The organism is Massilia sp. BSC265 (assembly GCF_000740675.1).
GTDB lineage: Bacteria > Pseudomonadota > Gammaproteobacteria > Burkholderiales > Burkholderiaceae_D > Telluria.
The window spans coordinates 512,736-570,044 of sequence record NZ_JPXI01000033.1 but is presented as its reverse complement, the minus strand read 5'-3'; the positions used below and the strand labels follow the sequence as shown (position 1 = coordinate 570,044).

49 protein-coding genes (1 of these 49 cut by a window edge) are annotated in these 57,309 nt (G+C 66.6%); 24 read left to right on the top strand and 25 right to left on the bottom strand.

The window, feature by feature from the left end; genetic code table 11:
• Window positions 1-170 carry the 3' portion of a response regulator gene (locus MA09_RS14725; RefSeq protein ID WP_229440722.1) on the top strand. 283 nt of this gene lie to the left of the window's left edge, so only the last 170 of its 453 coding nucleotides appear in the window; its start codon lies beyond the left edge, outside the window; the stop codon is at window positions 168-170.
• A 6-nt stretch (window positions 171-176) separates the two neighbouring features.
• On the opposite strand, the gene MA09_RS14720 is transcribed toward MA09_RS14725, so the two are convergent.
• Entirely contained in the window at window positions 177-905 is a 729-nt protein-coding gene (locus MA09_RS14720) for a GNAT family N-acetyltransferase (protein WP_051933457.1), read from the bottom strand.
• Between the two features lie 101 nt (window positions 906-1,006).
• Here MA09_RS14720 and MA09_RS14715 point away from each other — a divergent pair, with 101 nt between their 5' ends.
• Window positions 1,007-1,228, top strand: a complete 222-nt coding sequence (locus tag MA09_RS14715) for a hypothetical protein (protein WP_152594664.1) — start codon at window positions 1,007-1,009, stop codon at window positions 1,226-1,228.
• A 3-nt stretch (window positions 1,229-1,231) separates the two neighbouring features.
• Here the strand turns inward: MA09_RS14715 and arfB are convergent, their stop codons facing one another.
• On the bottom strand, window positions 1,232-1,627 hold the full coding sequence (gene arfB, locus MA09_RS14710) for an alternative ribosome rescue aminoacyl-tRNA hydrolase ArfB (protein WP_036249718.1): 396 nt from the start codon (window positions 1,625-1,627) through the stop codon (window positions 1,232-1,234).
• A 186-nt stretch (window positions 1,628-1,813) separates the two neighbouring features.
• Between arfB and MA09_RS14705 the strand changes: the two genes are divergently transcribed.
• Together MA09_RS14705 and MA09_RS14700 are read left to right on the top strand one after the other, a co-directional pair.
• Window positions 1,814-4,198 (top strand): bifunctional diguanylate cyclase/phosphodiesterase, encoded by a 2,385-nt coding sequence (locus MA09_RS14705; RefSeq protein ID WP_051933456.1) that lies wholly within the window; start codon window positions 1,814-1,816, stop codon window positions 4,196-4,198.
• Between the two features lie 102 nt (window positions 4,199-4,300).
• Window positions 4,301-6,583 (top strand): hypothetical protein, encoded by a 2,283-nt coding sequence (locus tag MA09_RS14700; RefSeq protein WP_229440720.1) that lies wholly within the window; start codon window positions 4,301-4,303, stop codon window positions 6,581-6,583.
• On the opposite strand, the gene MA09_RS14695 is transcribed toward MA09_RS14700, so the two are convergent.
• Window positions 6,561-7,676, bottom strand: coding sequence for a metallophosphoesterase (locus MA09_RS14695; protein ID WP_036249715.1), 1,116 nt, complete (start codon window positions 7,674-7,676; stop codon window positions 6,561-6,563). The two genes, MA09_RS14700 and MA09_RS14695, sit on opposite strands and share 23 nt — an antisense overlap.
• Before the next feature lie 28 nt (window positions 7,677-7,704).
• Window positions 7,705-8,397, bottom strand: a complete 693-nt coding sequence (locus tag MA09_RS14690) for an aspartate/glutamate racemase family protein (protein ID WP_036249711.1) — start codon at window positions 8,395-8,397, stop codon at window positions 7,705-7,707.
• A 210-nt stretch (window positions 8,398-8,607) separates the two neighbouring features.
• Between MA09_RS14690 and MA09_RS14685 the strand changes: the two genes are divergently transcribed.
• From MA09_RS14685 to MA09_RS14670, 4 genes are all read left to right on the top strand, one after another.
• On the top strand, window positions 8,608-9,066 hold the full coding sequence (locus MA09_RS14685) for an Hsp20 family protein (RefSeq protein WP_036249709.1): 459 nt from the start codon (window positions 8,608-8,610) through the stop codon (window positions 9,064-9,066).
• A gap of 207 nt (window positions 9,067-9,273) precedes the next feature.
• Window positions 9,274-10,797: a Do family serine endopeptidase gene (locus tag MA09_RS14680; RefSeq protein ID WP_036249708.1), complete on the top strand. Its 1,524-nt coding sequence runs from the start codon at window positions 9,274-9,276 to the stop codon at window positions 10,795-10,797.
• A gap of 46 nt (window positions 10,798-10,843) precedes the next feature.
• Window positions 10,844-11,506, top strand: coding sequence for a response regulator transcription factor (locus MA09_RS14675; RefSeq protein WP_036249707.1), 663 nt, complete (start codon window positions 10,844-10,846; stop codon window positions 11,504-11,506).
• Window positions 11,503-12,888, top strand: coding sequence for an ATP-binding protein (locus MA09_RS14670; RefSeq protein WP_036249704.1), 1,386 nt, complete (start codon window positions 11,503-11,505; stop codon window positions 12,886-12,888). The genes MA09_RS14675 and MA09_RS14670 overlap by 4 nt, the downstream gene beginning before the upstream one ends.
• A gap of 15 nt (window positions 12,889-12,903) precedes the next feature.
• Here MA09_RS14670 and MA09_RS14665 read toward each other — a convergent pair whose 3' ends face one another.
• Window positions 12,904-13,671 (bottom strand): LytTR family DNA-binding domain-containing protein, encoded by a 768-nt coding sequence (locus tag MA09_RS14665; protein ID WP_036249701.1) that lies wholly within the window; start codon window positions 13,669-13,671, stop codon window positions 12,904-12,906.
• A gap of 4 nt (window positions 13,672-13,675) precedes the next feature.
• Window positions 13,676-14,776, bottom strand: a complete 1,101-nt coding sequence (locus MA09_RS14660; RefSeq protein WP_229440718.1) for a sensor histidine kinase — start codon at window positions 14,774-14,776, stop codon at window positions 13,676-13,678.
• A 144-nt stretch (window positions 14,777-14,920) separates the two neighbouring features.
• On the opposite strand from MA09_RS14660, the gene dacB reads away from it, so the two are divergent.
• From dacB to MA09_RS14640, 4 genes are all read left to right on the top strand, one after another.
• A complete protein-coding gene (gene dacB, locus MA09_RS14655; protein ID WP_051933455.1) occupies window positions 14,921-16,408 on the top strand; it encodes a D-alanyl-D-alanine carboxypeptidase/D-alanyl-D-alanine-endopeptidase in 1,488 nt (495 codons plus the stop codon).
• Window positions 16,409-16,416: 8 nt separating this feature from the next.
• Window positions 16,417-18,582, top strand: coding sequence for a TonB-dependent siderophore receptor (locus MA09_RS14650; protein ID WP_051933454.1), 2,166 nt, complete (start codon window positions 16,417-16,419; stop codon window positions 18,580-18,582).
• Between the two features lie 216 nt (window positions 18,583-18,798).
• Complete coding sequence (locus MA09_RS14645; RefSeq protein WP_036249699.1) at window positions 18,799-19,926, top strand: branched-chain amino acid ABC transporter substrate-binding protein; 1,128 nt, start codon at window positions 18,799-18,801, stop codon at window positions 19,924-19,926.
• A gap of 11 nt (window positions 19,927-19,937) precedes the next feature.
• Entirely contained in the window at window positions 19,938-20,189 is a 252-nt protein-coding gene (locus MA09_RS14640) for an antitoxin Xre/MbcA/ParS toxin-binding domain-containing protein (protein WP_036250154.1), read from the top strand.
• 105 nt (window positions 20,190-20,294) lie between these two features.
• On the opposite strand, the gene MA09_RS14635 is transcribed toward MA09_RS14640, so the two are convergent.
• The 6 genes from MA09_RS14635 to MA09_RS14610 all read right to left on the bottom strand — a co-directional run bounded on the left by MA09_RS14635 (window position 20,295) and on the right by MA09_RS14610 (window position 27,941).
• On the bottom strand, window positions 20,295-20,540 hold the full coding sequence (locus MA09_RS14635; RefSeq protein WP_152594663.1) for a hypothetical protein: 246 nt from the start codon (window positions 20,538-20,540) through the stop codon (window positions 20,295-20,297).
• Between the two features lie 104 nt (window positions 20,541-20,644).
• Complete coding sequence (locus MA09_RS14630) at window positions 20,645-22,378, bottom strand: response regulator (RefSeq protein ID WP_036249694.1); 1,734 nt, start codon at window positions 22,376-22,378, stop codon at window positions 20,645-20,647.
• Complete coding sequence (locus tag MA09_RS14625; RefSeq protein ID WP_036249692.1) at window positions 22,365-23,855, bottom strand: ATPase domain-containing protein; 1,491 nt, start codon at window positions 23,853-23,855, stop codon at window positions 22,365-22,367. The genes MA09_RS14630 and MA09_RS14625 overlap by 14 nt, the downstream gene beginning before the upstream one ends.
• A gap of 209 nt (window positions 23,856-24,064) precedes the next feature.
• Window positions 24,065-26,515, bottom strand: a complete 2,451-nt coding sequence (locus MA09_RS14620) for a TonB-dependent siderophore receptor (protein ID WP_036249688.1) — start codon at window positions 26,513-26,515, stop codon at window positions 24,065-24,067.
• Between the two features lie 139 nt (window positions 26,516-26,654).
• Window positions 26,655-27,194 carry a PH domain-containing protein gene (locus tag MA09_RS23750; RefSeq protein ID WP_051933453.1) on the bottom strand — a complete coding sequence of 180 codons (540 nt, stop codon included), beginning with the start codon at window positions 27,192-27,194 and terminating at the stop codon, window positions 26,655-26,657.
• A gap of 42 nt (window positions 27,195-27,236) precedes the next feature.
• Window positions 27,237-27,941 carry a sigma-70 family RNA polymerase sigma factor gene (locus MA09_RS14610; RefSeq protein WP_051933452.1) on the bottom strand — a complete coding sequence of 235 codons (705 nt, stop codon included), beginning with the start codon at window positions 27,939-27,941 and terminating at the stop codon, window positions 27,237-27,239.
• Window positions 27,942-28,100: 159 nt separating this feature from the next.
• Here MA09_RS14610 and clpP point away from each other — a divergent pair, with 159 nt between their 5' ends.
• Window positions 28,101-28,718, top strand: coding sequence for an ATP-dependent Clp endopeptidase proteolytic subunit ClpP (gene clpP / locus MA09_RS14605; RefSeq protein ID WP_036249686.1), 618 nt, complete (start codon window positions 28,101-28,103; stop codon window positions 28,716-28,718).
• A 70-nt stretch (window positions 28,719-28,788) separates the two neighbouring features.
• Here clpP and MA09_RS14600 read toward each other — a convergent pair whose 3' ends face one another.
• On the bottom strand, window positions 28,789-30,609 hold the full coding sequence (locus MA09_RS14600) for a M61 family metallopeptidase (RefSeq protein WP_036249685.1): 1,821 nt from the start codon (window positions 30,607-30,609) through the stop codon (window positions 28,789-28,791).
• Window positions 30,610-30,713: 104 nt separating this feature from the next.
• A complete protein-coding gene (locus tag MA09_RS14595; RefSeq protein WP_051933451.1) occupies window positions 30,714-31,532 on the bottom strand; it encodes a PhzF family phenazine biosynthesis protein in 819 nt (272 codons plus the stop codon).
• A gap of 110 nt (window positions 31,533-31,642) precedes the next feature.
• On the opposite strand from MA09_RS14595, the gene MA09_RS14590 reads away from it, so the two are divergent.
• The 3 genes from MA09_RS14590 (at window position 31,643) to MA09_RS14580 (ending at window position 36,003) form a co-directional block, all read left to right on the top strand.
• Entirely contained in the window at window positions 31,643-34,825 is a 3,183-nt protein-coding gene (locus tag MA09_RS14590; protein WP_036249683.1) for an error-prone DNA polymerase, read from the top strand.
• 85 nt (window positions 34,826-34,910) lie between these two features.
• Complete coding sequence (locus tag MA09_RS23745; protein WP_200883069.1) at window positions 34,911-35,432, top strand: DUF6624 domain-containing protein; 522 nt, start codon at window positions 34,911-34,913, stop codon at window positions 35,430-35,432.
• Window positions 35,433-35,472: 40 nt separating this feature from the next.
• Window positions 35,473-36,003: a gluconokinase gene (locus MA09_RS14580; protein ID WP_036249680.1), complete on the top strand. Its 531-nt coding sequence runs from the start codon at window positions 35,473-35,475 to the stop codon at window positions 36,001-36,003.
• Window positions 36,004-36,009: 6 nt separating this feature from the next.
• Here the strand turns inward: MA09_RS14580 and MA09_RS14575 are convergent, their stop codons facing one another.
• Window positions 36,010-36,372 carry a PilZ domain-containing protein gene (locus tag MA09_RS14575; protein WP_081897603.1) on the bottom strand — a complete coding sequence of 121 codons (363 nt, stop codon included), beginning with the start codon at window positions 36,370-36,372 and terminating at the stop codon, window positions 36,010-36,012.
• A 147-nt stretch (window positions 36,373-36,519) separates the two neighbouring features.
• On the opposite strand from MA09_RS14575, the gene MA09_RS14570 reads away from it, so the two are divergent.
• On the top strand, window positions 36,520-38,667 hold the full coding sequence (locus tag MA09_RS14570) for an ATP-binding protein (protein WP_267872581.1): 2,148 nt from the start codon (window positions 36,520-36,522) through the stop codon (window positions 38,665-38,667).
• Between the two features lie 27 nt (window positions 38,668-38,694).
• Here the strand turns inward: MA09_RS14570 and MA09_RS14565 are convergent, their stop codons facing one another.
• The 3 genes from MA09_RS14565 to MA09_RS14555 form a co-directional block, all read right to left on the bottom strand.
• A complete protein-coding gene (locus MA09_RS14565) occupies window positions 38,695-39,225 on the bottom strand; it encodes a GAF domain-containing protein (protein WP_051933448.1) in 531 nt (176 codons plus the stop codon).
• Window positions 39,226-39,236: 11 nt separating this feature from the next.
• The gene (locus MA09_RS14560; RefSeq protein WP_152594662.1) at window positions 39,237-39,515 is read right to left on the bottom strand and encodes a hypothetical protein; all 279 of its coding nucleotides are present in this window, start codon (window positions 39,513-39,515) and stop codon (window positions 39,237-39,239) included.
• Between the two features lie 212 nt (window positions 39,516-39,727).
• Window positions 39,728-40,606: an AraC family transcriptional regulator gene (locus MA09_RS14555; protein ID WP_081897601.1), complete on the bottom strand. Its 879-nt coding sequence runs from the start codon at window positions 40,604-40,606 to the stop codon at window positions 39,728-39,730.
• A gap of 79 nt (window positions 40,607-40,685) precedes the next feature.
• On the opposite strand from MA09_RS14555, the gene MA09_RS25535 reads away from it, so the two are divergent.
• From MA09_RS25535 to MA09_RS14540, 3 genes are all read left to right on the top strand, one after another.
• Window positions 40,686-42,338, top strand: a complete 1,653-nt coding sequence (locus MA09_RS25535) for a methyl-accepting chemotaxis protein (protein ID WP_036249670.1) — start codon at window positions 40,686-40,688, stop codon at window positions 42,336-42,338.
• Between the two features lie 88 nt (window positions 42,339-42,426).
• Window positions 42,427-44,028: a mucoidy inhibitor MuiA family protein gene (locus MA09_RS14545; protein ID WP_036249667.1), complete on the top strand. Its 1,602-nt coding sequence runs from the start codon at window positions 42,427-42,429 to the stop codon at window positions 44,026-44,028.
• A gap of 138 nt (window positions 44,029-44,166) precedes the next feature.
• Window positions 44,167-44,688, top strand: a complete 522-nt coding sequence (locus tag MA09_RS14540) for a cytochrome c (RefSeq protein ID WP_036249665.1) — start codon at window positions 44,167-44,169, stop codon at window positions 44,686-44,688.
• Window positions 44,689-44,747: 59 nt separating this feature from the next.
• Here the strand turns inward: MA09_RS14540 and MA09_RS14535 are convergent, their stop codons facing one another.
• From MA09_RS14535 to MA09_RS14510, 6 genes are all read right to left on the bottom strand, one after another.
• Complete coding sequence (locus MA09_RS14535; protein WP_051933447.1) at window positions 44,748-47,030, bottom strand: penicillin-binding protein 1A; 2,283 nt, start codon at window positions 47,028-47,030, stop codon at window positions 44,748-44,750.
• 102 nt (window positions 47,031-47,132) lie between these two features.
• The gene (locus MA09_RS14530) at window positions 47,133-47,723 is read right to left on the bottom strand and encodes a TetR/AcrR family transcriptional regulator (RefSeq protein ID WP_036249664.1); all 591 of its coding nucleotides are present in this window, start codon (window positions 47,721-47,723) and stop codon (window positions 47,133-47,135) included.
• Complete coding sequence (locus MA09_RS14525; protein WP_036249662.1) at window positions 47,720-48,256, bottom strand: dihydrofolate reductase family protein; 537 nt, start codon at window positions 48,254-48,256, stop codon at window positions 47,720-47,722. The genes MA09_RS14530 and MA09_RS14525 overlap by 4 nt, the downstream gene beginning before the upstream one ends.
• A 78-nt stretch (window positions 48,257-48,334) precedes the next feature.
• A complete protein-coding gene (locus MA09_RS14520; RefSeq protein WP_036249660.1) occupies window positions 48,335-49,498 on the bottom strand; it encodes a YaiO family outer membrane beta-barrel protein in 1,164 nt (387 codons plus the stop codon).
• A 331-nt stretch (window positions 49,499-49,829) separates the two neighbouring features.
• On the bottom strand, window positions 49,830-50,894 hold the full coding sequence (locus MA09_RS14515) for a M48 family metallopeptidase (protein ID WP_051933446.1): 1,065 nt from the start codon (window positions 50,892-50,894) through the stop codon (window positions 49,830-49,832).
• Between the two features lie 28 nt (window positions 50,895-50,922).
• Complete coding sequence (locus MA09_RS14510; protein WP_036249655.1) at window positions 50,923-52,074, bottom strand: YjgN family protein; 1,152 nt, start codon at window positions 52,072-52,074, stop codon at window positions 50,923-50,925.
• 240 nt (window positions 52,075-52,314) lie between these two features.
• On the opposite strand from MA09_RS14510, the gene MA09_RS14505 reads away from it, so the two are divergent.
• From MA09_RS14505 to ftsB, 4 genes are all read left to right on the top strand, one after another.
• Window positions 52,315-54,015, top strand: coding sequence for a CTP synthase (locus MA09_RS14505; RefSeq protein WP_036249652.1), 1,701 nt, complete (start codon window positions 52,315-52,317; stop codon window positions 54,013-54,015).
• Window positions 54,012-54,866: a 3-deoxy-8-phosphooctulonate synthase gene (gene kdsA / locus MA09_RS14500; RefSeq protein ID WP_036249649.1), complete on the top strand. Its 855-nt coding sequence runs from the start codon at window positions 54,012-54,014 to the stop codon at window positions 54,864-54,866. The genes MA09_RS14505 and kdsA overlap by 4 nt, the downstream gene beginning before the upstream one ends.
• 140 nt (window positions 54,867-55,006) lie before the next feature.
• Window positions 55,007-56,293 carry a phosphopyruvate hydratase gene (gene eno, locus MA09_RS14495; protein WP_036249647.1) on the top strand — a complete coding sequence of 429 codons (1,287 nt, stop codon included), beginning with the start codon at window positions 55,007-55,009 and terminating at the stop codon, window positions 56,291-56,293.
• A 78-nt stretch (window positions 56,294-56,371) separates the two neighbouring features.
• Window positions 56,372-56,713 (top strand): cell division protein FtsB, encoded by a 342-nt coding sequence (gene ftsB / locus MA09_RS14490; RefSeq protein ID WP_036249645.1) that lies wholly within the window; start codon window positions 56,372-56,374, stop codon window positions 56,711-56,713.
• A gap of 40 nt (window positions 56,714-56,753) precedes the next feature.
• On the opposite strand, the gene MA09_RS24180 is transcribed toward ftsB, so the two are convergent.
• Window positions 56,754-57,176, bottom strand: a complete 423-nt coding sequence (locus MA09_RS24180; protein ID WP_152594661.1) for a PAAR domain-containing protein — start codon at window positions 57,174-57,176, stop codon at window positions 56,754-56,756.
• Window positions 57,177-57,309: the final 133 nt, after the last annotated feature.

Here is a 57,309-nt window from a genome sequence, read left to right as displayed (position 1 = left end):
TGAATGGACTCGAACTGGCCGAGCGGATCACCAGCAGCTACCCGGCGGTCAAGATCATCCTGGCGTCCGGCTACATGGCGCCGTCCATGTTCAATGGGCAGCCGCTCAAGCAGCTCTTCATTGCCAAACCCTACCGGATCGACCAGCTCCTCCGGCTGTTGCGTACCTGACACGCGTCAGGCCAGCATGACACGTGTCAGGTGCAGCTGGCGGCGCACCACATAACCCAGCGATTCGTAGAGGGCGATGGCTCCCGTGTTGCTGGGATAGACATGCAGGAAGGGCTGGTGACCCTGCGCCAGGATGCGGCGCGTGCGCTCGGCCAGCAAGTGGCGGGCATACGCCTTGCCGCGGTGCTCGGGATGGACGCACACCGCGCTCACCTCGACCGCGCCATGCGGGCGCATCCGTTCCCCCGTCATCGCCGCCAGCCGGCCGCCTTCGCGGATGCCGAGGAATTCGCCCAGCTCGTGGGTGCGCTGCGCGAACGGCCCCGGATTGGTCAGCCCGGCCAGCGCACGCATGGCGCCGGCATCCGCCTCGCCCAGCACCGCGAACGGCAGCGTGCCAGGTGCCGGTGCGCGCGTGGCCACCATCTGCAGGACCGGGTCGAGCGGCGTCAGCGTCAGTCCGGACAGCTGCGCAGGCGACTGGGGGGGCGCATCAAGCGTGACCAGCATGGCCGCCTCGCCGGGCAGCAGCAGCGCCGCCAGCGCCTTCCAGGCTGCGCAACGGTCGCCGCCGAGTGTGTCGCCGGCGACTGCCGCGAAGGGACCGATCTCGCGCGGATAGCGCTTCGCCAGCGGCCCGCCGACGGCCAGGTGACGGTGACCACCTTCGAGGGCCGACCAGACCGGCCGGTCGAGGCTGGCATGCAGGGCAGGGGACAGGGACATGGTGTTCATCCTCTCGTTGTCGACAGCGAATGATAGCGCCGTCCGCTAGTGCCGGCAGCGGCATGGTATTGTCGCGGGCCGAGAACCTTCAGCAACCGGACGAGGAAACGATGGACACGAAAGAGATGGATTACAGCGAACTGCTGTTTGCCTACCATGTGCGCGAACTGGCGATGAAGCGCCTGGTGCACGAGACGCCCGAAGGCTTGACGGCCGAGGCTGCGACCCAGTACATGTTCGAACGCTTCGAACCCACCGTCCTCGGCGTGGTGCGCGAGCTGCAGAACGTGGCCACAATGATCCGCAACGCGGGGCCCGGCACAGCCGCCTAGGACCTATTCGCTGACCTTGCCGCGCAAGGCCTTGACCCGCCCGCTGCGCGCCTTGGCGTCGAGCCGCCGCAGCTGCGATCCGCGCGTCGGCCGGGTAGGGCGGCGTATCTCGGGGACGGTGGAGGCCTGGTCGACCAGCGCCTGCAGGCGCTGCAGCGCATCCAGCTTGTTCTGCTCGAGGCTGCGCGAAGCCTGCGCCTTGAGGACGATCACGCCGTCCTGCGTGATGCGGGCGTCGCGCAGCGCCAGCAGGCGCTCCTTGACCGCCGGCGGCAGTGACGAGGCGGCCACGTCGAAGCGCGCGTGCACCGCACACGAGACCTTGTTCACGTTCTGTCCGCCCGGGCCCTGGGCCCGGATCGCGCTGAATTCGACTTCCGCCGGATCGATGACTGCCATTGTTTTCCTTTGCCGCGGCCGCCGGCCACATCGTGCATTGTAAGGGAAGGGCAGGGACTGCCGGATCAGACTTGCCGCACGACATAGCGCTGGCGTGCGGCCCTCCGGCTGATTGCTGCGCTATCATGTATTTACGTCTGTTCACTGCATGCCGCGTGCACGAAGCGCGGCCATCCAGGAGGAGCTTTGAACCTGTCGCCCCTGCCCCTTGCCGTGTTCGTCGTCGATGCGGCAGGCACCGTCACGAGCTGGAACAAGGCCTGCGAAAAACTGGCCGGCTATGGCGCCGGCGAGATCCAGGGCCTGACCCTCGAGCGCATCGTCGAGTTCGATGACCCGCCGGGCGCGAAGCCCCGCATGGCGGCACGCGCCGACGCCGAGAACGAAGGGGTGCTCAAGACCGCCGACGGCCGGCGCCTGCCGGTGCGCATCACGGTGGCGCCGCAGTCCTTCGACACCGAGGCGGCCGGCACCTTCAGCGTCATCCTGATTCCGCGCAGCGGCCAGTTCCCGGCGCGCTACGCCCTGATCCAGGACCTGCCGGTGGCCGACATCCTCGAGGCGCTGCCCACCGTGTTCTACGTGATCGACCGGAGCGGCCACCTGCTGCTGTGGAACCGCCTGCTGGAAGACGCGCTCGAGATGGATGCCGAGGAGCTGCCCACCTCCAACGTCAAGTACTTCTTCGACGAAAAGGAACGGCCCTTCATCGTCGACAAGATCCTCAATGCCTTCGAAGGCGGCGGCTCCACGCACGAGGCGGAACTGGTCGGCAAGCACGGCAAGCGCAAGCCCTACCTGTTCCGCTGCTCGCTCGCCCACCTGGGCAATGTACCGGTCGTGTTCGGCACCGGCATGGACATCACGGCCCGCAAGCAGGCCGAACTCGGCCTGCGGGTACGCGAGCGCGCCATCTACTCGAGCCTGAACGCCATCGTCATCACCCATTGCGAGGAGGGCGAGCACCGCATCGAATACGTCAACCCGGCCTTCGAATGCATCACCGGCTACACGCTGGCCGAGATCAAAGGCCTCGATCCGCGCTTCATGGCCATCCCGGGTTGCGACGAAGACGAGCGCAGCCGGGTCCGCGACGCGCTCAAGCGCAAGGAAAGCGTGCGCGCGGTCCTGCGCAACACGCGCAAGAACGGCGAGGTGTTCTGGAACGACCTGCGCATCGACCCGGTGTCCAACGGCGACGGCGAGATCACGCATTTCGTCGGGGTCATCAACGATATCACCGAGGCCCGCCACTACGAGCGCCGCCTGCACCACCTGGCCCACCACGACCCGCTCACCGGCCTGGCCAACCGCACCCTGCTGCAGGACCGCCTGCGCCAGGCCATCGACTGGGCGCAGCGCGACGGCTTCATGGTCGCGCTGGCCTTCCTCGACCTCGACAACTTCAAGCACATCAACGACAACTTCGGCCATGACGCCGGCGATACGGTGCTGCGCGAAGTCGCCTTGCGCCTGCGCGAGAGCATGCGCGAAGACGACACCATCGCGCGCATGGGCGGTGACGAATTCGTCCTCGTCATCTGCAATCCGGCCAGCCACGAGCAGGTCGCGGAACTGATCGAGCGCATCCGCCGCAGCGTGATGGCGCCGGTCCGCGTGAAGGACCAGGACATCCTGCCGGGCGCCAGCATCGGCGTCAGCCTGTTCCCCGAGGACGGCGACAGTCCCGAGAAGATGATGCGCGCGGCCGACGCCGCCATGTACCACGCCAAGACCCTCGGCAAGAACAACTTCCAGTTCTATTCCACCGAGCTGAACCAGGTCGTGCACGAGCACCTGATGCTGGAGGCGAACCTGAGCCGCGCGATCCGCGAGCACGAAATGGTCCTCGACTACCAGCCGAAGGTCGACCTGCGCAGCGGCAAGGTGGTGGGGGCCGAGGCCCTGGTGCGCTGGCGCCATCCGGTCGACGGGATGATTCCGCCCGACCGCTTCATCCCGGTGGCCGAGGAAACCGGCCTGATCGTGCCGCTGGGAGAATGGGTCATCGACGAGGCCTGCAGCGCGCTCAAGGCAATGGCAGCACTCGGCTTGACGGACTTCGTCATCGCGGTCAACCTGTCGGCGCGCCAGCTGCGCCAGCGCCAGTTCGCCGACCGCCTCGGCGCAACCCTGCGTCGCCACGGCATCGATCCGGCCAAGCTCGAGCTCGAGGTCACCGAAAGCCAGCTGATGGACCGTCCGGAAGAAGCACTGGAGGCGCTGGCCCAGCTCAAGGCGATCGGCGTGCGCCTGTCGATCGACGATTTCGGCACCGGCTACTCGAGCCTGAGCCACCTGCAGAAATTCCCCGTCGATTACATCAAGATCGACCGCTCCTTCCTGGGCGACGTCGGCCACGACGGCCACCTCGTGATCACGCGCGCCATCATCGCGCTCGGCCACAACCTCAAGCTCAAGGTGATCGCCGAAGGCGTCGAGACGCGCGAGCAGATCGCCTTCCTGCGCGAGCACGACTGCGACCAGATGCAGGGGTATTACTTCAGTCCGGCGTTGCCGCGCGTGACGCTGCAGGAGATGGTGGCCAAGGATACACGCCTGCCGGATTGAGGCCGGAAGAAAACTCTCCCGAATGGCAGGCCCGGGTGGCGTTCACGTTGTCAGAATGGAATGCTACACTCGCGCGTTTTCCATTCGCGTTCTTCTCCAATCGTGCCTGTCCTGTCGTATCGCCTGTCCGCCTTGCTCCTGGCCGCCTCGCTCGCCTTCGAGGCCGGGGCCGCCGATGAGGCTGGTCGCCTGCGCGCGGCGCGTCATGGCGATGGACATGCCGCCGTCATCGACGGCCGGCTCGATGAACCAGCCTGGCAGCGGGCGCCGGCCTATGACGGCTTCCACAAGCATGCGCCGCGCGATGGCAAGGCGGCGCCGGCAGGCTTGCGCACCACGGTGCAGCTGCTGGTCGACGAACAGGCCCTGGTGTTCGGCATCCGCGCCTGGGACGACGCGCCGCAGAAGATGCGCGTGGCGCTGGCCCGGCGCGACAAGGTCGACCTCGACCAGGACTTCATCGGCATCTGGATCGATCCGGTCGGCCATGGACGCGCCGCCCAGTTCGTCCGGGTGAACCTGGCCGGGGTGGTCAGCGACGGCCTGCACAGGGCAAGCGACGACGAATCCGATCTCGGTCCCGATTTCCCGGTCGAAGCCGCCGTCACCCGCCTGCCCGATGGCTACAGCATGGAAGTGCGCTGGCCGCTGTCGAACCTGCGCTTCCCCTACCGAGGCGGGAAGGACTGGCGTTTGCTGGTTGAGCGCAGCGTTCCGCATGCCGACGGCACACTGCTGGTGAGTGCGCCGCTGCGCACCGATGCCCTCAGCCACCTGTCCTTCCTGCGTGAAGTCGAGGGCATGGGCGAGACCGTGGCCGCCGTGCGCGACCGCCGCTTCATCGAGCTGCGGCCGGAGCTGACGCTGCGCGCCGACCGCGGCATCGCCGACGGCGTGCGCGGGCGCGGACGGCAGGCGGATCTCGGCCTGGAAATCAATGCCCGGCCGCGCGCCGATTGGGTGTTCAATGCCACCATCAACCCGGACTACTCGCAGGTCGAGGTGGACCAGCCGGTCTCCCAGGGCGCCGGCAACATCGCCCTGAGCCTGCCGGAAAAGCGCGGCTTCTTTCTCGAGAGCGCCGACGTGCTCGGCTTGCCGCTGCCGGCCTTTTACTCGCGCACCGTGAGCAATCCGGCCTGGGGCCTGCGCGCGACCTGGCGCGCGGCCGATGCCGACGCCACCGCGATGAGCCTGCGCGACCAGGAAGGCGGTCTGGTGCTGCGCGGACGGCCCTACGAGACCATCGAGTACGTGCAGCCCCGTCCCACGCGCGCCAGCCTGTGGCGCACGCGCTGGCACGGCGATGGCCTGCTGCTCGGAGCTTTCGCCTCGCAGCGCGCCTATGAGGGCTTGGGGAGCAACGACGTGATCGGCCTAGATGCCCAGTGGCGCAGCGCCGGCGGCGATGCCCAGCGCCAGGCCACCGTCACCGGCATGCATTCGCGCACGACCTCCGGCTTCGACATGGCTGGGCAGCCGGTGCGCAGTCGGCGCGCGTCGGGCGCTTACCTGCACGCGAAATACATCCACAGCAGCGACGCGTGGTGGAACGAATTCGCGCTGGAGGCGATCGGTCCCGGCTTCGTCAATGACAATGGCTTCGTGCCGCAGGCCGGGATCGTCAAGGGCACGACCGAACTGGCCCGGAAACTCGGCGGGCAGTCCGTGACGGGAATCGAACTGTACGAGTTCGAAGTCCTGCTGCAGGCCGCCGAAGTGCGCACGCTGCTCGACGGCGCCGGCGGCCAGCCCGGCGGCGAGGTGGTCTCGCGCGAGCTGCGTCCGGGCATCTGGTTCATGGCGCCGCGCCAGACCGAGTTCTGGACCCTGCTCGGCTTCGATCGCCAGCGCGCGCGCACGGGCGGCAAGCTGCATGACACCCGCGCCATCCACCTGGGTTTTTCGGGCACGCCGGCACCATGGGTATCGAAGATCGGCGTCGAGCTGGCGCTCGGGCGCCAGCTCGACGCCGACGCCGACCGCGTCGGCCCCGGCGGCAATGTGACGATCGACGTCGGCCTGCGCTTCCCCTTGCGGCGCGGCTGGTCGCTGGAACTCGACCACCACTGGAACCGGGCCTGGGTCCAGGGCACGCTCGGCCATCCGGCCTTTGCCGACAATGCCTGGCGCTGGCTCGCCAACCTGCATTTCAGCGCGCGCGATTCGCTGCGCCTGCTGGCGCAGAATACCTGGGGCGCGCGCCGCGACGACGGCGTGACGCAGCTGGAAGCGTGGAACGAGCGCCAGGTGCACCGCTCGCTGCTGTACCGCTACCAGTGGCGCCATGGCCGTATCGCCTCGGCCGGTTATGTGATCGAAAAGATGCCGCTGGTCGGCACGCGCAGCAAGTCGCTGACGCTCAAGCTGCAGTGGGAGATCTGAGCGTCAGCCTGATGATCTCGCCCGGCTTCCACAGGCGCATGCGCGGGCCCCAGCTGCCGGCGCCGCGCGTCACGTACAGCATCATGCCGTTGACGTCGTACGCGCCGGCGTACTTCGCGAAACGCTTCTGCACCGCATAGCTGAAGGGCCAGATCTGGCCGCCGTGCGTGTGCCCGGACAGCATCAGGTCGACGCCGCGCGCGCCGGCTTCCTCGATGATCCGGGCTGCCGGGATGTGCGACATCAGGATGGTGGCGGTATCGGTCGGCGCCGGAATGGTGCGCGCCAGCCCGCCGACGATGTCGCGCTCATTGCGCATGGCCCGGCCGATGTCCTCGATCCCGGCCAGCACCAGTCCCGGCGCCAGCTCCACCTGGCGGTCGCGCAGCCAGCGCACGCCGCCTTCTTCGAATTCGCGCACGGTGGTCTCGGCGTCGCCGTAGAACTCGTGGTTGCCCGTCACCGCCCACACGCCGAGAGGAGCCCGCAGACGGCGCAGGGTGGGGGCGAGCTGCGGCTCGCCGATCGGGTTGTCCTCGACCTGGTCGCCCAGCATCAGGACCGCGGCCGGCTTCAAGGCGTTGATCTGCTCGACGCGCGCCGCCAGCCATTCGGAGCGGCGCTGGGCGCCGAGGTGGATGTCGCTGACGGCAACGATGACGGTGCCGTCCAGCGCCTGCGGGAGGTCTTTCATCACCACTTCCTGGTCGACGATGACGGGCGCGCGCATGCCCTGGAAGATGGCAAAGCTTGCAAGCAGCACGCCGGCGAGGGCGCCGATGGTGCGCAGCTTCTGCGTATGCGCGCGCCACCACAGGCCGAAGCCGCCCAGGATATCCGTGACCAGCAGGCAGAGCGACATCACGAAGGTGATGCCCAGCCAGGTCAGCGCAAACTGGCCCGGCCACCAGCGCCAGTCGAGGGCCTCGTCGCCGATGCGCACGCCGGCGAAGTAGAGCAGCCAGACGAGGAGGGCGCCGACCCACCACACGGGCCGCGGGATGCGGCTGCGCACCGCATCGATCGAATACAGGCGGGCGGCGACGTAAAGATGGAACAGGGTACCGACGATGTTGAGGACGATCGAAAACATGGAGGCGGATGTGCGTGTCTGGGGGCGCTCACCTTAGCGCAAATTCGGCGGCCTTGCGCGCATGCAGTGCGGTGGTGTCGAAGACGGGCACCGGGCTGTCCGCAGGGCCGACCAGCAGGGCGATCTCGGTGCAGCCCAGGATCACGCTGTCCGCGCCGGCCGCCACCAGTTCGCGGATCACGGCACGGTAGGCCTCGCGCGAGGCATCCAGCACCCGGCCCTGGCAAAGCTCGTCGTAGATCACGCGATGCACCAGGGCACGGCCGGCTTCATCGGGCACCACGACCTCCAGGCCGTGCCGGGTCTCGAGCCGTGCGCGGTAGAAATCCTGCTCCATGGTGAAGCGGGTGCCCAGCAGGCCCACCTTGCGCAGGCCGGCTGCGCGGATCGCTTCGGCCGTGGGGTCGGCGATGTGGAAGAGGGGGATCCTGGTGGCCGCCTCGATCGCCGGGGCGACCTTGTGCATGGTGTTCGTGCACAGCACGACGAAGTCGGCGCCGGCCCGTTCCAGCCTGCGCGCGCAGTCGGCCAGCAGAAGGCCGGCGCTGTCCCAGTCCCCGGCGCGCTGCAGGCGCTCGACCTCGTCGAAGTCGACGCTGACCAGCACCAGCCTTGCCGAGTGCAGGCCGCCGCACAATTCGCGCACGGTTTCGTTGATGGTGCGGTAGTAGGGAATGGTCGATTCCCAGCTCATGCCGCCGATGAGTCCGATGGTCTTCATGCCTTGTTCCAATGAGCCAAAACACCTCACTCTAGCATGTTAGACAATGTTTCATCGCAAAAATGAATGCAAATAATATTTGCAAAATGAGATAAAAATCCATATTTCGTATGCCTTGAAACTGCCTTGGCATGGCACTAGATTGGAGTCACCGGATGCTCGTGATGAGGTCCGGCAACATATATCGCTTAACTTACGAGGATATTTATCATGCGTACTTTCGATCTGACTCCCCTGTACCGTTCCGCCATCGGTTTCGATCGCCTGGCCAGCCTGCTCGAGCAGCGCGCCGAGCCGAGCTACCCGCCGTACAACATCGAACTGGTGAGCGAAGACAACTACCGCATCGTGATGGCCCTGGCCGGCTTCACCCGCGACGAAGTGGAAATCGTGACCGAGCGTGACACCCTGCACGTCACCGGCCGCAAGCAGAAGGACGACACCCAGCGCACCTTCCTGCACCGTGGCATCGCCGCCCGCGATTTCGAGCAGCGCTTCCAGCTGGCGAACCACGTGAAGGTCACCGGCGCTTCGTTCGACAACGGCATGCTCACCATCGACCTGGTGCGCGAAGTGCCCGAAGCGTTCAAGCCGCGCAAGATTGCCATTGGCGATGCGAACGGCGCTACCTCCAACGTGCAACAGCTGGAACAGCGCAACGCCGCCTAAGGTGTCGGACGCCTGAGTACAAGGTAGTAGTTTGAAAGAAGGGCGTCCCATGGGGCGCCCTTTTTGACGATGGGGCCCGGGTCTGGGTTAAGACAGGTCTAAGGCCGGAAGTTGCCAGCTTAAGCATGTTCTAAGCCAGCTTTGGGAAACTATACCTCATCGATAAGCCACCATCATCGGTCAACATTTTCCATCAGGAGCACATACATGCGTAACGAAGGTGCCGTCACTGCCATCACTGCCAAACGCCTCACGCTGGCCTTGTGTGCCGCGGGCGTCATCGGCGGAGCGGTCGGTGCGCTTGCCGTCAACCATAACAATGTCGCAGCCGAAGCTGCAGCAGCAGCGCCGGCGCCTGCAGTCGTGGCTGCCCCTGCGCCTGTCGCCGCCCCAGCTCCGGCTGCGGCCGGCACGGTGACTCTCCCCGACTTCACCCGCATCGCCGCCCAGAACGGCAAGGCGGTGGTCAACATCCAGGTCGTGGGAAGCACCAAGACGGCCAGCCGCGGCAACGTGCCCCAGCTCGACCCGCGTCACCCGTTCTACGAATTCTTCCGACAGTTCCAGGACCCGCGCGGCGGCGGTCGTGGAGCGCCCGTTTTCGGCGCCGGATCGGGCTTCATCGTCAGCCCGGACGGCGTCATCCTGACCAACGCCCACGTCGTGCAGGGCGCCGACGAAGTGACCGTCAAGCTGCACGACCGCCGCGAATTCCGCGCCAAGGTCGTCGGCGCCGACGCGCGCACCGACGTGGCCGTACTGAAGATCGACGCCAAGAATTTGCCGGTGGCGCCGCTCGGCAAGTCGCGCAGCCTGGCCCCGGGCGAGTGGGTGCTGGCCATCGGTTCGCCGTATGGCCTCGAAAGCACCGTGACCGCCGGCGTGGTGAGCGCCACCGGCCGCAACCTGCCGGACGGCCAGGTGCCCTTCATCCAGACCGACGTGGCGGTCAACCCGGGCAACTCGGGCGGTCCGCTGTTCAACACCCGCGGCGAAGTGGTGGGCATCAACTCGCAGATCTACAGCCAGACCGGCGGCTACCAGGGCCTGTCCTTCTCGATCCCGATCGACATCGCGGTCAAGATCAAGGACCAGATCATGGCCACCGGCAAGGTGCAGCATGCCAAGCTGGGCGTGAACGTGCAGCCGATCGGCCAGGAATTCGCCGACTCGTTCGGCCTGGATGCGCCGGAAGGCGTCCTGATCGCCAACGTCGAGCGCGGCGGCCCGGCCGAGCGCGCCGGCCTGCGCTCGGGTGACATCATCCGTCGCCTGAACGGCCAGACCATCGTGTCGCCGGGCGACCTGTCGAGCAACGTCTCGCTGTCCAAGCCGGGCGAGCGCGTCGCGCTCGACGTCTGGCGCGACGGCAAGCTGGTGCGCATCGAGGCCGTCCTCGGCGACGCCACCGAGAAAGGCAAGCGCAGCGTGCCGGAGGAGCTGGCCGCGAGCGGCGATAACCATGGCGCCAAGCTGGGCCTGGTCCTGCGTCCGCTCGAGCCGATCGAGCGCCGCCAGAGCGGCATCGCATCGGGGCTGGTGATCGAGGACGCGCGCGGCGCGGCGGCGGGCAAAGGTATCGAGCCGGGCGACGTGCTCGTGGCGGTCAATGGCCGCACGGTCAACTCGCTCGACCAGGTCCGCGAGGTGGTGTCGAAGGCCGGCAAGTCGGTGGCCTTGCTGATCCAGCGCGGAAATGAAAGAATCTTCATTCCAGTGCGGATTGGCTAAGGAAGCGTAGCGTCCTCGACCGGCTGGTATCAACGACAGGGAATTCATGCGCTTACTGCTGGTAGAAGACGATACGATGATCGGCGAAGTGGTGCTCGACCTCTTGCGGGCCGAGCACTACGCCGTCGATTGGGTCAAGGACGGCGAAATGGCCGACACGGCCCTGATGCAGAACCAGAACTACGACCTGGTCCTGCTCGACCTTGGCCTGCCGCGCAAGGACGGCCTCGACGTGCTGCGCTCGATGCGCAGCCGCAAGGACCGCACTCCCGTGCTGGTCGCCACCGCGCGCGATTCGGTGGCCCAGCGCATCGCCGGGCTGGACGCCGGCGCCGACGACTACGTCCTCAAACCCTACGACCTCGACGAACTGCTGGCGCGCATCCGTGCGTTGCTGCGCCGCGCCGCCGGGCGCGCCGAGCCCGTCTTCGAATACAAGAACATCTCGATCAATCCCGCCACCCGCGAAGTGCTGGTCGACGGCAGCCAGGTCGCGCTCTCCGCGCGCGAATGGGCCGTGCTGGAAGCCCTGGTGGCGCGGCCCGGCGCCGTGCTGTCGCGCGCCCAGCTGGAGGAAAAGCTGTACAGCTGGCGCGACGAAGTCTCCAGCAACGCGGTGGAAGTCTACATCCACGGCCTGCGCAAGAAGCTGGGCAGTGACCTGATCCAGAACGTCCGCGGCGTCGGCTACATGGTACCCAAGGCATGAAATTCAGGGCCAAGCTCAGGTCCAACGTGACGCACTCCCTGCGCGGGCGCCTCTTGTGGTACCTGCTGGCGGCGATCACCATCGCCGCCCTGGCGCAAGCCTCGATCGCCTACCGCACGGCTCTGCACGACGCCGACCAGATCTTCGACTACCACATGCAGCAGATGGCGCTGTCGCTGCGCTCGAGCACGCCGCTGTCGAACATCGAGGCGCAGCAGCGGCTCCAGGCCAAGAACGAGGCCAATGCCGGCAGCGGCAACGACGACATGGTGGTGCAGATGTGGTCGCCCGACGGGGTGCAGGTCTTCCACAGCGTCTCGCGCGCCCGGCTGCCGCAGCGCGCGGTGCTGGGCTTCTCCAACGTCAAGGCCAACGGCACCGTCTACCGCGTGTTCTCGATCCAGAGCGAGAACCAGACCGTGCAGGTGGCCCAGGACCTGGCCGTACGCCGCAACATGGCCGGCAACCTGGCACTGCGCACGCTCGGCCCGATCGCCGTCATGATGCCGATCCTGATGCTGGTCGTGTGGTGGGTGGTGAGCGGCTCGCTCGACCCGGTGGCGCGGGTGCGTTCGCAAGTCGCTTCGCGCCAGGCCGACGACCTGTCGCCGGTGTCGGAAGCCGGCCTGCCGGACGAGGTGCGGCCGCTGGTGCAGGAACTGAACCTGCTGTTCGGGCGCGTGCAGACCGCTTTTGACGCCCAGCAGACTTTCGTGGCCGACGCCGCGCACGAGCTGCGCACACCGCTGGCGGCGCTGCGGCTGCAGGCCCAGAGCCTGGACCGCGCCGACACGCCGGAAGCGCGCAAGCTCGCCGTGTCGCGCCTGACTGCGGGCATCGACCGCGCCACCCGCCTGGTCGAGCAACTGCTGGTGCTGGCGCGCCAGGAAGCCACCGCCGCCGCCGGCACCGTCTCCCGTCCGGTCGACCTGGCCGACCTGGCGCGCCGCACCGTGGCCGACCTGGCCGGCGTGGCCGCCGCCAAGGGCGTCGACGTCGGCATCCACCACGCCGACCCTGCCACGGTGGAAGGGCATCCGGATGCACTGCACATCCTGCTGCGCAACCTGGTGGACAATGCGATCAAATACACCCCGGCGGGCGGCACCGCCGACATCTCGGTGCGCACCGACAGCGGTAAAGAAGGCTGCACCGTCACCGTCACGGTCGAGGACAGCGGCCCCGGCATTCCGCCCGAAGAACGCGAGCGCGTGTTCGACCGTTTCTACCGCGTGGCGGGCAGCGAAGCGGCAGGCAGCGGGCTGGGGCTGGCAATCATCAAGGCGATCGCCGAACGCCACGGCGCCACCCTGGCGCTCGGCCAGTCGGAACGGCTCGGCGGCCTGTCGGCCACCGTCTGCTTCAGGCAGCAGGATGCTTGAGGACTGAGGATCCGATCAGGCGTCCCTGCGCATCAGGATGGCCTTCAGCGCGCCCGCATAGCGCTCGCTGACGGCCACCGTTTCACCATTGCGCAGGCTCAGCCAGTAGCTGCCGTCGCCACGGTTCTCCATGCCGGCGATCTGGCTGCGCCGCACGATCGTCCCCCGGTGCACGCGCACGAATTCTCCCGGCCCCAGCAGGCTCTCCAGGCGGCTGAGCGTCATCCGGTGCAGGACGGTGCGCCCGGCCAGGCGCAGCTCGACGTAGTTGCCCGCCGATTCGATCCGCAGGATCTCGCTCACCTTCACCTGTTCGATGCGGCCGACCGAGCGCACGCTGATCGTTTCCAGCTGCTGTGCGCCATCGGCATCCACATAGCTGCGCAGCGCGGCGCCATAGGCTTCGCGCTGGCGCTGGCGCAGCATGCTCCCTGCGCGCGCGACGGCTTGCGCCAGCCGCGCATCGTCGAGCGGCTTGAGCAGGTAGTCGAGGGCATGCACCTCGAAGGCGTCGATCGCATGCTCGCTGTAGGCGGTGACGAAAACGACCAGCGGCGGCTCGGGCAGGCGGCTGAGCTCACGGGCCAGCGCCAGGCCGGACTGTCCCGGCATCTGGATGTCGAGGAACACCAGGTCGACGTCCATGCTCGCCAGGGCGGCGCGCGCCGACGCGGCCCCGCCGCATTCGCCGGCCAGCTGCCAGTCGGGATGGGCGGCCATGGCCAGGCGCAGATTGGTCCGGCCCGGCATTTCATCGTCGACGATCAGGTAGCGGATGGGCATGGGTTCAGTCCACCGGCACCAATGGCAGGCGGACTTCGGCGACGAAGCGTTCGCCCTGCCGCCCGGCGTGCAGCGAAGCCTCGGGATGCATCAGCCGCAGCCGGTCGCGGGTATTCGCGAGTCCCAGGCCGGCGCCGGGATTGGCCGGGGCATCGCAGCGCGCCGGATTCGCCACCCGCACCAGCAGCGCGTCGTCTTCCCGGATAAAGGAGAGGTGGATGTCGCTCGGCCCCTCGCTGCAGTCGAGGTCGTGCCGCAGCGCGTTCTCGACCAGCGGCTGCAGCAGCAGCGGCGGGCATTCGATGTTTTCCAGGCCGTCGCCGGCGCCGTCGATGTGCATGTGCAGGCGCTCGCCGTAGCGCAGGCGCTGCAGGGCCAGGTAGTCCTGCACGAAGCGCAGCTCGGCGGCGACGGTGGTCGCGTTTCCGCTACTCGCGGACAGCACATAGCGCAGCAGCTCGCTCAGGAGCCCGATGCCCTGCAGGGCGAGAAGCTTGTCGTCGCTGCGCACCAGGGCGCTGATCGCGTTCAGGGCGTTGAACAGGAAATGCGGTTCGAGCTGGGCACGCAGGGCCAGCATGCGCTGTTCCTCGAGCGCCAGGCGCAGGTTGAGCATGTCGGTCTGCGAGCGTTGCCATGCCAGCTCGCGCTCCTTGGCCTGGCGCCAGTAGAAGAAGGCCAGGATCGCGGCGAAGGTGCCGGTGGTCGAGAACCAGCCCACCAGCAGCATCTTCATCAAGAGCTGCCAGGCGTCCTCGACACTGGCGATCTGCAGCAGCCCGCGCTGCCAGGCCATGTAGGTCCACTGGGCGGGCTGGAACAGCAGGGCCAGGCCCGCGAACATCGCCACCACGTTGCGCGGGCGCGCGAGCAGCGCCGGCCAGCGCGTGAGCGCGATGCACAGGATGCAGCTCAGGACGATCAAGGGCACGGCGTACTCGATGAACCAGGTGGCCAGCAAAGCCGGATAGTGGCTGGAGACGCCGGCGCGCAGGTTGTCGCTGTAGGTCTGGAGTGCGCCGAGCACGCTGATGGCCGTCCACAGGCAGACCATGGACACCACGATCCTGGCGAAGGGTTGGATGCGATAGAGGAAAGACGTCATCGGAAAAGTATAGCAGCGCCGTCTTGACGCCAGACCCGGCGCCGGAGGAGGCCATCACATGGAACCGGGAGTTCGTCACATTTGTGATGGCGGCCGGCGGGACGGTGCGCAAAATGGGCAGGTTCGACACGATAAGCGAAGCCCATGCCCATCTTCCTCCACCGGATCATCCGAACCGCAAGCGCCGTCTGCGCAGTCATCGTCCTGGCGGCGCACGCCGGCGCTACCCCGCCCGCCGCGGTCCTGCAGGAATTGGCGCGCCAGGGCCTTCCCGTCGATGCGCTGAGCTACCAGATCGCTCCCCTGGCCGGCGTGCCGGCGCCGCATGCGCTGGACGCGCACCGCGTCACCAATCCTGCCTCGGCCATGAAGCTGGTGACGACCCTGGCCGCCCTCGATACCTTGGGCCCGGCGCACCGCTGGACCACGGCCATGCTCTCGGATGCGAGGCTGGAGAACGGTGAGCTGAAAGGCGACCTGTACCTGCTGGGCGGCGGCGATCCGAACCTGAGCTGGGAGCGGGTGGGCAGCATGCTGCGCAGCCTGCGCAACAGCGGCATCGTCTCCATCGCGGGAGACCTGGTGCTGGACCGGACGCTGTTCCAGCCGACCCGGCTCGACATCGGGAGGCCTCCTTTCGACGACACGCCGGACGCGTCCTATAACGTCATTCCCGACGCGCTGGCGGTGTCGGACAACCTGGTCGCCTACACGCTGTCCTCGGATGGGGCGAAGGTGGCCGTGCAGGTCACGCCGCCGCTGTCCGGGGTGTCCGTGCTGAACCGGATGACGCTCAACGAGCTTCCCTGCCGTGACTGGCAAGAGACGTGGCAGCGGCCGAAGGTCGAAGAGGACGAGGGCGGCGCCGTGCGCATCGTCCTGGGCGGGAGCTTCCCGCGCGACTGCAGCAAGACCGTGGAACTGAACACCATCGATCGCGACCTGTACCTCGAACGCCTGGTCCGTGCGCTGTGGGAAGAGATGGGCGGACAGTGGCGTGGCCGGGCCCGCGAGGGCAAGGTCCCGGCCCGCGCCACCGTGCTCGCCGAGCGCCAGTCCGAGACCCTGGCCGAGACGATCCGCGACATCAACAAGGATTCGCACGCGGTCAAGGCGCGCATGCTGTACCTGACCATGGGCGCCATGGCAGGCGAGGGCGCCCGGCAGCCGACGCTCGAACGCGCGCGCCGGCGTGTCATCGACTGGGTCGCTGCGCAGGGTGTCGATCCCGCCGGCATGGTCATCGAGAACGGCTCCGGACTGTCCCGCATCGAGCGGCTCAGTGCGGCACAGCTGGCGGCCTTGCTGAAGTCGGCGGCGGCGAGCCGCTGGTATCCGGAATTCGCCGCCAGCCTGCCCATCGTGGCGCTGGACGGGACGATGAGGAACCGCTTGAAGCTCAGCCCTGCGGCGGGCAATGCGCGCATGAAGACCGGCACCCTGCGCGACGTGGCGGCGCTGGCCGGCTACGTGCGCGACCGGCGCGGGCAGGACTGGATCGTGACTGCCTTCGTCAACGACCCGCAGGCCGACGAAGGCAGGGGCAGGGCGGTGCTGGACCAGCTGATTCTTTGGGTCGCGGAGGGAAAGGTCACCGCACCCGAAACCCCGACCATTCACCCTACTTACTGAGCCATACCATGCAATTCATTCGAACCGGCAGCGCGGGCGCGCTGCTGCTGGCAGCGCACACCTGTGCATCTGCCCAAACCGCGGACCCGCAGCTTGTCCAGCAGAGCATCCAGCAGGTGCTGGTCAGCGCCGGCGCGGCGGACAGCCGCGCGCAATCGACCACCACCGCCATCATCGTCGGGCGCGACGAGATCCTGCGCCATGGCGACGCCAGCCTGGTCGACGTGCTGAAACGCCAGCCCGGCATCACGCTCGACGCCGGCCCCGGCAAGGAAGCCGCCATCCGCATGCGCGGCATGGGCAGCGGCTATGTGGCGATCCTGCTCAACGGCCTGCCTGCTCCCGGCGGCTTCTCGCTCGAATCGATCAGTCCGGAGCTCATCGAGCGCATCGAGATCGGGCGCGCCGCCACCGCCGAGACCAGCAGCCAGGCCGTGGCCGGGGCGATCAATGTGATCATGCGGCGCGCCGGCCCGGCAAAGAGCGAGGGCGCCAACGAGTTCAAGGCAGGCAGCGCCTTCCTCGGGGGGCAGGCGGCGCCGCAGCTGCTGGCCCAGCACAGCGGCCGCACGGGAACGCTCGCCTACACCGTGGCCGCGACGGTGAAGCGCAACCTGAATCCGATCGCGGCCCTGAGCACCGAAACAGGATCGGATCCCCTGCTGCTGCGCCGCACGGCCTGGACCGACCGCCAGGTCGAGGACATCCTCGAGCTGGCGCCGCGCATGACCTGGCAGCCCTCCACGCGCGACAGCATCAGTGCCCAGGGCTACCTGCGCAGGCGCCACATCGACAACGTCAAGCGCGAAGACGAAAGCACCGAGATCGGCCGGCCGACGGCCTTCCCCCATGCGGTCCAGCGCTTCGGGACCCGTCCGCTGCACGCCTACGCCGACCTGGCCTGGACGCGCAGGCTGGACGGCGGCGCCCGCCTTGCCGCCAAGCTGTCCGGCTTTCACATGAGGCGCGAGGCCGACTTCGTCTACCGCAGCATGGATGTGCAGGACCGGCTGCTCGAATCCCACCTGGTGGCTTCCGGCCCCCGTGAACGCGAATGGACCTTCAGCGGCAGCTGGCGCCGCCCCTTGTGGGGCAGCCATTCCCTGGCGGCCGGCTGGGAGTTCGGCCGCAAGGGCCGCAGCGAGTACCGGCGCGAACGGCATGTCGACCCTGGCGGCGGCCTGCTGTTGTCCAGCGACGAGGACTACCGCGCCAGCGTGGAACGCAGTGCCTTCTTCATCCAGGATGAGTGGGACCTCGGCCCTGGCTGGTCCGCCTATGCCGGCCTGCGCCGCGAAGACCTGCATACGACGGGCGAAGGCAATGCCGATACGCCGGTCGATGTCGATGCGGGCGCCTGGAGTCCGGTGTTCCAGATGCTGTACAAGCCGCAGCGACCCGAGGACCAGGTGGGGCCGAGCGGGCCGCGCGACGCAGTCCGCCTGGCTGTGAGCCGCACCTACAAGGCCCCGAACATCGTCCAGCTGATGCCGCGCCGCTACACGGTCGACAACAACAACAACGCCACCAACCCGGACCAGCAGGGCAACCCCAGGCTGCGGCCGGAGCTTGCCCTGGCAGTCGACCTGGCCTGGGAGCGCTACTTCGGCGCGGCAGACATGGTGAGCGTCAGCGTGTTCCACAAGCGCATCCGCGACATCACGCTGGCGCGCATCGTCGAAAACCGGGGCGTATGGACCGCCATGCCCGACAACGCGGGCAGCGCGACGGTGCGCGGCGTCGAGTTCGAAGGCAAGCTGACGCGCGGCGCGCTGGCGGGGCGCCTCAACCTGGCGCGCAACTGGTCGCGGCTGGACAGCGTGCCGGGGCCGGACAACCGCATCGAAGGCCAGCCGGCCTACAGCGGCAATCTCGGGCTGGACTACGCCGCGGCGGCCAGCCGGGTCGACCTGGGCGCTACCTACAGCTACCGTGGACGCGTCGCCAGCCGCGCGAGCGCGCTGATTTTCAGCGACGACGGCAGCCGGCGCCAGCTCGACCTGTATGCGGTATGGAAGCACGGCGCCAAATCGCGGCTGCGCCTGTCCGTGGCCGGCCTGTCGCAGCGGGACTACCTGGAACGACTGGCGTACGAGGGAAGCAGGCCGCTCGAACGCGCGACCGTCTTCCGGATGCGCCCGACGTGGCGCCTGGTGTGGGAGCAGTCCTTGTAAGAGGCCGTGGTCCCGGGCCTCAGGTCCGGGCGGCGGCGCGGCAGCCCGGCTTGCGGTAGCGTTTGCGCAGGCTGAGCAGGTCCAGCTGCACCGACTCCATCAATTCAATTGTCACACTTGCCGTGCCGCCGGCCGACGGACCTGTCACGGTAACGGTAAAATGGTCCCTTTGCTCATGAGGGCCGCGGGCCCTGACCGGATATTGACGAGGAATCGATGAACAAGCAAGCAGTCCTGTTGGCCACCCTGGCGGCATCCAGCCTGGCCTCGGCCCAGGAAGTAGTGAAGATCGGCCATGCGGCCGCCGTGACCGGTCCCGTGGCTTACTTCGGCAAGGACACCGAGAACGGCGCGCGCATGGCGATCGAGGCGCTCAATGCGAAGGGTGTCAGCATCGGCGGCAAGAAGGTCCGCTTCGAACTGGCGGCCGAGGACGACGCGGGCGAGCCGAAGCAGGCCACCGCCGTGGCGCAGAAGCTGGTGGACGCGAAGATCAACGGCATGGTCGGCCACGAGACCTCGGGCACCACGATCCCGGCCTCGAAGATCTACCATGCGGCCGGCATTCCGCAGATCTCGCCCTCGTCGACGTCTCCGATGTATACCCGGCAGGGCTTCAACACCGCCTTCCGCGTGGTGGCCAACGACGTGCAGCTGGGCCAGGCGCTGGGCCGCTATGCGATCGGCAGTATGAAGGCCAAGCGGGTGGCCGTGGTCGACGACCGCACCGCCTATGGCCAGGGGCTGGTTACCGAATTCGCGCGCAGCCTGCAAAGCCAAGGCGGCACGGTCGTCGCCAAGGAATTCACCAACGACAAGGCGACCGATTTCAGCGCCATCATTACGCGCATCCGCGCCACCAAGCCCGACCTGGTCTTCTTCGGCGGCATGAGCGCGACCGCCGGACCGATGCTGCGCCAGATGAAGCAGCTCGGCATGAACGTGCGCATGATGGGCGGGGACGGCCTGTGCTCCGACGAGATCCACAAGCTCTCGGGCGGCACCATGCTTGATGGCCAGGTGGTGTGCGCGGAAGCGGGCGGCGTGCAGGGCGAAGCCCGCGCCGCCATGGACAAGTTCCGCGCCGATTACAAGAAGCGCTTCGGCATCGACGTCCAGATCAATGCCCCCTATGCCTACGACGCGGTGATGACCATGGCCGAGGCGATGGTGCAGGCCGGCTCGAGCCAGCCGGCGACATACCTGCCGGTGCTGGCCAAGATCCAGTACAAGGGCGTGACCGGGCCGATCGCGTTCGACGAGCGCGGCGACATCCGCGACGGTACCATCACGCTGTACTCGTTCAAGGGCGGCAAGCGTTCGCTCTTGAGCGTCACCAAATAAGGAGCATGACCATGGCCGGAGACGATCCCATCACCCCCGATGCGTTTGCGGCGCTGCAGGCCCGCGCCAAGCAGCAGTCGCGCAAGGCCCAGGCCTATTACACCGTGATGCACGAAGTGCGCGGCATCCTCGGCAGCGACGATGCCGCCAACGTGTGGATGAACGAGGCGCAACCGGCGCTCGGCGGCAGGACTGCCGCCGAGGCGGTGGGCGAGGGACGCGAAGACGAAGTCCTGGCTTACGTGCGCACGCTGAAGAAGTAGGCCTGCTTCAGAAAACGCCGAAGAGCAGCAGGACGATCAAGGTCAGCACGATCGAGATCGCGATGGAGCCGAGGCAACCAAGTTTGTTCGAGAAGAATAAAAACATCAGTCACCCGGCCCTTCGCCCGGCATCGTGTCGGCCATCAGCCTCAACTCTTCCGGTGTCAGTTCTTCGGGCTTCTTGTTGGCGAGGCCGTCAACGTCCTGCCCCGCCTGTTGCTGGTTTTGCTGTCGCCCCTCCTGCTGGCTCAGTTGCTCGCTCAGTTGCTGGCTCAGTTGCTGGTGCTTCTCCGCCTGGCCGGCACCGGCTTCCTGTCCCTGCTGTTCCTGCGACTTTTGTTCGTTGCTCATGATGTGCTCCCCTGGTGGCATGGCCTGTTAGGTGATGAACAAAGTGTGGCACAGAGTCGTTTTCGGCAGCGCCTCCGTGCGCAGGGACGCTCGCGCCGCAGCGTTCAGTGCCGCAGCACAGGTGGCACCAGCGGCCCGCCGCGGCCCAGCGCCCGGTCGACGCTGACGGCAAGTTCGGCCAGCTGGAAGGGCTTGCGCAGCAGGATGTCGCTGCCCAGCACCTGCTCGATCGCTTTCATGTCCGCATAGCCGGTAGCGATGATCATCGGGATGCCGGGAAATACCTGACGCGCGCGCAGCATGAGCTCGGCCCCGGTGATGCCGGGCATCAGGTAGTCGGTGATGATCAGGTCGGGCCGCGCGCGCTGCAGCTCGCCCAAGGCGGCGTCGCCGTCGGCGGCCTGGGTCACGGTGTGGCCGAAGGCTTCGAGCAGGGATACCATCGATTCGCGCACGAAGTTGTCGTCCTCGACCACCAGGATCCGTGCCCCGGGCCGGGCCTGCGTGGCGGCCGTGGGCGGGTCCGCCGGTTCGGCGGCATCCAGCCCGTCCCAGGCGCGCAGCCAGATCTCGACCGTGGTCCCCAGTCCCGGCTGGCTCAGGATGCGGGCCGCGCCGCCCGACTGCCGGGCCATGCCGTACACCTGGCTCAGTCCCAGACCGGTGCCCTTGCCGACGGCCTTGGTGGTGAAGAAGGGCTCGAACACCTTGGCGATGAGTTCGGGCGTCATGCCGGGGCCAGTGTCCGAGACCGCGATGCGCACATAGTCGCCGGCCGGCAGCAGCCCGTCGGGCGGTCGGGCATTCGCTGCATGGAAACTGATTTCACCATTGCCGTCCATGGCGTCGCGTGCATTGATGGCCAGGTTCAGCAGGGCCATCTCCATCTGGTTGGCATCCGCGGCCACGCTGGCGCAGGGCTCTTCCACCTCGAAGCGCAACTTGACGCGCGAGCCGACCGAGGCGGCCACCAGTTCGCGCACGCCGTCGAACAGCGCGCCCACGCCGGCCTGGCGCAGGTCGAGGTTCTGGTTGCGCGCAAAGGCGAGCAGCTGGCCGGTGAGCTTGGCGCCGCGCTGGCAGGCGCGGCGCGCGATCTCGGCGCGCTGCTTCGCCACCTCGTCTTTCGAGAGCAGCAGGATCAGGTCCATGCTGCCTTGGACCACGTTGAGCAGGTTGTTGAAGTCGTGCGCGATGCCGCCGGTGAGACGGCCGACCGCTTCCATCTTCTGGAACTGCACCATGGCCTGCTGCACCCGTTCGCGCTCGATGACTTCGTTCATCAGGCGGTCGTTGGCCTGGGCCAGCGCGCGCGTGCGTTCCTCGATGCGCGACTCGAGCGTCTCGTTTAGCGAAAGCAGGTCCTCCCGGCTCTGCTTCAGGCTGGCGGCATCGCGTTCGCGGTCGGCCAGCAGGTCGCGCGCCTGGTACTGGCGGCGGCGTGCGCGCAGGGCCGAGGTGGCGGCGCTGCGCAGGGTCTGGGCGTTGAGCGGGCGCTCGAGCAGGATGATGTTGCCCAGCTCCTCCAGCCGGGCACGGGCGCCGTCGGGCGGCATGCCGATTGTCTTGGCCAGCAGGATCACGAAGGGGAAGTCGGACCAGGGTTCCTGGCGCGCCAGCCAGGCGTGCAGCGGGCCCAGGTCGACCTCGTGCAGGGCTTCCTCGGCGACGATGGCCATGCCGGCGCCGCCCTGGACCGCGTCGGCCAGGGAGGAAAAATCGTGGACGATGTCGCAGGAAGCGCTGCCGCGCGCCAGCACCGAGCACATGACTTCGGCGTCGCGTCCCCGCGGCGCGAGGATCAGGATGCGCTCGTCGTGCGGGCTAGCTGTTTTCATTCGGCAGGACCGCCATCATCGGCGTCGAGCCGCGGTAGCTCGGCAGGCCGGTAAGCACGCCTTCGAAGCCTTCCAGCGCCGCGCCGACCCGGATGCCCTCGCGGTTGAGCTGCAGCTCGTGGATGCTGAGCGCATGCTCCGCCGCGCGGCTCTTGACGACGGTGATGGCGCGGCGCAGTCGGCCGTTCGATTCGAAGAAGCGCATCATCACGGTGCCGTCGCTCAGGTAGCTCATGTCGACGTCCGAGCGCACCTCGCCGACCATGCCGTGCTGGCCCAGCACCATCACCGTGGTCACGCCCTGCTGGTTCAGGTAGGACAGCAGTTCGTGCATCTGCAGCAGGAGGAACTGCTCGCCCGGCATGGCCTGCAAGTAGGCGTTCAGGCTGTCGATGACGACGAAGTCCACGCGGTCCTTCTCCACGGCATCGCGCAGCATCTGCGCGAACTGGCCCGGCGCCAGCTCGGCCGGGTCGATGTGGTGGATACGCAGCTGGCCGTTGTCGGTGTAGGGGCGCAGTTCCAGCCCGAGCGCCGTGCTGCGCGCGAAGAAGGTGCCGAGCCCTTCGTCGAACAGGTAGAAGGCGGCCTTTTCGCCGCGCTCGAGCGCGGACAGCAGGCAGCGCGTGGCCAGCGTGGTCTTGCCGATTCCGGATGGGCCGACGAACAGGGTGTTGGTACCGCGCACCAGGCCGCCGCCGAGCAGGGCATCGAAACCCTCGGAACCGGTGGAGCGCACCATGGGCGTGAAATCGCGGTTGTGCTCGGCCGCAACCATGCGCGGGTACATCGTGATGCCGCCGGTGTCGAGGGTGTAGTCGTGGTAGCCGCCGCGGAAGCGGATGCCACGCATCTTGATGATGTTGACGCGCCGGCGTTCGGTGCCGAATTCCTTCGCGATCTGCTCCAGGCTGATGACGCCGTGGGCGATGCTGTGCAGGTGCTGGTCGGACTGGCTGGTCTTGTCGTCGAGCAGCAGGACGGTACAGGCGCGCGCCGAAAAGAACTGCTTGAGCGCCAGGATCTGGCGGCGGTAGCGCAGCGGGTTCTGCGCCAGCAGGCGCATCTCCGACAGGCTGTCGAATACCACGCGCACCGGCTTGACCGCGTCGACGTGGTCCATGACATTACGAGTAGTCTCGCCCAGCTCGACTTCCGAAGGGTGGAAGATCGATTGCTCGGAGTCGGGATCGAGTTCGGTGTCGCCGGCCAGTTCGAAGATCGACAGTGCGTCGATGTTCCAGCCATGGCTGGCCGCGACTGCCTTCAGCTCGTCGGTTGTCTCGGACAGGGTGATGTACAGGCCGGCTTCGCCCCTGGCCACGCCGTCGAGCAGGAACTGCAGGCCCAGCGTGGTCTTGCCGGCACCCGGCGAACCTTCCACCAGGTAGACGCGTTGCGGGGTCAGGCCGCCGCCGAGGATGTCGTCGAGGCCGGCGATGCCGGTGGAGATGCGGGCGTGTGCAGCGGTATTCATTCGTACGGCCTATGCTGGTCACCTTGGGTAAGCGCGACGATATGGAGGAAGACGTTGCTTACCGCCAACGCGCATTGATCAGGGCATTATACGCATTCGTTAACGCAAGCTCGGTCCATTTATAACAATTGCGTATGCCCGGGGACAATCAGGATGCGTAAAAAAAGGGTTCCCAAGCGGGAACCCTTTGCTGGAGGGGCTGAGCTGGTTCAGAACCGGTGGGACAGGCGCGCGAACCAGGCCGCCCCGTTCAGGCCGAACTGCACGCTCTCGTACTTGAAGCCGTTGTCGGTCTCGTTCGGATCCTGCTCGCTCGGCTTGACGTCGAAGATATTGGTGCCGCCGACGGTAAACTTGGTCTTGTCGGTGAACGACCAGGTGAAGGACAGGTCGGCCGACGTCTTCGGCTTGTAGTACTGGTTCGGCACCGGCGGACCCGAGAAGGTGCCCAGGGTCTGCGGGCCGAAGTGCACGATGCGCAGCGCGGTTTCCAGCTTGCCGCGGGTATGGTCGAAGCCCAGCGTGGCCTTGCGGCGCGGTGCGCCTTCCTCGATGAACAGGCGCTCGCGCTCGGACAGCAGCACGTCCTCGAAGCCGCGCAGCGCGCTCGGCGCATGCACGCCCGTCACTTCGGTCTTGCTGAAGTTCAGCGCCAGGAAGGTGTTCAGCTTGCCGCCAGCCACATCATCGAAGCGGTGCGACAGCGTCACGTCCAGGCCCTGGGTCCTGGTGTCCACCGAGTTGACGAAGAACTGGGCCTGGCCCACGCCCAGCCCCTGCAGGGTGGCGCCCAGGGCAGGGTAGTTGTCGGCATCGAAGCGGCCCGACAGCACGATGCGGTCGTCGATGCCGATGCGGTACAGGTCGGCCGTCAGCGAGGTGGCCTGGCTCGGGGACCAGGTCAGGCCCAGCGTGTAGCTCTTCGATTCCTCTTCCTTGAGCTGCGGGATGCCGGCGGCATTGGCCACGCGGCCGCCGTTCGGCGCCAGCACCACGTCGAGCGGCTGGCCGCTGACGAAGTCGGTGAAGGTCGACGAGAAGTAAACCTGCTGCAGCGACGGCGCACGGAAGCCGGTGCTCGCCGAACCGCGCAGCAGCACCGCCGGGTTGATCCGATATGCGGCGGCCAGCTTGCCGGTGGTGGTGGCGCCGAAGTCGGAATAGCGCTCGTGGCGCAGCGCGGCCTGCAGCTTGAAGCCCTCGGCGAGGTCGGTCTCGAGGTCGAGGTAGGCCGCGTTCGAGTGGCGGTCGCTGTCGGTCACATCAATCGGCTGGAAGCCCGGGAAGCCCTGGCTGCCGGCATTGCCGCCTACGCCCACGCCGTCGGCGTCGATGTAGGAACCCGGCTCGCCCGCGTTGATCTTGTAGTTCTCACGGCGGTGCTCGAAGCCGAAGGCCACGTTCATGCCATTGCCGATGCCCTCGAAAAAGCGCGAGAAGTCCAGGTTGGTGGTGGCCTGGCGGAACGAGAAGCCGCCGGCGTCGAACATGCTGGCACTCCTGCCCGGCCCGCCGCGCTGCAGGTCGAGGTTCGCGATCGACGCGTTGAGCGTGTTCGCGATGGTGTAGCGCATGCGGTTCTGGCCGAAGGTCTGCGACAGGTCGGTGTTCCACTCACCCAGGCGGAAGCGGTAGCCGAGGGTGCCGTAGTGGTCGTTGATGTCGCCGTTGATGAAGGGGACGAAACCGTTCGGGTACATCGCGGCCGAGTTGCGCGAGGGGATGTCCTCGGAGCCCAGGCCTTCGCGCGCCCAGGCGGCCGAGGAGGCGTCGCGGTTCTGGGCGCCGGCGGTGACGTAGAGCTTGCCGTCGCCCGCCGGGAATTCGCCGTTCAGGTAGACGGTGCTGTTCTGCGACTTGGTGTCGCCGATGATGCGCGGGTTGCCTTCCTCGGCGCGGTTGGAGCGGCCGCGGTCGTAGTATTCGCCGGTGATGCCCAGCACGCCGCCGCCCACGGCTACGCCGCAGTAGGCCGAGGCCAGGTAGTTGTCGCCGTCGCCCTCGGTGTACTGGCCGAAGCCCGCCACCATCTCGCAGCCGAGGTTCTTCTTCAGTTCGATGTTGAGCACGCCGGCGATCGCGTCCGAGCCGTACTGGGCGGCGGCGCCGTCGCGCAGCACCTGCACGTTACGGATGGCCATCAAGGGGATCGCGTTCATGTCGGTGCCCGTGTTGCCGCGGTTGCGCGCGCCGAACAGGTTCACCAGCGCGGTGGTGTGGCGGCGCTTGCCGTTGACCAGCACCAGGGTCTGGTCCGAACCCAGGCCGCGCAGGGCGGCGGAGTCGACCAGGTCGGCGCCGTCGGCACCGGTCTGGCGGGTCGAGTTGAACGAGGGCGAGACGTTGTTCAGGACCTGTGCCAGGTCGAACTGGCCGCCCTGTTCGGTCGCCTTGGTCATCGGGATGAAGTCCACCGGCACCGGGGTGTCGATATCGGAGACGTTGCCGACGCGGCGCGAACCGACGATGCTGACGCTCTGCATGCCGCCATTCTGGCCCTGGCCCGCTGCGGACGCGGCCGGAGTGCCGGCGGCGACGGGGGCAGTGGATGGCTCTTGCGCAGTGCTCTGGGCGAAGGCGCTTGGGATCAGGGTGGCGAATGCGGCGCCGCCGTACAGGGCGAGCAGAACCGACTGGGGGAGGCGTTTGAGTGTGAGCACTGGTTACTCCGAGGGAAAATTGAATACTAAACAATCCCGCTGAAGAGCACCAAGGCGCTGTATCATTAACGCAACGTTGTAAACATATAACCTACATGCATGCGGCGACTCAGCGGATGCCGCCTGCCTGTCGGCCCCCCTACTGCCTGGCGCGCAGCAGCCCGGCGATGTCGTCCAGCTTCGCTTCGATCGAGCGCAGCACGGCCAGGTGGGCGTCGTTCTCGGCGCTCCGTGGCGCATGGCGCAGGGCGTCGCGCGCCCGCATGATCTCGGCCCGGAATGCCTGGGCATCGATGATGCCGGTCAGCTGCATGTCGGATGCCTGGCCCGCGCTGTGGCCCGCGGTTTCGAATTTCAGGGTGCTCAGGTTGAAGCGCCGCAGGATCGGGCCTTCGATGAAGGTCACGTCCTGGATGTTCTCAAGGGGGATGGTCTTTTCGGTGGTGACCAGGATGCCCTTGCGGTAACGCAGGCTGCGTTCGCCCAGCTGGCATTCGAGGCGCTCGAAATAATGCCGGGCCCACCACTGGCCGACACCCAGGAACCAGACGATCGCCAGTGGGATGCCGACGATGGTAGCGATCATCACCACACCGATCTTCAGCACCAGGAAAGGTTTGATCAGGGGGTTGAATTCGGCACGAACCGTGGTGTGAACCGGGGCGTTGTCGGAGACCATGGCACTGGAAGGAATAGTTGGCCCTCCAGTGTACCCGCCCGCTCAGGCGGCCAGGACAAACTCGTAGGACGCATCGTTGGCGCATGCGCGCCCGCGGATGCGCAGCCGTGGCGCTTCATGCACGGATACCGGCTGTTCGTCGGCCAGCAGCGTCACTACCGCCGGCACGTCCATGCCATTGATCGCGGCCTGGAAGCGGCGCACCAGCTCGCGGCACAGCTTTTCCTGCGGTGCGCCGTTGCCCTGGTCCTCCGCTTCGATCTCGCGCAGCCGGCGGCGCGCGCGCGCCAGGTGCTGGCGTGCGTTTACCGCCCTGGTGCCGAGAGTGGCTGCGATGGCGGCATGGCTGCATTCGAACACTTCGTGCAGGACCAGGGCCAGGCGCTCGGAGGGCGACAGGCGCGCCAGCAGGCGGGCGAGCGCTTCGCCAAGTTCCGCATGCCGCAGCAGGCCATCCTCGGGCTGGGCGGGCAGTGCCTCGGGCAGCAGTTCCGCCGCAACCTGTGCCGCCGCCTCGTCGCGGGCACGCTTGCGCAGGCGGTCGATCGACTGGTGCTGCACGACGGTGGTCAACCAGGCCGCCGGCGTCGCCGGCGCCTCCCGCTCGAGGCCATGCCATTTCAGGAAGCAGTCCTGCACGATGTCCTCGGCTTCGGCCTCGCTGCCGACGATGCGGCGGCTGATGGCGGTCAGGCGCGGGCGCAGCCGTTCGAAGGTGGCACCGTCCGGATCGGTAGTGCATGGCATCGCAGTCTCCTGTAGCGGTGGAATGTCCATTTGACGCTCGGCGGATCCCGAATGTGACAGGCCTGCGGTATTTTCTTCAGGCTGTCACACGTGTCCGGCGGCAGGCGTCATGCGCGTAGTACCAATTTACCAGTACCACTCTACCGCGAAAGGACGAACATGCGCTTGCAATCTCCAATGGCACTCGGCCTGGTGCCCACCGTCATCGAACAGACCGGGCGCGGCGAGCGCGCCTTCGACATCTACTCGCGCCTGCTGAAGGAACGCGTGATCTTCCTGGTCGGCGAGGTCACCGAACACTCGGCCAACCTGCTGGTGGCCCAGTTGCTGTTCCTGGAATCGGACAACCCGGACAAGGACATCGCGCTCTACATCAATTCGCCGGGCGGCTCGGTATATGCCGGCATGGCCGTCTACGACACGATGCAATTCATCAAGCCCGACGTGTCGACGCTGTGCACGGGCTTCGCCGCCAGCATGGGTTCCTTCCTGCTGGCCGCGGGCGCGCCCGGCAAGCGCTACGCGCTGCCGAATGCCCGCATCATGATCCACCAGCCGCACGGCGGCTCGCAGGGCGTGGCGGCCGACATCGAGATCCAGGCGCGCGAGATCCTGTACCAGCGCCACCGCCTCAACAGCCTGCTGGCCGAGCGCACCGGGCAGCCCCTTGAGAGGATCGAGAGGGATTCGGACCGCGACAACTTCATGTCGGCCGCGCAGGCGGCGGAGTACGGCCTGATCGACAGGGTGCTGGCGTTTCGCGAAGAACGACCATGAAAAAACCGCGGCGCCGGTCTTGACCGGGGCCGCGGTTTTCATCGACGCAATCGCGCCGTCCAGGTACGGATCAGGGCTGCTTTGCTTCTTCCTTTGGCCATGCCACGCCGAGCCAGGATGCGTTCATCGCCTTCTGCGCGGCGCTGGCATTGTCCAGGGCCTTCAGCTTGGCCTTGCCTTTCGGCTGCTGCAGCGGCGTGAGCTGCTTTTCCACCAGCTCGTCGCGGCGGAACAGGTGCACCTTGAACGGCCCGGTCTTGGCGAGCGACATCTTGTCGCCGATGTCCTTGCTGGAGACGCGCAGGCCGTTCACGGCCACCAGCGTATCGCCCGAGACCACGCCGGCCTTCCATGCCGGGCTGTCGCGCTCGACGACGGTGACCACGGCCGGGTCGCTGCCTTCGCGCAGGGTCCAGCCGGCCCACCATTCGGTCTTCTGTTCCTGGTCCTTCGGCACGTCGGCGATCTTCTGCAGGCCGACCTGGGCCAGCAGGGTGTCGAAGGGGATCTCGGCGGTGCCGTCCACGTACTGGGCCCACCAGCCGCTCCAGTCCTGCCCGCTGACGCTACGCAGCGCCGCCAGCACGGCGGGCACGTCGTAGCCGCCCTGGGCGGTCGAGTGCTTCTCGAACAGGATGCGGTGCATGTCCTCGAGACCGCGCTTGCCGCCGGTCTGGCGGCGCAGCTCGATGTCCATCATCAGCGCCAGCACCTGGCCCTTGGAGTAGATGTTGACCGAGGCGTTGCGCGCGCGCTCGCCGCCGACGGCGATCCACTCGTCGAAGCTGGCGTCGGCCGCGCTTTGCTGGAAGCGGCCCGGCTGGTGCAGGTAGTCGTCGATCAGCTTGGCGTAGCCTTCCAGGAACTCGTCGCGCTTCTGCAGCCCGGCGCGCAGGACGATCAGCTCGTCGTAGTAGGAGGTGTGGCCTTCGGCGACCCACAGCAGGCGGTTGTAGTTCTCGTTCTGGTAGTCATAGGGGACCATCTCCTTCGGGCGGTAGGCCTTGACGTTCCAGGTGTGATAGAACTCGTGCGCGGCGACGCGCAGGAAGTCCAGGTAGGGCTTGCGCGGCGCGAAGGTCCAGCGCGGCTTCTGGATGACGGTCGAGTTGGCATGCTCGGTGGCGCCGCTGGCGCCGTCGGTGGCGTGGACGATGAACAGGTAGCGCTGGAACGGATACTTGTTGCCGTACATCTTCGCAGTCTCGGCGACGATCTTCTTCAGGTCCGTCATCATCTGCTTGCCGTCGTGGTTGCCGCGGCCCCAGATCGCCAGTTCGATGGTGCGGCCATCGACCTTGTCGGTGTAGAACTCGTGGATGCCGGTTTCGATCGGCGCGTCGATCAGCACGTCGTAGTCCGGTGCGACGAAGCAGTGGGAGCAAGCGCCCGAGTCCATGCCCGAGCGCGACTTCCAGCCCTGCGGAACGTCGAGTTTCACTTTCACCGGTTCCTTGCGGAAGGGCGCGGCGTAGACGAACACGCCGCTGGCATCCAGGTAGGCGTGGGTGTCGTCGATGTGGCGGGTGCGCTCGCCCAGCAGGTTGGCGTACAGCTCGTACTGCACCGTCACCGCGTCGCCCGGCTTGGTACGGACCTGCCAGGTGCCCTTGTCGGTCTTGGCGACCGCCAGCGGCTGGCCCTTGGCGTCGAAGGCCTTGAACAGGCGCACGCCGTTGGCGAGGTTGAGCATGTTGTAGCGGCCGGTACGCCAGTTCGGCATCTGCACGTCGAGCGTGGTGCCTGTTACGGCCGGGAAGGTGGCGCGCACTTCGGCCAGGTGCTGTGCCGCATCGGTAATGCGCAGCTGGTAATCCACATCGGCGCGTGCGGTGGCACTGGCGCCGAGCAGGATCACGGGAAGGGCGTAGGCAAGGAAGGTAGGTTTCATGTCCGCGGTGTGGTTTGGCTCTGCTTGAGCTCTAGTGGGTATCCGCGGAAGTGTATCCTAGCTTGCGCCGGACGGACAGTGGCGGATGCCTGTACGTACAGGTCCTATGACCTTGGCGCAGCGCCGGAAAAACTGGTCACCACGGCTGCCGGTTCGGCGCGGCCCCCGACCAGGATCGCACCATTTTCCACCCGCGTCCGGATCAGGCAGGACTGGCCGGTGGCCCGTCCTTGCAGCAGCTCGATACCGTGCCCGAGCAGCGCGGTGAGGGCGCCCGCCGCGACGCCGGTGGCGCTGTCCTCCAGCGCCGGGTCGAGGTGGTTGAAGTTGCGGCCCTCATAGTAGTCACCGTTGCGGCCGTCCTGCAGGCGGCTCCACGCATAGATGCCGTTGATGCCGGCGTCCTTGCCCCACGCGGTGATGGCTGCCAGGTCCGGGCGCAGGCCATGCAGCGTCGCTGGACCGGGCACCTCGACCAGCAGCTTCGGACTGCCGACCGATGCCACGCGAGGCGGTGATGCGGGCGTGAAGCCGGGCGCCGCGAGCAGCTCCTCCAGCAGGCCGGGCGCCAGCACCGGCTGCTCCACCTCCTGCGCTTGCAGCCGAATATAGAAGGCGCCATCGCCATGCAGCAGCTCCAGCCGCTGGCCGCGCATCGCCGTCGTCACCGAAAGGAGTGCGGCATCGGGATGGCGCGCAAACAGCACGTGCGCCGCGGCCAGCGTGGCGTGCAGGCACAGCGGGCTGCGCATGTGCGGGTAGTAGAAATCGACCACCTCGCCATCGAGGAAGACGCAGGTAGTGTTGCGCGCTTGCGCCAGGGCGCGGCGTGCCTCTTCGTTCGAATGGTCGCCTTCGATGACGAGGGCCGGGTTGCCGCCGCCGGCGTGTTCGCCAAAGCACTTCAGGGCACGAATCTGCATGGGAATTCCTTGTCGAGCGGATCGTCTCGGTTATACTGTGTTTTTATACAGTATTGCTGGTTTGACTAGCATTGTAACGCTTTCAAACCGCTCTTGTTCGCCCTTTGCCGATGACCGATCCGCTCTCCACGCCACCACAGGTTTTGCCTCCGTATGCGGAGCTGTTCTGCCTGTCGAACTTCTCCTTCCTCGAAGGAGCCTCGCATGCGGAGGAACTGGTGGCGCGCGCGGTCCAGCTCGATTATTTCGCACTGGCGCTGACGGACGAATGCTCGCTGGCCGGCGTGGTGCGCGCCCATGCCGAGGCCAGGAAGGCCGGCCTGCACCTGGTGATCGGCGCCCACTTCCACCTGAAGAACGCGGACGGCAGCCCGGCGCTGTCGCTGGTGCTGCTGGCCAAGAACCGCAACGGCTACGGCAACCTGTCGGAGCTGATCACCCTGGGGCGCACCCGTAGCGAGAAGGGCACGTACTTCCTGACGCCGGACGACCTGGCCCGGCCCGCGCCGGCCTACGCGCACCTGAAGCACATGCCCGATTGCCTGGCGATCCTGCTGCCGCACTATCCTTCGCACGAGGCACTCGACGTCGACCGCCTGCACGCTCAAGCCGCCTGGATGGCGAACACCTTTCCGGGGCGCGCCTGGCTCGGCCTGGTCCTGCTGCACCGCGCCTTCGACGAACCGCACCGCGAAACGGTGGAAGAGGTGGGCTGGCAGCATGGCCTGCCGATCACGGCGCTCGGCCACGTGGTGATGCACGTGCGTTCGCGTAAGCCGCTGCAGGACATGCTCACCGCCACGCGCCTGAAAAAGCCGGTGGCCGAGTGCGGCTACGGTCTGGCCCAGAACGCCGAGCAGCACCTGCGCTCGCGCCTGCGCCTCGCCAATATCTACGGGCGCGAGGCCCTGGCCGAGACGGTGCGCATCGCGCGCCTGTGCACCTTCTCGCTCGACGAACTGCGCTACGAATACCCGGACGAAGTGGTCCCGCCCGGCCACGACGCCAGCAGCTTCCTGCGCCAGGAAACCTATATCGGCGCGCACCGGCGCTTCCGCGACGGCATCCCGGCCAAGGTGCAGGCCCAGATCGAGCACGAGCTGGGGCTGATCGCCGACATGCAGTACGAGCACTACTTCCTCACTGTCTACGACATCGTGCGCTTCGCGCGCTCGCAACACATCCTGTGCCAGGGCCGCGGCTCGGCCGCCAATTCCGCGGTGTGCTACTGCCTCGGCATCACCGAGGTCGATCCGGCGCGCGCCAGCCTGCTGTTCGAGCGCTTCATCTCGAAGGAGCGCAACGAGCCGCCCGACATCGACGTCGACTTCGAGCACCAGCGCCGCGAGGAAGTCATCCAGTACATCTATCAAAAATACGGGCGCGAGCGGGCGGCGCTGGCGGCGGTGGTGATCAGCTACCGCCCCAAGAGCGCATTGCGCGACAGCGGGCGTGCGCTCGGCATCGACCTGGCCATCGTCGAGAAGGTGGCCAAGACCCATCACTGGTTCGACAGCCGCGCCGATTTGCTCGGGCGCCTGGCCGAGGCCGGGCTGGATCCGGAATCGCGCCTGGCGCAGCAATGGGCCACCCTGGCCGACAAGCTGCTGAACTTCCCGCGCCACCTGTCGCAGCATCCGGGCGGCTTCGTCATCGCGCGCGGCAAGCTGTCGCGCCTGGTCCCGATCGAGAACGCCACCATGGCGGACCGCAGCGTCATCCAGTGGGACAAGAACGACCTGGAAGAACTCGGTCTGATGAAGGTCGACGTGCTGGCCCTGGGCATGCTGTCGATGATGCGCCGCGGCCTCGAACTCGTGGGCCAGCGCTACGGCAACCTGTTCGAGATGCAGGACATCCCGCCCGACGACAAGGCGACCTACGACATGATCTGCGCGGCCGACACCGTGGGCGTGTTCCAGATCGAGTCACGCGCGCAGATGAGCATGCTGCCGCGCATGCGCCCGCGCCGCTTCTACGACCTGGTCATCGAGGTGGCCGTGGTGCGTCCCGGCCCGATCCAGGGCGGCATGGTCCATCCCTACCTGCGGCGGAGACAGAAACTCGAGCCGGTGCACTATCCGAGCCCGGAAATGAAGGTGGCGCTGGAACGCACGCTGGGCGTGCCGATCTTCCAGGAGCAGGTGATGCAGGTGGCAATCCTCGGCGCCGGCTTCACGCCGGGCGAGGCCGACCAGCTGCGGCGCGCGATGGCGGCCTGGAAGCGCAAGGGCGGGCTCGAAAAATACTACGACCGTATCGTGCGCGGCATGCTGGAGCGCGGTTATACGCTGGAATTCGCCGAGGCGATCTTCAGCCAGATTCAGGGCTTCGGCGAATACGGCTTCCCCGAGTCGCACGCGGCCAGCTTCGCGCTGCTGGCCTATGCCAGCTCCTGGCTCAAGTGCCACGAGCCGGCGGCGTTTCTCTGCGCGCTGCTCAACAGCCAGCCGATGGGTTTCTACAGCCCGTCGCAGCTGGTGCAGGATGCGCGCCGCCACGGCATCGAGGTGCGGCCCGCGGACGTCACCATCAGCGGCTGGGATTCGACCCTGGAAGAATTCCATCCCACGGACCGCTCGCGCCAGCCGGCGGTACGCCTCGGACTGTCGCTGCAGCGCGGACTGAAGCAGGAAGTGGCCCTGCGCATCGAGATGGCGCGCGCGGTGCGTCCCTTCGAGAGCGTGGCCGACCTGGCGCGCCGCGCCCAGCTCGACCGGGGAGATTTGCAGGTGCTGGCCGGCGCCAATGCGCTGCAGTCACTGGCCGGGCACCGGCGCGAGGCGCTGTGGCAGGCGGTGGGGGCGGTGCCCGACCGCGACCTGCTGCGCCCGACCACGCCGGTTGAGGAACTGCCGCAGCTGGCGGCGCCGTCCGAGGCCGACGAGATCGTGGGCGACTACCGTGCCCAGGGCCTCACCCTGGGCCGCCATCCGCTGGCGCTGCTGCGCGAAGCCTTGCTGGCCAAGCGCTTCATGCCGGCCTCCCTTCTCGCCGACTACGCCGACGGCCAGCTGGCGCGCGCCTGCGGCCTGGTGACGGTGCGCCAGCGTCCCGGGACGGCCAAGGGCGTGCTGTTCATGACGCTGGAAGACGAGACCGGGAACATCAACGTGATCGTCTGGCCCACGCTGGTGGAGCAGCAGCGGCGCGAGGTGCTGCACGCGCCGCTGCTGGGCGTGTACGGCGTCTGGCAGAAGCAGGGGGAGGTGCGGCACCTGGTGGCCAAGCGGCTGGTGGACATGTCGCACCTGCTGGGGAAGCTGCGGGCGCCGAGCCGGGATTTCTGCTGAGCCTGCCCAAGACGTGAAAATGCGCGCCTTGTTGCCGGCCCTGTTTTCGGTAAGCTCGAGCCGATCCATCGACTTCGGAGACCGCATGAAGCGCGCACACCTGGGACAGCTTCTTATGACCGCCGTCTTCTACGCAGGTTCTGCTGGCGCCTGCGCCGCCGACCCGACGCATGCCGCATTGCGCGAAGAACTAGTGAAGATGGCAGCCAGCGACCAGGAAGTCCGCCATCTTGCGAACAAGGGCGATTTCAGCCGCTGGGCCGCCGTCGACGGCGCCAACCAGGCGCGCCTGAAGCAGATCGTGGCACAGTTCGGCTGGCCAACGATCGCGATGGTCGGCCAGGACGGGGCCAACGCCGCCTGGCTGATCGCCCAGCATGCGGACCGGCAGGGCAGCTGCGTCAGCCGGACCGAGTGGCAGCCTTTCGAGGTCGAGGATATCGCCGGCGTCGACGAGCGCCGCCGCGCGCTCGGCCTGCCGCCGCTTGCCGAGTACGCCAAGCTGTTCAAGGAAGCTTGCGCCAGCCCGTACACGGCACTACATGACGCTTCGCATCCGAAGCGGACAGTCGCCATACCCCAGGCTGCGACCGCGGACAGGCCATGACACCGGCCCCGTGCCACAATGAACGAGGGAGGAGAATCATATGAATGCACGGACAGCATGGGTAGTCATGGGAGTATGCGCCTGCGGCAAGAGCGAAATCGGCGCACGGCTGGCCCAGGCGCTGGGCGTTCCCTTCATCGAGGGCGACCGCTTCCATCCGCCGGAAAACGTGGCCAGGATGTCGGCGGGAATCCCGCTGGGCGACGAAGACCGGCACGGCTGGCTGCAGGCGCTGCGTGCGGAAATCGAGCGGGCATGGGAAACGCATCCGGTCGTCGTGCTGTCGTGCTCCTCGCTCAAGCGTGCCTACCGCGACGTTCTGCGTGGCGAGGGTGGCAGCGGTGGCGACCTGCGCTTCGTCCACCTGCACGGCGACCGTGAACTCATCGCACAGCGCATGGCGGCGCGAAGCAGCCACTTCATGCCGCTGTCGCTGCTCGACAGCCAGCTGCGCGACCTCGAACCGCTGCAGCCGGACGAACGCGGCGTTACGCTCGACCTGCGCGAGCCGCCTGCGCGCCTGGTGCAGCAGGCGCTGTCGTCGGTCCCCACAGGCTCATGCCGAGGATAAGACGGGTCAGCGCATCAGCACACCCAGCGTACGTTTCGAAGATGGATCAAGTTCGACAAAGCGGAATCCGACACGGACGTCCATACTGAGGAAGACGCAGTTCGACACCTCGACGCGGGCACGTATGAGTTCCAGGTTACCGTTGACGTAGATCGAAAACCGAAGATTGCCAACGCAGCCTTGCTGCAAGGCTTGGGGAAGCAGCAGCGAGATGCCATTGTGGCTGAGATCCAAGGTTTTTCCGACAAGCTGGAGTTGACCGCCAATATCGAGGAATGCGCGCACGCGACATGTCTTGCGAAGCGCGTCTCGCCTGTCGATACGGGGCGTACTGGCTGTGGTGCCGGCAGACTGGTAAATAGCATCCATTTAATTTCTCACGGGTAATAATTATTTCCCATTGGAATAATTTTGTCCAGCTCATTGTCACATCGAATGGCAAACGTGCTGCGCTAACGGGACAGGCGTCTCTCGGGGGTATATGTATAATTGCCGCTCATCCCAAGAAGCGGTGCCGTGTCTACTCCAATTCGCTCTACTCATCTCTCCCACCTGCAAGACGTATGTGATAACGCGACCGTTGCCATGTTTGTTATGGACGAGCGGCAATGTTGTGTGTACATGAATCCTGCGGCGGAAGCGCTTACCGGCTATCGGCTCGATGACGTGCAAGGTGCTCCCTTGCACAACTTCGTTCACCATACCCGGCCGGATGGGACCCACTATCCCCTCGAAGAGTGTCCCATCGACCGCGCCGCCCCGGCCAACATGCAGGAACAGGGCGAAGAAATCTTCGTGCACCGCGACGGTTCGTTCTACGCCGTTCAGTTCACCGCCAGTCCGGTACGCCGTGACGGCAAGGTCGTGGGAACGGTCATCGAAGTGCAGGATGCCCGCCCCCGCCTGCAGCAGGAGCGCGAGAGGGAGGCACTGCATGCGATCGGCTCGCTGATCCTCCAGGAACTGAGCCATGAGAAGATCGTGGAAGCGGTGACGGAAGCGGCAACCCAGCTTACCGGCGCCCAGTTCGGGGCATTCTTCTACAAGGTCCGGGATGAAGGCGGCGAAAGCTATACCTTGTACACCATTGCCGGAGTACCAAAGGAACACTTCAGCCAGTTTCCGCTACCGCGGGCAACACACTTGTTCGGCCCCACTTTCCGGGGCGAGGGAGCGATACGCAGCGGTGACGTACGCGCGGACCCACGTTACGGCAAGATGGCGCCCCACCATGGCATGCCTGCCGGCCACCTGCCGGTGCGCTCGTATCTCGCCGTGCCGGTCAGCCTCGGCAATGGCGAAGTCGTGGGCGGTCTGTTCTTTGGTCACGAGGAGACGGACCGTTTTACAGAAGGCCATGAACGCCTCGTGGAAACCCTGGCCGCACAGGCAGCGATCGGATTGAACAAGGCATCGCTGTACCAGGAAGCGCTGTTTGCTCGGCGCCGCGCCGAGCTCGACGCCCTCGAAAAGCAGAAGCTGTACGAAGAAGCGGCCCGCGCTAACGAGGCCAAAGACCAGTTCCTGGCCACGGTTTCGCACGAACTGCGTACGCCCTTGACATCGATCCTGGGATGGGCGCAAATGCTTACTTCCGGAAAGCTCGATGAGTCCATGCGCCAGCGTGCGATCACGACGATCGAGCGCAATGCCCGCAGCCAGGCCCAGATCGTCGAAGACCTTCTCGACATCTCCCGCATCGTCAACGGAAAACTGCGCCTGAACGTCCAGCTGTTCTCGCCGCAACTGTCGGTCGAGTCGGCGCTCGAAGCCTTGCGGCCGGCGGCTGACGCTAAGAACATCAGTCTGCAGCTGGTACTGGACCCGTCGGCCGGCCCGGTTTCGGGCGATCCGGAACGGCTCCAGCAGATCGTCTGGAACCTTCTGTCGAATGCGATCAAATTCACGCCGAAAGGCGGACGCGTCCAGCTTACGCTGAGGAAGCTGGACTCCAATGTCCAGATCATCGTAAGCGACAACGGCGCCGGCATCCCAGCCGAGCACTTGCCGACGGTTTTCGACACGTTTACGCAGGTCGACCCGACCTCGACTCGGAAGCAGGGTGGTCTTGGCCTCGGTCTTGCGATCGTCAAGAAACTCGTCGAGCTTCATGGTGGGCATGTCGAGGCATCGAGCCATGGATTAGGCAAGGGGGCGGTATTTACCGCCACCTTGCCCCTGGCTGCGATGAAGGGCCACAGCGCGACAGCCGAGACCGACCCGGAAGTGGCAAGCCGCTTTCCAATTCCGGCTAATACGGAAGAGTTCGGGTTGGGCGGCGCGACCATCCTCCTGGTCGAAGACGACGATGACGCGCGAGGCATGCTTGCATCGGTCCTGCTCAGTGCCCATGCGGTTGTTGAAACCGCCTCCAATGCGCACGAGGCCTTGATCCTGTACGAAGGCATCCAGCCCGATCTCATCGTGAGCGACATCGGCATGCCCGACATGGACGGCTATGAATTCATTGCGGAGTTGCGCAGGCGCGAGCGCCGTGCCGGGCGACCGGGAATCCCCGCGGTTGCACTGACAGCCTACGCCCGCGTCCAGGACCGGATGCGCGCGCTGACCGCCGGATTCCAGATGCATGTCGCGAAGCCCGTGGAGCCGGCCGAACTGCTGACGGTACTGTCGAGCCTTCGGTCCTGGAAGGTTCCACAGTAGCCAGGGACCGGCCTCCAGAGCACCAGCTCAGGCGGCGACTGCGCGCCTGTCCTCGATGCGGCGGATGGCCTCGGCCGCCAAGTCGCGCAAGACCTTCATCTCGGCCTCGTCAAAGCTGCGCGCCTCGGTACCGGCTACACAGAAGGACCCCAGGGCGTGGCCGCGGGACGTGATGAGAGGAATACCCGCATAGCAGCGCAGGCCGTCTTCGGTAACGAGAGGATTGTCCTTCACGCGCTCATGGACATGCGCGTCCTCGACCACGAAATCGGTACGGTCGCGCACGGCAAATCGGCAGAAGGCCCATTCGACCGGCGTTCCTTGGGCCTCTGCGATCCATCCACCTACACCATGGTGGGCCGCGACGTACTGCGCCTCGTCGAGCACGATGTTAACCATGCCAAGCGGCAGGTCCAGCCGGGTGCTGGCTTCCCGAGCCAGATCGGAAAGAATATTGCTCACTTCCGGCGCAAACAGGTCCAGGTCAGCAATTTCCTGCAGCCTGGCGACATCCAGGACCGGATCCAGTTCCGGGCTGGGAGCGTATGGGTCATTCATTTTCGTCCTCGTTACTTGGAATTCATCTTGGAAAGCGTACGGTACGACTTCAGGCGTACCAGCGTGGAGCTGGCCGCGATCGACGCCAGGCCTTTGGCCTCTTTCAGCTGTACGAGCACACGCTCGAACTGGTCGACCGAGAGCGGCGAGCGGGCGCCTACCTGACGACAAGCCGTGGTCCACAATTGCTGGGACTCTTCGGGTTTCATCAAACGGTTCAGCGAAACGAACAGGTCCTGTTCGCTTGGCGGTGCAAGCTTATAGCGATTTACGGCAGATGACGCTTCCATGTTATGGGCCTTATAAGAGTGTGCTGACTTTACCCGCTCAGATCGGGAGAGAAGTAGATGTGGGCTTGCAACAATTGCACACCCTGTTTCCACGTGGAAATATACGCGCAAATTCGATAGATTTCAGCGCCAAAAGACGTCATGCAATGTTTTCGAGACGATCTGCACGAAAATATGCCGAATCTCACACAGGAGAAGCCCGTCTGCCAGAGTCAGGCCGCTCGCTTGAGCCAGTCGCGCGGCGAAGCGCCCATCTGTGCGGTAAAGGCTCGCGTGAAGGTGGACGCACTGGTATAGCCGGTCCGGCTGCTGACCAGCTTGACCGGCAGTCCCTGGCGTAGCAGCCTGCCGCCGAGCGTCAGGCGCCAGCGTGTCAGGTATTCGCCCGGCGGTATGCCCATTACCTCGCGAAAATGTTCGGCGAATGCGGCGCGTGACATGCACGCAATGCCCGCCAGGGACTGCAAGGTCCAGGGTTCATGAGGCCGCTCGTGGATTACCGCCAGGGCAAGCGACAGCTGGCGGTCGGCCAGGCCGGCCAGCAGGCCAAGCGACAGCTTGCCATTCTCAAACTCGCGCCGGAGGAACTGGATAAGCAGGACATCGCACATGCGGTCCAGGATCAGCTCGCGCCCCGGCGCGGCGCCGGCCGCTTCGCCGAACAGCAGGTCGAGCGTGGCGCCCAGTCCGGCGATGCCGGACAGCGGCGTATGGAGGCAGTCGGGCAAGACACGTGCCAACGGATTGTCTACACCGTCCTCGAATACGATATCCGCGCACAGCAGCGAGGCAGAATGTCCCACTGGCACTTGCAGGCGATGGCTGCTGCCGCGCGGATAAAACACCAGCGATGGCAGGTCGACACGCAGCACCGAACCATCGTCGTGGACAAACTCGACCGGCCCGCATCGCACCAGGTGCAGGTGGCCCGAGACACCGTTTTCGTGGAATTCGTTGACGTCGCAGAAGCTTCCGTTGAAAAAAATGCGGGCGTTGAAGGCATGACGCCCGACGAGCAGAGACAAATGGTCCATATCAGCAAATTTCGACGAAGAGACAGGTATTCTGGACGATACGCATAGTTTCCGCATGGAAAAATTCCTCAAATTCGTCGAAAATACAACGGCTTAGCGGCATCCTGCCGAATTCCCTCTATCCATTTCCACCCTCATGAAGAACTTTCGCATCAAGCACGTCATTACGTCCGTGACGGGCGCCCTCATTGCCGTGACCATGGCGGTTGGCGGCCTCGGTTATTACTCGACCCAGCGTTCGGTCGACCTGCTCGAAAATACCGCTCTGTACAGCGCCAAGCAGCAACTGACTCTGGCGAACATGGTCCATCGCATGGAAAGCAACCGCAGCCAGGTCCTGCAGGCGCTGCAGCACAACCCGGAAAGCAAATATGCGGTGATGCACGACCATCCGCTGGCAAACCATTTCAATAACATCACGACTAATACGGCTGAACTGGAAAAGGAACGCGACGCACTGCTGGCATCGCTGCACCGTCCTGAAATCAAGGAAGCAGTAGCGCGCTGGCAGGAGGCCAGCCAGGATTTCGGCGTGCAGATGACCCGCGATGCCGCACGCGCCCTCGAGGCCGGCGACTGGGACCTGGCGCAGTCCATCCTGATCAAGCAGATCAATCCGACCTACCTGAAAGGCCAGAAAGCCTACAAGGACCTGCAGGACGACATCAGCGCGCGCAACGTCAAGCAAAGCCAGGAACTGCATGCCGAACTGCGCCAGCTGAACATGCTGACCATCGGCGCCATCGTGCTGGCAGTCCTGTTCGCGGCGGCTGCCACGGTCTACCTGGTGCGCGCCATCACCGGTCCGCTCGGTACTGCCGTCGGCCTGGCACGGCGCGTCGCCGATGGCGACCTGAGCGCGCGTATCGAGGTCGATAGCCGCAACGAATTCGGCCAGTTGCTCGCGGCGCTGCGTGACATGAACGCCAGCCTCGCCGGGATCGTCGGCGAAGTGCGCAGCGGCAGCGAGGTCATCGCGACGGCATCCAGCCAGATCGCCGCCGGCAACTTGGACCTGTCCTCGCGTACCGAACAGCAGGCCAGCGCCATCGAAGAAACCGCCGCCTCGGTGGAAGAACTGACCACGACCGTGCGCCAGAACGCCGACAACGCGCGCCAGGCCAACGACCTGGCGGCCGCGGCCTCCAACGTGGCTACGCGTGGCGGCGCGGTCGTCGCCGAAGTGGTGGACACGATGGGCGCGATCAATGATTCGGCGCGCAAGATCGTCGACATCATCGCTGTCATCGACGGCATCGCCTTCCAGACCAATATCCTCGCGCTGAACGCGGCCGTGGAGGCTGCGCGGGCCGGAGAACAGGGCCGCGGCTTCGCGGTCGTCGCTTCCGAAGTGCGCAACCTGGCGCAGCGCTCGGCGGGCGCCGCCAAGGAAATCAAGGCATTGATCACCGATTCGGTCGACAAGGTGGACAGCGGCAGCCGCCTGGTCAGCCAGGCTGGCGCCACCATGGAAGACATCGTGCAAAGCGTGCGCCGCGTGGCCGACATCATGGCGGAAATCACGGCGGCCACCAGCGAGCAGAGTGCGGGCATCGAGCAGATCCACCAGGCCATCAGCCAGATGGACCAGGTCACCCAGCAGAATGCCGCCCTGGTCGAGGAAGCCGCCAGTGCCGCCCAGTCGCTGCAGGAAAGCGCCGCCGGCCTGGCGCAGCAGGTGAGCGTGTTCCGGGTGGACGAAGCCGGCAGCCTGCCCGCACCGGCCGCCCATGCAGCGGCACGCACCGGGGGGGCCAGCCCGGTGCAGCTGGCCTGGGCAGGATCCTGAAGCAGGGCGGAGCGCCGTGAGTTTCCGAGGTTTTTCGGCGCCCGCCGTCTGGTACGCTGCCTGAATCACATCGATTCCTAAGGAAACCATGGCATTCAAGCAGCAGTGGACCATCCTCCTGGCGCTGGCCGCATCCGGCGCCTCCGCCGTCGAGGCGCCGATCCAGAGCGTCACCCTGTATCCCGGCAGCGCCACGGTGGAACGCGTGGTGCAGGTGGCGCCGGGCATGACCCAGGTCGAGATCACGGGCCTGCTGGCCAACTTCAACACCGATACCGTGCGCCTGCAGGCCGATCCGGGCATCCAGGTCGGGCAGGTGCTCACGCGCGACCAGCGCGCGATCGACAGCCCGAGCCCGCGTGAGGCGGAGCTGGAAGCGAAGATCCAGGCGCTGCAGGACCAGGTCGCACTGGTCGATGCGGAGATCAAGTCGGCCCAGCTGGTGCAGGGCTACCTCGAGCGCCTGGGCGGCGGCGAGAACGCTGCTGGCCGCGCCGGACCCAGCGATCCCAAGGCCCTGCTGGGCACCCTGGACGCGATCCGCAAGGGCGGCAGCGAGGCCCTGGCACGCATGCACGAGGCCGAAGTAAAGAAGCGTGCGCTGGCAAAGCAGCTCGAGGCCCTCAAGGGCGGACTCGCCAAGGTCCAGGCCAGCACGCGCGACAGCCGCAGCATGACCGTGGCGGTCGCGGCGCGCCAGCCCGGCAAGATCCTGTTGTCCTACCAGGTCAGCCGCGCCGGATGGAAGCCGACCTATCGCGCATCGCTGGATTCCAACGCCTCCACGGTCGAGCTGGAGCGGATGGCGGCGATCTCGCAAAAGACCGGCGAGGACTGGAGCCGCGTCAGGCTGCGCCTGTCGACCGGCCAGCCGAACCTGGCTACCCATGCGCCCGATCCCTTGCCCTGGCTGCTGACCCACCAGCCGCCGCAGGAGGCGCAAGAGATGGTCCAATACCGCTCCATCCGGCCGCGCGCACCTGCGCCGCCACCGGCGCCGGCACCCGTGACGGTCACGGGCTCGCGGGTCGCCGACGACTACATCGCGCCGGTCATCGAGACGCAGGGCGCGTTCACGACCGAATTCGAAGTGCCGGCCCGGGTCGACCTGGCGTCCGACGGCCGCGAGATCTCGGTCGGCCTGGCCAAGCAAAGCCTGCCGGTCAAGCAGCTGGTGCGCATTGCGCCGCGCGACAACAAGGATGCGGCAGTGCTCACCATCGACGCGGCGCGGCCCGATGGCGTCTGGCTGCCGGGCCAGGTGCAGCTGCGCCGCGATGGCTCCTATGTCGGTGCATTGCACTGGAATCCCCAGTCGAGCGAGCGCTTCACGATGGCCTTCGGGCGCGACCCGCTGGTGCGCGTCGCTACCGAGCGCCGCAACGAGAAATCGGGCGAAGTGGGCTTGTTCAACCGCGAGAACCAGAAGCGCATCGCCGACACCTACGTGGTGACGAGCTTCCACCGCCAGCCGATCGATATCCTGGTGCTCGAGCCGACCCCGGTCAGCCAGTCGGACAAGATCGGCGCAAAGATTTCCTTGCATCCGGAGCCGACCGTCAGGGACTGGCAACACCGGCGCGGCATCGTGGGCTGGGAGCGGAGCCTGAAGCCGAACGAAACGGCCCGCTTCAATGTCGACTACGTGATTGACTATCCGAAAGAGGGGACGGTGCAGGGCTTGCCCTAAGCGGGTATGCACAATTCCCCCAGGCGTGGGGCTGCCATCGCCTGCGAGCGCCGGCTATCTTGTCGACTATTGACAAAAAACAGCCGGCCTCGCGCGCATCACCGCATCATGCACCGGCCAACATCAGGAACGGACTACATGATCGCTATTCTCCACAAGGCATGCATTGCCGCCGTGCTGCTCGCCCTGGCCATGCCAGCCACTGTCCAGGCCGCACAGAACAATCCCCAGCAGCCCGGCGCGAACGCCTCAGCCCAAGGCAAATACATCGAGCGCGGTCGCTACCTTGTGAAGGTCGGCGGCTGCAACGACTGCCACACCGCCGGCTATGGCATGAGCGCCGGCAAGGTGCCGGAAAAGGACTGGCTCATGGGCGACCAGCTGGGCTGGCGCGGTCCCTGGGGCACGACCTACCCGACCAACCTGCGCCTGTCGATGAATGCGGTCGGGGAGGACGACTGGATCAGGATGGCACAGACCATGCGGGCGCGCCCGCCGATGCCCTGGTTCACGCTGCACCAGATGGACAAGGAGGACCTGCGCGCGATCTACCGTTTCGTGCGCCACCTTGGCCCGGCCGGCAAGCCGGCGCCTGCCGCGCTCGCCCCGGGCGTGGCCCCGAAGGGGCCGGCGATCCTGTTCCCGGCGCCGCCAAAATAGACGATCAACAAGCGATCACACGGCGGCGTGCCGGATACCCTCTCCGGCACCCGCCCTTTTTACGGCAACTGCTGCGCTACGGGCGCAGCAGTGCCTTGCGCGACGCCCGGCGCCGGCTCGGCAAACTCCGCATACACCCAGTCACCGCCGGCACGCACCACGCCCTCGGGCGGCGTACGCTCGCGCTGCGGCGTCTTCGCCAGCGCCACGCGCATGTAGTCGACCCACACCGGAAGGGCCAGCGTGGAGCCGAATTCGTGAGTGCCCAGCGAGCGCGGCTCGTCGTAGCCCATCCACGCCACCGCCACCACATTGCCGCCATAGCCCGCGAACCAGCCGTCGATGGCGTTGCTGGTGGTCCCGGTCTTGCCGGCAAGGTCGGCCCGGCCCAGCAGGCGCGATGCCTGCGCGCCGGTGCCGAAGCGCGCCACGTCGCGCAGCATGGAATCGAGGATGAAGGCATTGCGCGGGTCGAGCACGCGCGCTCCTTCTTGCAGGGGACGTGGCTTGCCGCTCTCGAACAGCACCTTGCCGTTGCGGTCCTGGATTGTCATCGTCAAGCTCGGCTCGACGCGGTAGCCGCCGTTGGCCAGCACCGCATAGGCACCCGCCAGCTGCAGCGGCGTCACCGCGCCGGTGCCGAGGGCCAGGGTCAGGTTGCCGGGGTGGCGCGCCATGTCGAAGCCGAAGCGCTCCAGGTGCCCGCGTGCATAGTCCACGTCGAGTGCGCGCAGCATGCGCACCGTCGGCACGTTGCGCGAATGCGTGAGCGCATGGCGGATCGTCACCGGGCCTTCGAACGTGCCGTCGTCGTTGCGCGGCGACCAGTTGGCATAGGCCTTCTCATCCGAAAAATCGAGCGGCTCGTCCAGGATGGTCGTGCCCGGGAAGAAACCGCGCTCCAGCGCCGCCGAGTACACGAAGGGCTTGATGCTCGACCCCGGCTGGCGCCAGGCTTGCGTCACATGGTTGAGCTTCTGCAGCTGGTAGTCGAAGCCTCCCACCATGGCGCGGACCAGGCCGGTCTGGGCCTCGATCGCCACAAACGCCGATGCCACCTGCGGCAGCTGCGTAATGGCCCAGCTGTCCTTGCCGCTTGTACGATTGGACTGGGCGATGCGCACCACGGCGCCGGGCGCCAGCTTGAGGCCGGCCTTGGCCGAAGGCAGCAGGGCAGGGGCCGCGAAGGCAAGTCCCCCGGCCTTGATCTCGATGGTCTCGCCGTCGCGGGTGGCGACCCGCACCCGCTTGGGCGAGGCCGCCAGCACCACGGCCGGCGTGAAACCGCCGACCACGGGGCGCTTGTGCAGGGCCTCGTTGATCGCTTCCTCGCGCTCTTCCTCCGCTTTCGGCAGCGTGATGTGCGCCTCCGGGCCCCGGTAGCCGTGGCGGCGGTCATAGGCGATGGCGTTGCGGCGCACCGCTTCATAGGCAGCCGTCTGCTCGGCCGCGTTGATGCTGGTCGTGACCGTGTAGCCGTGCTCGTAGGCCGCCTGGCCGAAGCGCGCATGGGCGGCCTGGCGTGCCAGCTCGGCGACGTATTCCGCGCCGGCGCCCGGCCCGCCGCCGTCGCGCCGCACGCGCAGCGGTTCGGCCAGGGCACGCTGGTACTGCGCTTCGGTGATCTTGCCCAGTGCCAGCATGCGCTTGAGGACCACCCGCTGGCGCTCCTGTGCGCGTTCCGGGTTGGCGACCGGGTTGTGGCGCGACGGGTTCTGCGGCAGGCCGGCCAGCATCGCGGTCTCGGCCAGGCTGAGGTTTTCCAGCGGCTTGCCGAAATAGGTGCGCGCCGCGCTGGCGAAGCCGTAGGAACGCTGGCCCAGGTAGATCTGGTTCATGTAGACCTCCAGGATCTGGTCCTTGGACAGGGCCTGCTCGATCTTGTAGGCCAGGGCAACTTCGGTCAGCTTGCGCGGCAGGGTCTTGTCGCGCGACAGGAAGAAGTTGCGCGCAACCTGCATGGTGATGGTCGAGCCGCCCTGGCGGAAGCTTCCAAGGGAAGCCAGGTTGGCCTTGGCGGCGCCGAGCGCGCGGATCCAGTCGATGCCGCTGTGCTCGTAGAAGCGCGCATCTTCGATCGACAGCACGGCTGCCTTCATCAGGGGAGGGATCTTTGCGATCGGCACGAAGTCGCGCCGCTCGGTGCCGAACTCGCCGATCAGGACCTTGTCGGCCGAGTACACCCGCAGCGGAATCTTCGGGCGGTAGTCGGTCACGGCGCTGATGTCCGGCAGCGGGACTTCGTCCAGGATGCCGGCGCTTGCCGGCACGGCGGCCGGGAGCAGCAAAGCGGCAAACACCGCGGCACGCGCAGTCGGTCGAAGTAGAAATGGCTGGTACATGGGGTTCATCTGGATGTGGGTTGAGTGCGGCGCGATCTTAGCGCTATTGCTTGGCGGACGCACCAGGCGCGGGCAAGGTAGCGCCGCCTGGCTCGACAGGGTTCAGCTGGCGCTACCGTTGCCGCCAGGGGCGATCCGCGCCAGCATGCTGTCCAGCGCCAGCCGGTACTGTCCGCGCATGGCCTCGAACTGCATCCGGTCGCCCCGCGCCGCGCACAGGGCCAGGCCGCTGCCGTGCGCGTGGTCGACCAGGATGTCGCGCCATAGCGGGTAGTCGGGCGTGAGCGCCGACAGCAGCAGCGTGAGGCGCTCGGTGATCAGGCGGGCTGTCCCGGCGAAGGCGGCCGGCTCGCAGAAGATGGCCAGGGTCAGCTGGGGATGCCTCCCCACGGCCTCGTGGTAGCGGGTGAGCAGGGCACGGATCTGGGCCATCCCGTCAGCGGGAGCGGCGCCATGGGCGGGCACAGGGTCGTCCAGCACGGCGGCATACACGCGCTCCGACAGGGCCAGCAGCAGGCCGGCGCGGTCGCCGACGTGGTGGTACAGGCTCATCGGGGTGACGCCAAGGCGCGCCGCCAGCGCGCGCATGCCGAAGCCGGCGCCATCCTCGTCGAGCAGGGCGAGTGCGGCGGACAGGATCTCCTCGCGCGTCACCCCCTCTCCCCGGGCGGGGCGTCCGCGTGGCCGCGTCATCGGAGGAAACGATAAGTGGACTGCACCAGGCCCGAAGGGAAGCTGCGGCTGGCGACGAGGGCCAGGTCCAGGTCGCGCGGCAAGGCCCCGAACAGCGGCCGGCCAGCGCCGATCAGCACGGGCACGGTGGTGAGCACCATGTCCTCGACCAGCCCGGCGCGAATGAAGGACTGCACCAGTTGGCCGCCGTCGACGTACACCCGGTGCACGCCTTGCGCTGCGAGTTCCGCCATGGCCTGCGCCGGAGCGGCGCTTGAAAAGCGCACTTTTCCCCGCAGCGCCTCGGGCACCGGCGTGCCCGCGAGCTGCTTCGACAGCACCAGCACCGGGCGGTCGTAGGGCCAGGGATCGAAGCCCAGCACCTTCTCGTAGCTGCCCCGTCCCATCACGATCGCGTCCTTGTCGGCCATGAAAGCGGCATAGCCATGGTCTTCGGCCGGGTCGTCGCGCTGCAGCAGCCAGCCGATATCGCCGTCCGGGCGGGCAATGTAGCCGTCGAGGCTGGTGGCGATGAAAGCGTGCCCCGAAATCATGTCGGCTCCTTATTTATGCGGTGTATATTTTATCCGTAAAAGCCGGGCGGCGCAGCAAGTCCCGCCGTTTTCCAATGCTTACCAGCGGCGATGGAGCCCGAAACTGATGCCGCGTTCACGCGCCTGCCCGGCGCCGCTGCGGGCGACACTGGCGCCGATCCGGCCGCCCCAGTCGCGCGACAGGTAGTGGACCCAGGTGAGGCTGGCGCCGCCGGAGCGCGCGCGGCCGGCGCCGAGCGAGAGCGGATCGTCGCTGCGGCCGCGGCTGGCGGTCGCCTCGAGGTAGCTGTCGGCATTGCCCGCGTAGTACCAGCGCGCCAGCAGGCGGTCGCCCGAGCCGCGCGCGTCTTTCGACACGATGTTCTGGTGGCGCAGTTGCACGTAGAAGTTGCCGGTGTACCTGGCGAGGCTGACGCCATAGATATTCACGCGGGTGTCGAAGCCGAGCAGGTCGTCGCTGAGCGAGGCTTCCCAGCCATTGCCGAGCGACTGGTAGAGCTCGATGCGCCCGGAGTGCTCCGGGAACAGGCGCTTGCCCGGCGCCAGCTGGTAGCGCAAGTTGGCATAGGCGCCTTGCCACAGGCTGGCGTAGGCATCGACGGCCCAGGCGCGGTCGGTCTGGTCGAAACGGTGGGCGCGCAGCACCTCGAAGCCGATCGAGCCGCGCTTCATGTAGTGGCGCAGGCTCAGGGTCTGGTCGTTCCAGCGCGGCACCTCGCCGGCGTCCTGCACGCTGCCGGTCAGGCCTGCGGCCCAGGTGTAGCCTGCCGCGATCGCCGCTTCGGGGCTGCCGATGAAGGGCCGTGCCTGGGGCTGCGACGGTGGCTGCATGGCCCGCAGGGCGGCGGCGCGCGCCGTGAGCGTGGCGGCATCGTCCGGACGCAGCGCGGCGGCGCGGCCATAGGCCTCGGCCGCCTTCGCCGGCTGGCCCTGCCATTGGTGCAGGTTGCCGAGTGCGAACCAGACGTCGGCATATTCCGGCGAAGCCTTGGCGGCGGCCGTGAGATCGGCTTCGGCCTCGGCCCAGCGTTCCAGGCGGCTGAGCACGATGCCGCGGCCGAGCAGCACGTCCACGTCGCCCGGCGAGCGCGCCAGCAGGACGTTGTAGGCGGCCAGCGCCAGTTGGGGCTGGCCCGCGTTGGCGAGCCTGCGCGCCTCTTCGTACTGCTGTTCGAACGAGGCAGTGGCGGCAGGCTGGACCTGGGCGGTTTCGGCGGGAAGCTGCTGGTAATCGACGGGCATGGAAGCGAATGGAGAGACAGGAAAAGGCCGGAGCCGGCGGCAGGCAAGACTTTGCCCGAGAGGGGTTAGTGCGTCAAGGAAACATCACGTCTGCGCACCGTAGTGTCGCGCAAAATCGTCAAATTCTGGATGACCTGACCACATGGTTTGCGAACGGGACAGGAGAAAAAAACAACGCCCGATACATGGCCGGGCGTTTCGTCACTTTCAAGGCTGGCTCGGAGGCTTGGAAGCTTTCCACTCCTCGGCCTCGGCACGCGGCGGCACGTGCGCCAAGCAAAGGCCGGGTCCCGCCTTGCGCAGACCCGGCCTTTTGTTCGACCGTCGCGGCCTACCTGCCGCGTCCCGCCTCGCCCTCGAGCAGGCGCCGGCTGCGGACATAGCCGTCCGGATGGCTGGCCGCATACGACATCGCCTGGCGGAAGAACTTCGGCACCTTGTTCTTCTTTTCGTCGAGCTGGTCGAACAGGGCCGCCAGCGGCGCCGTCGGGATGCCGTGCGCGTGCAGGGCCTGCGCCGCATAGTCGTCGGCCGCCAGTTCCATCTCGCGCGAGTATTCCATGTTGCTCAGTACGGCAGGCAGGCCGGCGGCGACGGCGCTGAAGTCGCCGAACAGCGTGGCCGACAGCGCTGCCGTCAGCGAGGAGCGTGTGATCGTGCGCACGCTGTGGCGCATCTCGATATGGCCGACCTCGTGCGCCAGCACGCCGGCCAGCGCCGCCGCCGCGTGCGCGTCCAGCTCGTTGTTCTTGCCCATCACCATGCGCACCATGTCGTCGGTAAGGACGATGGTCCCGTCGGGGAAGGCCAGGGCGTTCGGACCCAGCTGCGGCGCGGCGTGGACCCGTAGCCGCAGCGGGATACGAGGCTTGAAATGCGGCGGCCCGGCCGGCTGCACCCGTTGCAGGAGGCTGGTCAGCGCCGCGATCCGGTCCTCGCTCAGGCGCGAGGGCTGCAGGATGCCCTGGCGCTGCAGCAGGGCAAGCGCGTTCCGGCCGAGGGACAGGTCGGCCGACGCCGGCACGGCGCGCGACAGGCGCTCGGCGGCGGCCGGGATGCCCCAGTGCCAGGCGGCGGCGATCAGGCCCACCAGCAGGACCACGGCGGCCAGTGCGGCCGCGGTGTGCTCCTGCCAGCGCACCACCCAGGACTTGCGGTAGTCGAGCGCGGCAGCCAGCAGCGGACGCATGGCAGGGTCCGCGACTTCGGCATGGGTGCCGTCGTCGAAGTACAGCACGGCGGGGGCGTGCTCGAACGGTTCCGCCAGGCGCGTGGCGGTAGCGCGGTAGCTGCGCGTCGTCTCGTCGCCGTGCAGGTGGATGGCGCCGTCGCCGGCGCTCAGTTCGACCACGTGCAAGCGTGCACTGCGGCCGTCGAAGTAGTGTGCTGCGCTCATGCGGGTATGAAGTCCTTGCAGGAATGCGTTACCAGGAGAGGTCGATGCCAAAGCCGTCCGCGGCGCTGTCGCCGGCGGCGCCGGCACGGGTCGCCACGTGGGCCGCGGCCGCCTCGATGTCGCCGTCCACCTCGACGTGCAGATGCGCCAGCCGGTAGCGATAGACGCTGACGACGGCGAAGGGGCGGTACAGGCCAAGCGTGAGCACGGTGAGCAGGGCGTTCCTGGTCTGCAGGCTCATGAAGTCGTAGGCCGGCAGCGTCGAGCGGAAGCGGATGCCGGGGAAGCTGGTATGCGACCAGGCCAGGTTCGACACCCGCACCAGCAAGTAGGGTCCCATCAGCAGGTAGGCCACGTAGCTTGCCACGGCGGTGGCTCCCAGGGCGACGAGCATGACTGCGACGCGGCCGCTGCCGGTGACGGCGCTGGTGATGCCGGCCGCGAACGCGGCGCCGACGACCGACACCAGGATCAGGCTCCCGGACACCAGGTAGAAGCGGTAGAAGCGGCGCGCCTTGACCTCATAGCGGGCATGCTGGTCGCCGAACAGCAGGTGGGCATGCTGGAAGCGGCGGATCCGCGCATGCATCAGCGGCCACAGCAGGTAGAGTGGCAGCGGCAGTGCGGCCAGCCAGGGTTGGCCCGGATTCAGGGCCAGCAGCACACCGGGCGCCAGGAAGGTGAAGGCGGGCGGCAACCAGGTGAGGTAGGCCTGCGCCACCGTGCCGTCGAAGCCCAGGCGCAGGCCGCGGTAGCTGGTGTTCCCCAGTCGGAAGCGCAGCGCGCCGCGCATCAGCAAGGGAAAGGCGAGCAGCAGGGCGGCGATGGTCACCAGCCCGAAGGTGGTCGAGAAGCCGAAGGCGTAGTGGTAAGCAAGCAGCAGCAGCACCGACAGGATCCGGCCCGCCAGCACGGCGCGTGGGTTGCCGTGGAAATCGAAGGTGGCGCCGGCCAGGGTCGTGTTGCGGTCGAAATACTGCAGCCGCCGCACCTTGGCCCAGGCCGAGTAGATGCCGAAGGTGGCCAGTGTCAGGAGCAGGTTGACGACCCAGATGCGGAAGTATTCGCGGCCGTCGCCCGTGAAGCCGAGCGCCAGGGTGCGCGGCGGCGGGACCACGGAAGGCGGCCCGGCGTGGTACGAGACCGGCGTACCGGCGGGGAGATCGGTCAATGTATGCATGGGGGCAGTATAGGGGGCACCCCTGCCAGTCGGTCAATTGATAGGGCATATTCTTGGGCGTCGTCGTGTGCCGGCCGTGGCGGGTGTTTTCGGCATGTCATGCAGATGTCGTATTTTTCCGCGGCAATGGCATCGGAACGGGACTTTTGCAGCGCAGTCGGCAGGGCGACCAGAAGTATTTGCGCGGTTTAAGGTATAATTTCTATTTCCCGCGCGTGCCATTCGGCACCTTCAGTACAAATGACCAAATTCGTATTCGTCACTGGCGGCGTCGTGTCTTCCCTGGGCAAGGGGATCGCGGCCGCTTCCCTCGCCGCGATCCTCGAATCGCGCGGCCTCAAAGTCACCCTGCTCAAGCTCGACCCCTACATCAACGTGGACCCGGGTACCATGAGCCCGACCCAGCACGGCGAAGTGTTCGTCACCGACGACGGCGCGGAGACCGACCTGGACCTGGGCCACTACGAGCGCTTCATCAGCACCCGCATGAAGAAGGTGAACAACTTCACCACGGGCCAGATCTACGAGTCGGTGATTCGCAAGGAGCGTCGCGGCGAGTACCTCGGCAAGACCGTGCAGGTGATCCCGCACATCACCAATGAAATCCAGGACTACATCCGCCGCGGCGCCGAAGGCGTGGACGTGGCGCTGGTGGAAATCGGCGGCACCGTCGGCGACATCGAGTCGCTGCCTTTCCTGGAAGCCGCGCGCCAGCTGTCGCTGCGCTCGGGCCGCAAGGGCGCCGCTTTTGTGCACCTGACCCTGGTGCCGTACATCGCTTCGGCCGGCGAGCTCAAGACCAAGCCGACCCAGCACTCGGTGCAGAAGCTGCGCGAGATCGGCATTTCGCCGAATGCGCTGCTGTGCCGCGCCGACCGCCGCATTCCGGACGACGAGCGCGCCAAGATCTCGCTGTTCGCCAACGTGGAAGAGCAGGCCGTGATCTCGGTGTGGGATGTGGACACCATCTACAAGGTGCCGCAGGTGCTGCACGACCAGGGCCTGGACGACATCATCCTCGAAGCCCTCGGCCTGGAAGCGCCGAAGGCCGACTTGTCGATGTGGACGAAGCTGATCCACACCCTGGAAAACCCGAAGCACGAAATCACCATCGGCATGGTGGGCAAGTACGTCGACCTGATCGAGTCGTACAAGTCGCTGACCGAGGCGCTGCGCCACGCCGGCATCCATACCGAGAGCCGCGTCAACATCGAATACCTCGACTCGGAAGAGATCGAAAATAAAGGGTGCGAGCATCTGGCCAAGTACGACGCGATTCTCGTGCCGGGCGGCTTCGGCAAGCGCGGCGTGGAAGGCAAGATTCAAGCCGCCCGCTACGCCCGTGAAAACAAGATTCCTTACCTCGGCATCTGCCTGGGCATGCAGGTCGCGCTGATCGAATACGCGCGCCACGTGGCCGGCCTGCCGAACGCCAACTCGACCGAGTTCGACCCGGAAACCGACCAGCCGGTGGTGGCCCTGATCACCGAATGGCAGAACCATGACGGCAAGGTCGAGCGCCGCGACACCAATTCGGACCTGGGCGGCACCATGCGCCTGGGCGCCCAGACCTGCGCCGTGAACCCGGGCACGCTGGCTGCCGAGATCTACGGCAACGTCGTGACCGAGCGCCATCGCCACCGCTACGAGGGCAACAACTTCTACCTGCCGAAGATCGAAGCGGCCGGCCTCGTGGTGTCGGCGCGTACCCCGAACGAAGACCTGCTGGAGATCATGGAACTGCCGCGCAGTGGAGATCAAGCGCACCCGTTCTACATCGGCGTGCAGTTCCACCCGGAGTTCAAGTCGACCCCGCGTAACGGCCATCCGCTGTTCACCGCGTTCATCCAGGCGGCCCTGAAGCACCAGGCTGCCAACACCAATGTGGCCGCGGCGAACACGGTCACCGAAGTACAGGCACTGCAAGGAGACGCAGCATGAAACTCGCCGGATTCGAGGTCGGCCTCGACCAACCGATCTTCCTGATCGCAGGTACCTGCGTGATCGAATCGCGCCAGATGGCGCTCGACACCGCGGGCACGCTGAAGGAAATCACAAGCAGCCTGGGCATCCCCTTCATCTACAAGTCGTCCTTCGACAAGGCCAACCGCTCGTCCGGTAAATCCTTCCGCGGTCCGGGCAGGGAAAAGGGCCTGGAGATCCTGGCCGACGTGCGCAAGGAACTCGGCGTGCCCGTGCTCACCGACGTGCACGACGAAGAGATGATTCCGGAAGTGGCCAGCGTCGTCGATGTGCTGCAGACCCCGGCCTTCCTGTGCCGCCAGACCGACTTCATCAACGCCTGCGCGCGTTCGGGCAAGCCGGTCAACATCAAGAAGGGCCAGTTCCTGGCACCTGGCGACATGAAGAACGTGATCGACAAGGCACGCGCCGCGGCGCGCGAGGCCGGCCTGCCGGAAGACAACTTCATGGCCTGCGAACGCGGCGCCTCCTTCGGCTACAACAACCTGGTCTCGGACATGCGGAGTCTGGCCATCATGCGCGAATCGAACTGCCCGGTGGTGTTCGACGCGACCCACTCGGTGCAGCTGCCGGGCGGCCAGGGCACTTCGTCCGGCGGCCAGCGCGAGCACGTGCCGGTGCTGTCGCGCGCAGCCGTGGCAGCCGGCATTGCCGGCCTGTTCATGGAAACCCACCCGGACCCGGCCAATGCGCTGTCGGACGGCCCGAACGCCGTGCCGCTCGGCCGCATGAAGGAACTGCTCACCACGCTGGTCGAGCTCGATCGCATCGTCAAGAAGACCGGCTTCCTGGAAGCCGACTTCAAGTAACAGGTCAAGACAGCTTCACAACGCGTGCGCCCGGCGGCTGGGCGCACGCGCGCATTTGCTAGAATGCTAAGCGCCTTGGCTACGACGCGCTGCCTGCTGCGTAGCCGCTACCGATTTTTACCTTCCGGAGACTAAAAGACATGAGTGCTATCGTTGATATCATCGGCCGCGAAATCATTGACTCGCGCGGCAACCCGACCGTGGAGTGCGACGTCCTGCTGGAATCGGGCGTGATGGGCCGCGCCGCCGTGCCCTCGGGCGCCTCGACCGGCTCGCGCGAAGCGATCGAGCTGCGCGACGGCGACCCCAAGCGTTATTTCGGCAAGGGCGTGCTGCAGGCCTGCGAGAATATCAACACCGAGATCTCCGAAGCGATCATGGGCCTGGACGCCAATGAGCAGGCTTTCCTGGACCGCACCCTGATCGATCTCGACGGCACCGAAAACAAGAGCCGCCTGGGCGCCAACGCCATGCTGGCCGTGTCGATGGCCGTGGCCAAGGCCGCCGCCGAGGAAGCCGGCCTGCCGCTGTACCGCTACTTCGGCGGTTCGGGCGCGATGCAGATGCCGGTGCCGATGATGAACGTCATCAACGGCGGCGCCCACGCCGACAACAACCTGGACATCCAGGAATTCATGATCATCCCGGTCGGCGCTCCATCCTTCAAGGAAGCGATGCGCTACGGCGCCGAGGTGTTCCACACCCTGAAGAAGATCCTGCACGCGAAAGGCCTGAATACCGCGGTCGGCGACGAAGGCGGTTTCGCCCCGTCGGTGGCCAACCATGAAGAAGCCATCAAGCTGATCATGCAGGCGATCGACCAGGCAGGCTACGTGGCCGGCCAGGACATCGCGATCGGCCTGGACTGCGCCGCGAGCGAGTTCTACAAGGACGGCAAGTACGTCCTCGAAGGCGAGGGTGGCCTGGCCCTGAGCGCAGCCGATTTCACCAACATGCTGGCCACCTGGTGCGACAAGTACCCGATCATCTCGATCGAGGACGCCATGGCCGAAGGCGACTGGGAAGGCTGGGCGACGCTCACCGCCGCGCTGGGCAAGAAGGTGCAGCTGGTGGGCGACGACCTGTTCGTCACCAACACCAAGATCCTGAAAGAAGGCATCCAGAAGGGCATCGCCAACTCGATCCTCATCAAGATCAACCAGATCGGCACCCTGACCGAGACCTTTGCCGCCATCGAGATGGCCAAGCGCGCCGGCTACACCGCCGTGATCTCGCACCGTTCGGGCGAGACCGAAGACTCGACCATCGCGGACATCGCGGTTGGCCTGAACGCCCTGCAGATCAAGACCGGCTCGATGTCGCGCTCGGACCGCATGGCCAAGTACAACCAGCTGCTGCGCATCGAGGAAGACCTGGGCGACGTCGCCACCTACCCGGGCCGCGACGCGTTCTATAATCTGAAGTAAGCCAAGTAAGCCAAGTAGGGCATACGGCCGGACTGCTCCTGCGGGCAGTCCGGCCTCGTTGTAACGACACCTGTATTCATGCGACTCATCACCATCGTCCTTGCCGTCCTGCTGCTGCTGATCCAGTACCCGCTGTGGCTGGGCAAGGGCGGCTGGCTGAACGTCGCCGACATGCGCGACCAGGTCGAACAGACCCGCTCCAGGACCGACCAGCTGGAGGCGCGCAACGCCAAGCTGGAATCGGAAGTGCGCGACCTGCGCGACGGCACCGGCGCGGTCGAGGAGCGTGCCCGCTACGAACTGGGCATGATCAAGCAGAACGAAATCTTCGTGCAGGTGCTGCGCAAGGATGAGCAGCCGGCAGTCTCGATGACCGTGCCGCCGCCCCCGCCGGCGCCGAAGGAAAAGCGCGGCCGCTGAAGCCTGGCCGGCCGCTTCTCCCGTTCCGGCAATCCCGCCGTCAGGCTTCGCCGCTGCCCGGCGGCGGCATGTAACCCGGCTGCAGCAGTCCTGCGATCGGCGCATCCCCTTCGAACAAGACGATTTCGCCCATGTTCTCCGGGCTCAGGGTGATGCGGTCGCCGTTTTCCACGTGGCTACCGACCAGTGCGATCGGACGATCGCCAAAGGTGGACGCATTGCCCGCGCCGGAAACGATGATGCTTTCGCTGCCGTCAGGATAGCGGACCCGGTCGCCCACGCAGGCGATGCGAAAGCCGTCCATGTGCGCGTCACTGTCGGCGACCACGACCTGACCGCCTCGTATGGTATGCGACCCGACCGTTGCGATGGGATACCGGGCCATCACTTTGCGAAGTACCGGGACGGAAACTTTCCCTTCTTGATCAAACGACGCGACTGCAGCTGCGGACATACGTTTCATTTACGCTCATTAAGATATGAACGATGAGAGTGGTCCTTGTGCGAAGCCAAACGTGCTCGACAAGACCATGCTTCTCGGTACGGCAGCGCTATTGGAATCTTTCGGTAGAGGAAGTGTTTGACTTTCCTCAAGT

Bases quoted from the DNA above. Each gene is read 5' to 3' on its own strand.
- clpP (WP_036249686.1), top strand. From the start codon at position 28,101: ATGCGCTTGCAATCTCCAATGGCACTCGGCCTGGTGCCCACCGTCATC.
- MA09_RS14560 (WP_152594662.1), bottom strand. From the start codon at position 39,515: ATGGAAGCGTCATCTGCCGTAAATCGCTATAAGCTTGCACCGCCAAGC.
- eno (WP_036249647.1), top strand. From the start codon at position 55,007: ATGAGTGCTATCGTTGATATCATCGGCCGCGAAATCATTGACTCGCGC.
- kdsA (WP_036249649.1), top strand. From the start codon at position 54,012: ATGAAACTCGCCGGATTCGAGGTCGGCCTCGACCAACCGATCTTCCTG.
- MA09_RS14610 (WP_051933452.1), bottom strand. From the start codon at position 27,941: ATGCCATGCACTACCGATCCGGACGGTGCCACCTTCGAACGGCTGCGC.
- MA09_RS14640 (WP_036250154.1), top strand. From the start codon at position 19,938: ATGGCCGGAGACGATCCCATCACCCCCGATGCGTTTGCGGCGCTGCAG.
- MA09_RS14595 (WP_051933451.1), bottom strand. From the start codon at position 31,532: ATGCAGATTCGTGCCCTGAAGTGCTTTGGCGAACACGCCGGCGGCGGC.
- ftsB (WP_036249645.1), top strand. From the start codon at position 56,372: ATGCGACTCATCACCATCGTCCTTGCCGTCCTGCTGCTGCTGATCCAG.
- MA09_RS14520 (WP_036249660.1), bottom strand. From the start codon at position 49,498: ATGCCCGTCGATTACCAGCAGCTTCCCGCCGAAACCGCCCAGGTCCAG.
- MA09_RS14650 (WP_051933454.1), top strand. From the start codon at position 16,417: ATGCAATTCATTCGAACCGGCAGCGCGGGCGCGCTGCTGCTGGCAGCG.
- MA09_RS14670 (WP_036249704.1), top strand. From the start codon at position 11,503: ATGAAATTCAGGGCCAAGCTCAGGTCCAACGTGACGCACTCCCTGCGC.
- MA09_RS14635 (WP_152594663.1), bottom strand. From the start codon at position 20,540: ATGAGCAACGAACAAAAGTCGCAGGAACAGCAGGGACAGGAAGCCGGT.
- MA09_RS14590 (WP_036249683.1), top strand. From the start codon at position 31,643: ATGACCGATCCGCTCTCCACGCCACCACAGGTTTTGCCTCCGTATGCG.
- MA09_RS14555 (WP_081897601.1), bottom strand. From the start codon at position 40,606: ATGCGGAAACTATGCGTATCGTCCAGAATACCTGTCTCTTCGTCGAAA.
- MA09_RS14690 (WP_036249711.1), bottom strand. From the start codon at position 8,397: ATGAAGACCATCGGACTCATCGGCGGCATGAGCTGGGAATCGACCATT.
- arfB (WP_036249718.1), bottom strand. From the start codon at position 1,627: ATGGCAGTCATCGATCCGGCGGAAGTCGAATTCAGCGCGATCCGGGCC.
- MA09_RS14675 (WP_036249707.1), top strand. From the start codon at position 10,844: ATGCGCTTACTGCTGGTAGAAGACGATACGATGATCGGCGAAGTGGTG.
- MA09_RS14625 (WP_036249692.1), bottom strand. From the start codon at position 23,855: ATGAATACCGCTGCACACGCCCGCATCTCCACCGGCATCGCCGGCCTC.
- MA09_RS23750 (WP_051933453.1), bottom strand. From the start codon at position 27,194: ATGGTCTCCGACAACGCCCCGGTTCACACCACGGTTCGTGCCGAATTC.
- MA09_RS14645 (WP_036249699.1), top strand. From the start codon at position 18,799: ATGAACAAGCAAGCAGTCCTGTTGGCCACCCTGGCGGCATCCAGCCTG.
- MA09_RS14510 (WP_036249655.1), bottom strand. From the start codon at position 52,074: ATGCATACATTGACCGATCTCCCCGCCGGTACGCCGGTCTCGTACCAC.
- MA09_RS14505 (WP_036249652.1), top strand. From the start codon at position 52,315: ATGACCAAATTCGTATTCGTCACTGGCGGCGTCGTGTCTTCCCTGGGC.
- MA09_RS14580 (WP_036249680.1), top strand. From the start codon at position 35,473: ATGAATGCACGGACAGCATGGGTAGTCATGGGAGTATGCGCCTGCGGC.
- MA09_RS14720 (WP_051933457.1), bottom strand. From the start codon at position 905: ATGAACACCATGTCCCTGTCCCCTGCCCTGCATGCCAGCCTCGACCGG.
- dacB (WP_051933455.1), top strand. From the start codon at position 14,921: ATGCCCATCTTCCTCCACCGGATCATCCGAACCGCAAGCGCCGTCTGC.
- MA09_RS14565 (WP_051933448.1), bottom strand. From the start codon at position 39,225: ATGAATGACCCATACGCTCCCAGCCCGGAACTGGATCCGGTCCTGGAT.
- MA09_RS14600 (WP_036249685.1), bottom strand. From the start codon at position 30,609: ATGAAACCTACCTTCCTTGCCTACGCCCTTCCCGTGATCCTGCTCGGC.
- MA09_RS14660 (WP_229440718.1), bottom strand. From the start codon at position 14,776: ATGACGTCTTTCCTCTATCGCATCCAACCCTTCGCCAGGATCGTGGTG.
- MA09_RS14515 (WP_051933446.1), bottom strand. From the start codon at position 50,894: ATGAGCGCAGCACACTACTTCGACGGCCGCAGTGCACGCTTGCACGTG.
- MA09_RS23745 (WP_200883069.1), top strand. From the start codon at position 34,911: ATGAAGCGCGCACACCTGGGACAGCTTCTTATGACCGCCGTCTTCTAC.
- MA09_RS24180 (WP_152594661.1), bottom strand. From the start codon at position 57,176: ATGAAACGTATGTCCGCAGCTGCAGTCGCGTCGTTTGATCAAGAAGGG.
- MA09_RS14715 (WP_152594664.1), top strand. From the start codon at position 1,007: ATGGACACGAAAGAGATGGATTACAGCGAACTGCTGTTTGCCTACCAT.
- MA09_RS25535 (WP_036249670.1), top strand. From the start codon at position 40,686: ATGAAGAACTTTCGCATCAAGCACGTCATTACGTCCGTGACGGGCGCC.
- MA09_RS14680 (WP_036249708.1), top strand. From the start codon at position 9,274: ATGCGTAACGAAGGTGCCGTCACTGCCATCACTGCCAAACGCCTCACG.
- MA09_RS14695 (WP_036249715.1), bottom strand. From the start codon at position 7,676: ATGTTTTCGATCGTCCTCAACATCGTCGGTACCCTGTTCCATCTTTAC.
- MA09_RS14575 (WP_081897603.1), bottom strand. From the start codon at position 36,372: ATGGATGCTATTTACCAGTCTGCCGGCACCACAGCCAGTACGCCCCGT.
- MA09_RS14630 (WP_036249694.1), bottom strand. From the start codon at position 22,378: ATGAAAACAGCTAGCCCGCACGACGAGCGCATCCTGATCCTCGCGCCG.
- MA09_RS14665 (WP_036249701.1), bottom strand. From the start codon at position 13,671: ATGCCCATCCGCTACCTGATCGTCGACGATGAAATGCCGGGCCGGACC.
- MA09_RS14685 (WP_036249709.1), top strand. From the start codon at position 8,608: ATGCGTACTTTCGATCTGACTCCCCTGTACCGTTCCGCCATCGGTTTC.
- MA09_RS14540 (WP_036249665.1), top strand. From the start codon at position 44,167: ATGATCGCTATTCTCCACAAGGCATGCATTGCCGCCGTGCTGCTCGCC.
- MA09_RS14530 (WP_036249664.1), bottom strand. From the start codon at position 47,723: ATGACGCGGCCACGCGGACGCCCCGCCCGGGGAGAGGGGGTGACGCGC.
- MA09_RS14525 (WP_036249662.1), bottom strand. From the start codon at position 48,256: ATGATTTCGGGGCACGCTTTCATCGCCACCAGCCTCGACGGCTACATT.
- MA09_RS14545 (WP_036249667.1), top strand. From the start codon at position 42,427: ATGGCATTCAAGCAGCAGTGGACCATCCTCCTGGCGCTGGCCGCATCC.
- MA09_RS14535 (WP_051933447.1), bottom strand. From the start codon at position 47,030: ATGTACCAGCCATTTCTACTTCGACCGACTGCGCGTGCCGCGGTGTTT.